This is a genomic window from Lacticaseibacillus zhaodongensis (genome assembly GCF_009687905.1).
GTDB lineage: Bacteria > Bacillota > Bacilli > Lactobacillales > Lactobacillaceae > Lacticaseibacillus > Lacticaseibacillus zhaodongensis.
In genome coordinates, this window is the sequence record NZ_BLBG01000001.1 from 341,963 (window position 1) to 399,633 (window position 57,671).

General features: G+C 53.1%; 53 protein-coding genes and 2 riboswitches (1 of these 55 cut by a window edge). Of the genes, 43 read left to right on the top strand and 10 right to left on the bottom strand.

Annotation, left to right across the window (positions count from 1 at the left end):
* Positions 1–475, top strand: the 3' portion of a protein-coding gene (locus GN107_RS01785; RefSeq protein ID WP_155285944.1) for an ABC transporter permease. Its footprint begins 287 nt before the window's first position; only the last 475 of its 762 coding nucleotides appear in the window; its start codon lies off the left edge, out of view; the stop codon is at positions 473–475.
* Between the two features lie 142 nt (positions 476–617).
* Here GN107_RS01785 and GN107_RS01790 read toward each other — a convergent pair whose 3' ends face one another.
* Complete coding sequence (locus GN107_RS01790) at positions 618–2,252, bottom strand: peptide ABC transporter substrate-binding protein (protein ID WP_155285943.1); 1,635 nt, start codon at positions 2,250–2,252, stop codon at positions 618–620.
* 168 nt (positions 2,253–2,420) lie between these two features.
* Here GN107_RS01790 and GN107_RS01795 point away from each other — a divergent pair, with 168 nt between their 5' ends.
* The 14 genes from GN107_RS01795 to thiT all read left to right on the top strand — a co-directional run bounded on the left by GN107_RS01795 (position 2,421) and on the right by thiT (position 18,202).
* Complete coding sequence (locus GN107_RS01795; protein WP_155285942.1) at positions 2,421–3,551, top strand: GGDEF domain-containing protein; 1,131 nt, start codon at positions 2,421–2,423, stop codon at positions 3,549–3,551.
* Between the two features lie 310 nt (positions 3,552–3,861).
* Positions 3,862–6,519 carry a valine--tRNA ligase gene (locus GN107_RS01800; protein WP_196246200.1) on the top strand — a complete coding sequence of 886 codons (2,658 nt, stop codon included), beginning with the start codon at positions 3,862–3,864 and terminating at the stop codon, positions 6,517–6,519.
* Between the two features lie 257 nt (positions 6,520–6,776).
* Positions 6,777–8,078, top strand: coding sequence for a bifunctional folylpolyglutamate synthase/dihydrofolate synthase (locus tag GN107_RS01805; protein WP_230678523.1), 1,302 nt, complete (start codon positions 6,777–6,779; stop codon positions 8,076–8,078).
* A 79-nt stretch (positions 8,079–8,157) separates the two neighbouring features.
* Complete coding sequence (locus GN107_RS01810; RefSeq protein ID WP_155285939.1) at positions 8,158–8,811, top strand: JAB domain-containing protein; 654 nt, start codon at positions 8,158–8,160, stop codon at positions 8,809–8,811.
* A 412-nt stretch (positions 8,812–9,223) separates the two neighbouring features.
* Positions 9,224–10,225, top strand: coding sequence for a rod shape-determining protein (locus GN107_RS01815; RefSeq protein ID WP_155285938.1), 1,002 nt, complete (start codon positions 9,224–9,226; stop codon positions 10,223–10,225).
* 134 nt (positions 10,226–10,359) lie between these two features.
* Positions 10,360–11,217 carry a rod shape-determining protein MreC gene (gene mreC, locus GN107_RS01820; RefSeq protein WP_155285937.1) on the top strand — a complete coding sequence of 286 codons (858 nt, stop codon included), beginning with the start codon at positions 10,360–10,362 and terminating at the stop codon, positions 11,215–11,217.
* 1 nt (position 11,218) lies between these two features.
* Positions 11,219–11,746, top strand: a complete 528-nt coding sequence (gene mreD / locus GN107_RS01825; protein ID WP_155285936.1) for a rod shape-determining protein MreD — start codon at positions 11,219–11,221, stop codon at positions 11,744–11,746.
* Positions 11,747–11,764: 18 nt separating this feature from the next.
* Positions 11,765–12,424 carry a septum site-determining protein MinC gene (locus GN107_RS01830; protein WP_155285935.1) on the top strand — a complete coding sequence of 220 codons (660 nt, stop codon included), beginning with the start codon at positions 11,765–11,767 and terminating at the stop codon, positions 12,422–12,424.
* The gene (gene minD, locus GN107_RS01835; protein WP_155286277.1) at positions 12,424–13,218 is read left to right on the top strand and encodes a septum site-determining protein MinD; all 795 of its coding nucleotides are present in this window, start codon (positions 12,424–12,426) and stop codon (positions 13,216–13,218) included. Before GN107_RS01830 ends, minD begins: the two co-directional genes overlap by 1 nt.
* Before the next feature lie 670 nt (positions 13,219–13,888).
* Positions 13,889–14,545, top strand: coding sequence for an amino acid ABC transporter permease (locus GN107_RS01840; protein ID WP_155285934.1), 657 nt, complete (start codon positions 13,889–13,891; stop codon positions 14,543–14,545).
* Between the two features lie 12 nt (positions 14,546–14,557).
* On the top strand, positions 14,558–15,193 hold the full coding sequence (locus GN107_RS01845; RefSeq protein ID WP_155285933.1) for an amino acid ABC transporter ATP-binding protein: 636 nt from the start codon (positions 14,558–14,560) through the stop codon (positions 15,191–15,193).
* Position 15,194: 1 nt separating this feature from the next.
* Positions 15,195–15,998 (top strand): amino acid ABC transporter substrate-binding protein, encoded by an 804-nt coding sequence (locus GN107_RS01850; protein WP_155285932.1) that lies wholly within the window; start codon positions 15,195–15,197, stop codon positions 15,996–15,998.
* Positions 15,999–16,023: 25 nt separating this feature from the next.
* Positions 16,024–17,418, top strand: a complete 1,395-nt coding sequence (cls, locus tag GN107_RS01855; protein WP_155285931.1) for a cardiolipin synthase — start codon at positions 16,024–16,026, stop codon at positions 17,416–17,418.
* A gap of 56 nt (positions 17,419–17,474) precedes the next feature.
* A riboswitch (TPP riboswitch) is annotated at positions 17,475–17,572 on the top strand.
* A 54-nt stretch (positions 17,573–17,626) separates the two neighbouring features.
* Positions 17,627–18,202 carry an energy-coupled thiamine transporter ThiT gene (gene thiT, locus GN107_RS01860; RefSeq protein ID WP_155285930.1) on the top strand — a complete coding sequence of 192 codons (576 nt, stop codon included), beginning with the start codon at positions 17,627–17,629 and terminating at the stop codon, positions 18,200–18,202.
* 75 nt (positions 18,203–18,277) lie between these two features.
* Here thiT and GN107_RS01865 read toward each other — a convergent pair whose 3' ends face one another.
* Positions 18,278–18,388: a DUF4044 domain-containing protein gene (locus tag GN107_RS01865; protein ID WP_155285929.1), complete on the bottom strand. Its 111-nt coding sequence runs from the start codon at positions 18,386–18,388 to the stop codon at positions 18,278–18,280.
* Positions 18,389–18,550: 162 nt separating this feature from the next.
* Between GN107_RS01865 and GN107_RS01870 the strand changes: the two genes are divergently transcribed.
* From GN107_RS01870 to ileS, 16 genes are all read left to right on the top strand, one after another.
* Complete coding sequence (locus GN107_RS01870; RefSeq protein ID WP_155285928.1) at positions 18,551–18,850, top strand: hypothetical protein; 300 nt, start codon at positions 18,551–18,553, stop codon at positions 18,848–18,850.
* 198 nt (positions 18,851–19,048) lie between these two features.
* Complete coding sequence (gene mraZ, locus GN107_RS01875; protein WP_155285927.1) at positions 19,049–19,480, top strand: division/cell wall cluster transcriptional repressor MraZ; 432 nt, start codon at positions 19,049–19,051, stop codon at positions 19,478–19,480.
* Positions 19,481–20,431, top strand: a complete 951-nt coding sequence (rsmH, locus tag GN107_RS01880) for a 16S rRNA (cytosine(1402)-N(4))-methyltransferase RsmH (protein WP_155285926.1) — start codon at positions 19,481–19,483, stop codon at positions 20,429–20,431. It abuts the gene before it with no gap.
* A gap of 2 nt (positions 20,432–20,433) precedes the next feature.
* Positions 20,434–20,823 carry a cell division protein FtsL gene (gene ftsL2, locus GN107_RS01885; RefSeq protein ID WP_155285925.1) on the top strand — a complete coding sequence of 130 codons (390 nt, stop codon included), beginning with the start codon at positions 20,434–20,436 and terminating at the stop codon, positions 20,821–20,823.
* On the top strand, positions 20,820–22,961 hold the full coding sequence (locus GN107_RS01890; protein ID WP_155285924.1) for a penicillin-binding transpeptidase domain-containing protein: 2,142 nt from the start codon (positions 20,820–20,822) through the stop codon (positions 22,959–22,961). The genes ftsL2 and GN107_RS01890 overlap by 4 nt, the downstream gene beginning before the upstream one ends.
* A gap of 20 nt (positions 22,962–22,981) precedes the next feature.
* Entirely contained in the window at positions 22,982–23,947 is a 966-nt protein-coding gene (gene mraY, locus GN107_RS01895; RefSeq protein ID WP_155285923.1) for a phospho-N-acetylmuramoyl-pentapeptide-transferase, read from the top strand.
* Positions 23,948–24,001: 54 nt separating this feature from the next.
* Complete coding sequence (murD, locus tag GN107_RS01900; protein ID WP_155285922.1) at positions 24,002–25,369, top strand: UDP-N-acetylmuramoyl-L-alanine--D-glutamate ligase; 1,368 nt, start codon at positions 24,002–24,004, stop codon at positions 25,367–25,369.
* A 6-nt stretch (positions 25,370–25,375) separates the two neighbouring features.
* Complete coding sequence (gene murG, locus GN107_RS01905; protein ID WP_155285921.1) at positions 25,376–26,476, top strand: undecaprenyldiphospho-muramoylpentapeptide beta-N-acetylglucosaminyltransferase; 1,101 nt, start codon at positions 25,376–25,378, stop codon at positions 26,474–26,476.
* Positions 26,477–26,479: 3 nt separating this feature from the next.
* Positions 26,480–27,310 (top strand): cell division protein FtsQ/DivIB, encoded by an 831-nt coding sequence (locus tag GN107_RS01910; protein ID WP_155285920.1) that lies wholly within the window; start codon positions 26,480–26,482, stop codon positions 27,308–27,310.
* A 175-nt stretch (positions 27,311–27,485) separates the two neighbouring features.
* Complete coding sequence (gene ftsA, locus GN107_RS01915) at positions 27,486–28,832, top strand: cell division protein FtsA (RefSeq protein WP_155285919.1); 1,347 nt, start codon at positions 27,486–27,488, stop codon at positions 28,830–28,832.
* A gap of 102 nt (positions 28,833–28,934) precedes the next feature.
* The gene (gene ftsZ / locus GN107_RS01920) at positions 28,935–30,176 is read left to right on the top strand and encodes a cell division protein FtsZ (RefSeq protein ID WP_155285918.1); all 1,242 of its coding nucleotides are present in this window, start codon (positions 28,935–28,937) and stop codon (positions 30,174–30,176) included.
* A 35-nt stretch (positions 30,177–30,211) separates the two neighbouring features.
* Positions 30,212–30,712 (top strand): cell division protein SepF, encoded by a 501-nt coding sequence (locus GN107_RS01925; RefSeq protein WP_155285917.1) that lies wholly within the window; start codon positions 30,212–30,214, stop codon positions 30,710–30,712.
* Between the two features lie 22 nt (positions 30,713–30,734).
* Positions 30,735–31,025 carry a YggT family protein gene (locus GN107_RS01930; RefSeq protein ID WP_155285916.1) on the top strand — a complete coding sequence of 97 codons (291 nt, stop codon included), beginning with the start codon at positions 30,735–30,737 and terminating at the stop codon, positions 31,023–31,025.
* Positions 31,022–31,813, top strand: coding sequence for a YlmH family RNA-binding protein (locus tag GN107_RS01935; protein WP_155285915.1), 792 nt, complete (start codon positions 31,022–31,024; stop codon positions 31,811–31,813). The genes GN107_RS01930 and GN107_RS01935 overlap by 4 nt, the downstream gene beginning before the upstream one ends.
* A gap of 46 nt (positions 31,814–31,859) precedes the next feature.
* A complete protein-coding gene (locus GN107_RS01940; RefSeq protein WP_155285914.1) occupies positions 31,860–32,627 on the top strand; it encodes a DivIVA domain-containing protein in 768 nt (255 codons plus the stop codon).
* A 282-nt stretch (positions 32,628–32,909) separates the two neighbouring features.
* Positions 32,910–35,705, top strand: coding sequence for an isoleucine--tRNA ligase (ileS, locus tag GN107_RS01945; protein ID WP_155285913.1), 2,796 nt, complete (start codon positions 32,910–32,912; stop codon positions 35,703–35,705).
* Positions 35,706–35,938: 233 nt separating this feature from the next.
* Here ileS and GN107_RS01950 read toward each other — a convergent pair whose 3' ends face one another.
* Together GN107_RS01950 and GN107_RS01955 are read right to left on the bottom strand one after the other, a co-directional pair.
* Entirely contained in the window at positions 35,939–37,159 is a 1,221-nt protein-coding gene (locus GN107_RS01950; RefSeq protein WP_155285912.1) for a toxic anion resistance protein, read from the bottom strand.
* Positions 37,149–38,069, bottom strand: coding sequence for a 5-bromo-4-chloroindolyl phosphate hydrolysis family protein (locus GN107_RS01955; RefSeq protein WP_155285911.1), 921 nt, complete (start codon positions 38,067–38,069; stop codon positions 37,149–37,151). Before GN107_RS01955 ends, GN107_RS01950 begins: the two co-directional genes overlap by 11 nt.
* 201 nt (positions 38,070–38,270) lie before the next feature.
* Between GN107_RS01955 and GN107_RS01960 the strand changes: the two genes are divergently transcribed.
* The 5 genes from GN107_RS01960 (at position 38,271) to GN107_RS01980 (ending at position 41,824) form a co-directional block, all read left to right on the top strand.
* Positions 38,271–38,528: a hypothetical protein gene (locus GN107_RS01960; protein ID WP_155285910.1), complete on the top strand. Its 258-nt coding sequence runs from the start codon at positions 38,271–38,273 to the stop codon at positions 38,526–38,528.
* 31 nt (positions 38,529–38,559) lie between these two features.
* Complete coding sequence (locus tag GN107_RS01965) at positions 38,560–39,255, top strand: 5'-methylthioadenosine/adenosylhomocysteine nucleosidase (RefSeq protein ID WP_196246225.1); 696 nt, start codon at positions 38,560–38,562, stop codon at positions 39,253–39,255.
* 17 nt (positions 39,256–39,272) lie between these two features.
* Entirely contained in the window at positions 39,273–40,430 is a 1,158-nt protein-coding gene (locus GN107_RS01970; protein WP_155285908.1) for a cysteine desulfurase family protein, read from the top strand.
* A 346-nt stretch (positions 40,431–40,776) separates the two neighbouring features.
* Positions 40,777–41,118 carry a DUF1831 domain-containing protein gene (locus GN107_RS01975; RefSeq protein WP_155285907.1) on the top strand — a complete coding sequence of 114 codons (342 nt, stop codon included), beginning with the start codon at positions 40,777–40,779 and terminating at the stop codon, positions 41,116–41,118.
* 76 nt (positions 41,119–41,194) lie between these two features.
* Positions 41,195–41,824 (top strand): DedA family protein, encoded by a 630-nt coding sequence (locus GN107_RS01980; protein WP_155285906.1) that lies wholly within the window; start codon positions 41,195–41,197, stop codon positions 41,822–41,824.
* Between the two features lie 98 nt (positions 41,825–41,922).
* Here the strand turns inward: GN107_RS01980 and GN107_RS01985 are convergent, their stop codons facing one another.
* The 3 genes from GN107_RS01985 to GN107_RS01995 all read right to left on the bottom strand — a co-directional run bounded on the left by GN107_RS01985 (position 41,923) and on the right by GN107_RS01995 (position 44,508).
* Entirely contained in the window at positions 41,923–43,620 is a 1,698-nt protein-coding gene (locus GN107_RS01985) for an oleate hydratase (RefSeq protein ID WP_155285905.1), read from the bottom strand.
* A gap of 48 nt (positions 43,621–43,668) precedes the next feature.
* The gene (locus GN107_RS01990) at positions 43,669–43,803 is read right to left on the bottom strand and encodes a methanol dehydrogenase (protein WP_155285904.1); all 135 of its coding nucleotides are present in this window, start codon (positions 43,801–43,803) and stop codon (positions 43,669–43,671) included.
* 117 nt (positions 43,804–43,920) lie between these two features.
* Entirely contained in the window at positions 43,921–44,508 is a 588-nt protein-coding gene (locus GN107_RS01995; protein WP_155285903.1) for a TetR/AcrR family transcriptional regulator C-terminal domain-containing protein, read from the bottom strand.
* A gap of 229 nt (positions 44,509–44,737) precedes the next feature.
* Between GN107_RS01995 and mnmA the strand changes: the two genes are divergently transcribed.
* The 6 genes from mnmA (at position 44,738) to GN107_RS02025 (ending at position 54,015) form a co-directional block, all read left to right on the top strand.
* On the top strand, positions 44,738–45,856 hold the full coding sequence (gene mnmA, locus GN107_RS02000) for a tRNA 2-thiouridine(34) synthase MnmA (protein ID WP_308779399.1): 1,119 nt from the start codon (positions 44,738–44,740) through the stop codon (positions 45,854–45,856).
* 236 nt (positions 45,857–46,092) lie between these two features.
* Positions 46,093–48,819: an HAD-IC family P-type ATPase gene (locus GN107_RS02005; protein WP_155285902.1), complete on the top strand. Its 2,727-nt coding sequence runs from the start codon at positions 46,093–46,095 to the stop codon at positions 48,817–48,819.
* Between the two features lie 140 nt (positions 48,820–48,959).
* Positions 48,960–49,628, top strand: coding sequence for a histidine phosphatase family protein (locus GN107_RS02010; protein ID WP_155285901.1), 669 nt, complete (start codon positions 48,960–48,962; stop codon positions 49,626–49,628).
* A 9-nt stretch (positions 49,629–49,637) separates the two neighbouring features.
* Positions 49,638–50,318 (top strand): tetratricopeptide repeat protein, encoded by a 681-nt coding sequence (locus GN107_RS02015; RefSeq protein WP_155285900.1) that lies wholly within the window; start codon positions 49,638–49,640, stop codon positions 50,316–50,318.
* Positions 50,302–52,797: an SF1B family DNA helicase RecD2 gene (gene recD2 / locus GN107_RS02020; RefSeq protein WP_371863472.1), complete on the top strand. Its 2,496-nt coding sequence runs from the start codon at positions 50,302–50,304 to the stop codon at positions 52,795–52,797. The genes GN107_RS02015 and recD2 overlap by 17 nt, the downstream gene beginning before the upstream one ends.
* Positions 52,798–52,800: 3 nt before the next feature.
* Positions 52,801–54,015 carry a GNAT family N-acetyltransferase gene (locus GN107_RS02025; protein ID WP_155285898.1) on the top strand — a complete coding sequence of 405 codons (1,215 nt, stop codon included), beginning with the start codon at positions 52,801–52,803 and terminating at the stop codon, positions 54,013–54,015.
* 81 nt (positions 54,016–54,096) lie between these two features.
* Here the strand turns inward: GN107_RS02025 and rnjA are convergent, their stop codons facing one another.
* Positions 54,097–55,779, bottom strand: a complete 1,683-nt coding sequence (gene rnjA, locus GN107_RS02030) for a ribonuclease J1 (RefSeq protein WP_155285897.1) — start codon at positions 55,777–55,779, stop codon at positions 54,097–54,099.
* A 3-nt stretch (positions 55,780–55,782) separates the two neighbouring features.
* A complete protein-coding gene (locus GN107_RS02035; protein ID WP_155285896.1) occupies positions 55,783–55,995 on the bottom strand; it encodes a DNA-directed RNA polymerase subunit epsilon in 213 nt (70 codons plus the stop codon).
* Positions 55,996–56,186: 191 nt separating this feature from the next.
* On the opposite strand from GN107_RS02035, the gene GN107_RS02040 reads away from it, so the two are divergent.
* Positions 56,187–56,612, top strand: coding sequence for a hypothetical protein (locus GN107_RS02040; RefSeq protein WP_155285895.1), 426 nt, complete (start codon positions 56,187–56,189; stop codon positions 56,610–56,612).
* 85 nt (positions 56,613–56,697) lie between these two features.
* Here GN107_RS02040 and def read toward each other — a convergent pair whose 3' ends face one another.
* Positions 56,698–57,252 carry a peptide deformylase gene (gene def / locus GN107_RS02045; protein WP_155285894.1) on the bottom strand — a complete coding sequence of 185 codons (555 nt, stop codon included), beginning with the start codon at positions 57,250–57,252 and terminating at the stop codon, positions 56,698–56,700.
* A gap of 118 nt (positions 57,253–57,370) precedes the next feature.
* Positions 57,371–57,535, top strand: a riboswitch (M-box (ykoK) riboswitch).
* Positions 57,536–57,671 lie beyond the last annotated feature (136 nt).

The following is a 57,671-nucleotide window of genomic DNA, read 5'->3' on the forward strand; positions in this document are numbered from 1 at the left end:
TCTGGTCGCCATTTCCGTTGCAACCTTGCTGACGCTGGTCATGTTGATCATTGCCCACGCCATCGCCTTCATTCCGAGTCAGGTCGTGCCAATTACCGGGATGATTGCCTCCAACGTCATGGTCGCAACGGGCCTGTGTTACCGCGCCATGAATTCAAGCTTCCATGATCAGCGGCAAGCCGTGCTGGAGAAATTGGCGCTGGGTGCGGACTTGAAGCAGGCGTCGATTTCGATCGTGCGGGCGGCGATTCGCACCGGCATGTCACCAACAATTGATTCCGCTAAAACGGTCGGCTTGGTCAGCTTGCCGGGGATGATGTCCGGTTTGATTTTTGCCGGCGTTGATCCAACCAAGGCCATCATGTACCAGATCATGGTAACCTTCATGCTGCTGGGGGCCACGAGTCTGGGCAGCGTGATTGCCTGCTACGCCGCCTACAAACAGTTTTACAATGCGGACCTGCAGTTGCGCTAGTGCAAGTGGTGCGCCGCTTAGTCTAAAACGAGGTCGCACTCCCAAGTTCGGGGGATGCGACCTCGTTTTTGTTAACGCTCAGGGGCTGACCGCATTGGGGTCCACGCTCATGATGGTTAGCCGATTTGGTTAAAGGCTATCTTTAGTACAGACTAGCGTATGCGTAATTAACGTTGCCACTTGGCATGATGGGGAAGTTCTTGACCCGCGATGATAGCAAGTAACCCGTGCCATCCTGGAAGACACCCGCAGTGGGGACGTCCTGGGTGGCGACGAGGCGCTCGGCCTGCTGAATTGCGTGCCAGCGGGCGACCGGCTGCGGACCATACTTAGTGGTGATTCTGTCCAACAGCGCATCGTAATGCCGGTCACTGAAGCCGGCGACATTCTGCAGGTTCCCACTTTCATTGAAGGTCAGGACATTGTAGGGATCACCATCAGCCGGAGTCCAGGTGGAGAAGACAACGCTGAACTTGCCTTGTTCCTCCAGCGTGATCCGCCGGGCGAGGGAAGTCTTTTGGATGTCGACGGTGATCCCGGGCAGATTGTGTTCAATTTGGCCCTTCAGGAACGTGGCGGTCAACTGGGCAACATCGTTATCGGCAATTAACAGGGGAATGTGGATGCGGCTGATGTGTAATTCCTGCCGGGCAATTTGCCACTGCGCATTGGCATACCTGGGGTTGTACGGCAGCAGCTGCCCAGTGTCTTTGCGGTAATCCACTCCTTGCGGGGAAGTGGCCAGGCCGGCCGGAACGAGGCCATTGAGGGCTTTGGCGCCATCGCCCAGGCTGCCCTTGACTAGCAGGTGTTTATCGTATGCAGTCGCGATTGCCCGGCGCAGGTGGACATTCGCGGTCGCACCAGAGGTCGTGTTGAAGAACAAATAGGCGGCAGTGGTACTGGTGCTGTAGTGCAGATTGCGGTTGCCCGTGTAGTTTTGCAGTTGCTGCGGATCAAGGGCAACGTAATCAATTTTGCCCTGCCGGTAAAGCTGGGTCGCCTGTTTTGGATCGGTGATGACCCTGAAGTTGATCAACTTCAGGTGGACCTGCTTTTGGTACGGAAAATGCGGATTGCGGTGGTAGGTCCACCGCTGATCCTTGGGCCCCGTCCAGTTTTGCACGACGAAGGCTCCGTCAGACAATGTGTGGGCCGAAGAATCACCATACTTGTTTCCGAGCTTGCTGGCAAAATTGTGGTTGATGGGCAACATTGTGGTGCGGGCCAGTAGTTCCCGGACGTAGGGATTGGCCGTGCTGAGTGTCACTTGCAGTTTGCTCCTGCCCAGCGCCTTGACTCCCAGCGCGCTGAGCGGTTTGCTGCCAGTCCGCACTGCATAACCATTGGCAATCATGTCGATCCGGCTGGCGTTGCGGGCTTTGACTGCTGGACTGGCCAGTCGCCGCCAAGCGTACACAAAATCAGCCGCGGTGACCGGACTGCCATTACTCCACTTGAATGGCCGCAGGGTGAAAACGTAGCGCAGGTGGTCTGCACTGATTTGGGGATGCCCATCGCTGATGGCTGGCACCACCTTGCCCTTGGCGTTACGGGCGTACAACCCAACATTGGTGGCGCTGATCACGTCACTGGCACCGAGCGAGCCGTAAGTGTCACTGTCGAGGGTCTCGATCGGCGCGCTAACGCTGGACCGCAGTGTCGTATTCTTAACCCCGGCGCTAGAAGGCGGGGTAGTCCGCATGGCTAGACCGATAGCCGTGGTGGCAACAATGCCAATGATGATCGTTGCGCTAGCAATAATTTTTTGATTCATGCTTTAACCCCAGGTTTCTTAAGACATTTTGGATGATTCGTGTTAGTATTCAAAATAATTTGTCAATGCACCTAGGAACAGTGTAATACATCGGCTATTATTAATGCGTACAATTAAGTTAATTGCCAAGCATATTTGGGCAAAATTTGCAGACAGTAGGGGGCAAACATGTTCAATTGGGGAATTTGGTTCATTGAAACAGTGATTGCAACCTTCTTCATCTCTGGCTTCGTTGTTATCTATAACCGTGCAGACGTCACCCTGCGGAATGTGTATTTTGCTAACACCAAAAATGGCACTATGTGGGCGTCAATGACGTTAACCCTCTTCGTGTTCGTGATGGTTGGCTTCTGCGCACTAGCTAAGTATCTTAACCCGGTCAATGCCAGTGCCTACCAGAACTGGGCGCTTTACGTCTTGTTTATCCCGCTGATGGATCGGAACGTGCAGCCACTGTCATTCTGGGCCCGGACTGGCGGGATCGTTGTGCTTTGGATCCTGAACAGCAATGTTCATGATCCGTTCTTTGCGGTTTCCCTGATCAGTGTGCTCTTGTTGCAGGCTGTCACCTGGCACTGGCGGCGCGAAGCTAGCAACAGTTGGTTCTTGCACATGGGCATTGCCATCTGGGCTGCTAGCGCGTTCTGGCTGACACAGACGCAGCTGACCCTAGTCACGATCGGGATGGCAATTGTGATGTTCAGCTTGATGAACGTGTTCACGCTCATGTACTGGTCCGCTGAGCGCATCACGGATCTGGAGCACAAACGCCTCGTCAAGCAGGTCAATCAGGACACACTGACGCACGTCGGTAGTTTGTTTGCGTTCAAAGAGGACATGACTACGCAGATCGAACTTGCCCGGCGGCTGGGTGAACCGCTGACGCTAGCAATGTTTGACATCGACTTCTTTAAGCACGTGAATGATAATTTCGGGCACGCGGCTGGAAATTTTGTTTTAAGCGAAGTCGCGCGGCAGGTCAACGAGCTGCTCGAGCAGACCAGCCCGTATTCCTTTGATTTTTACCGGACCGGGGGCGAGGAGTTTAACATCATTTTCGAAAATGCTGAAGTGTCGGTAATCACCCCAATCGCCGCGCAAATCCTGACCATGATCCGCAAGCAGAATTTTGTCTATGAAGGCCACGCCATCAAGGTGACCTTGTCGATGGGCATTACGTCGCTTTGCCAGAACGACACAGGTCTGGAGGACGTTTACGAACGCGCCGATGCCCAGTTGTATGAAGCCAAACGCAATGGTCGCGACCAAGTGCGCACTACTAACGTGCTGTCCGCATAGTCACTGCAAAATTGTTTCGCGGGTGATTGACCCGTCGCCTGGCATCGGCTATACTGGTGCCAACACGTTGAACAAGAGGGTCGATTGCGCCGGAAACGACAGCAACGGGGGAACGATGAGAACTCCGCCGGGACAATCGATTGTAGCTTGTGAGTGTCATCCTGAACTAATAGTAAGGGTGACCGGCTCCGGCCGTTATCCGTATTAAGTGGGGGGCATTGCTCCCAATTTAGGTGGCACCGCGAGTGAACTCGTCCTATTGATATAGGGCGAGTTTTTTTGTTCACAAAAACATATAGGGGTGAAATTGATGACTGCAGAAAAAGAATTAGCGCCAAAGTACGACCCATTAGCGGTTGAAGCTGGGCGTTACGATAAGTGGCTCGAACAAGGCGTCTTCAAGCCAAGTGGCGACAAGAAGGCTAAACCATATACGATTGTGATCCCACCGCCAAACGTCACCGGTAAGCTGCACATGGGCCACGCCTGGGACACCACGCTTCAGGACATGATCATTCGCCAGAAGCGGATGCAGGGTTTTGACACCCTCTACCTGCCAGGAATGGACCACGCCGGCATCGCAACCCAAGCTAAAGTTGAAGCCAAGTTGCGCGAACAGGGCATTACTCGTTACGACCTCGGCCGCGAGGAGTTCGTCAAGAAGGTCTGGGAATGGAAGGATGAATTCAGTAAGATCATCCGCAACCAGTGGGGCAAAATGGGCCTCTCCCTCGATTACAGTCGCGAACGCTTCACACTTGATGCTGGGCTCTCCAAGGCTGTGCGCAAGGTCTTCGTGCAGCTTTACAACGAAGGCTTGATCTACCGCGGTGAGTACATCGTTAACTGGGACCCACAAGCCCGGACCGCGCTGTCAGATATCGAAGTTATCCACAAGGACGACAAGGGTGCCTTCTACCACATGATCTACAAGTTTGCTGACGGTACCGAGGGCGGGATCCGCATCGCCACCACCCGGCCAGAAACCATGTTTGGTGATACTGCCGTTGCTGTTAACGGCAAGGATCCCCGTTACAAGGACCTGATCGGCAAGAAGGTTATCGTGCCAATCGTTGGCCGCGCGATTCCGATCATCGCCGATGAACACGCGGACATGGACTTCGGGACTGGTGCCGTTAAGATTACGCCAGCCCACGACCCTAATGACTTCCAGGTTGGCCTGCGTCACGATCTCGAACGCATCAACTGCATGAACGACGATGGCACCATGAACGAAGTCGCCGGCAAGTACAAGGGCATGGACCGCTTCGAATGCCGTGAAGCTTTGGTCAAGGACCTGCAGGCTTCTGGTGATTTGATCCAGATTCAGCCGATCGTCCACTCCGTTGGCCACTCCGAACGAACCGGTGTGCAGGTTGAAGCCCGCCTGTCAACGCAGTGGTTCGTCAAGATGAAGCCACTCGCCAAGGAACTTTTGGACAACCAGAAGACCGAGAACAAGGTTGATTTTGTGCCACCGCGCTTCGAACACACGCTCACCAACTGGATGGAGAACATTCATGACTGGGTTATCTCCCGCCAGCTCTGGTGGGGCCACCAGATTCCTGCTTGGTACAACAAGCAGACTGGTGAGATGTACGTTGGCATGGAAGCACCTAAGGACGCGGAAAACTGGGAACAGGACCCTGACGTTCTGGACACCTGGTTCAGTTCCGCCCTGTGGCCATTCTCCACGCTTGGCTGGCCTGATGAAGACGCAGCTGACTACAAGCGCTACTACCCAACCAATACGTTGGTAACTGGTTACGACATCATCCCATTCTGGGTTGCCCGGATGATGTTCCAAGGCCTGCACTTCACCGGCAAGCGCCCGTTTGAGCACACCCTGATCCACGGGCTGATGCGTGACGAACAGGGCCGCAAGATGAGTAAATCCTTGGGCAACGGGATCGACCCGATCGATATCATCGACAAGTACGGGACCGATGCATTGCGCTGGTTCCTCGCAACCGGGACTACTCCTGGTCAGGACGCCCGCTTCAGCTACACGCAGCTTGACGCTGCCTGGAACTTCATTAACAAGATCTGGAACGTTTCCCGCTACGTGATGATGAACCTGGGTGACACTAAGGCTGACCAGCAGCCTGACGTTGCCAGCTTCGACCTTGCTGACAAGTGGATCTTTGCAGAGCTCAACAAGACGGTTGCTAGTGTTACCGCTAAGTTCGACAAGTTTGAATTCGGGGAAGCTGCCCGTGACCTTTACAACTTCATCTGGGGCGAGTTTGCGGACTGGTACATCGAAATGAGTAAGGAAACTCTTACCGGTGACGATGAGACCAAGAAGGCTGCTAAGCGAGTCAATTTGGCTTACGTTCTCGACCAGATTCTGCGTTTGCTGCACCCAATCATGCCATTTGTTACCGAAAAGCTTTGGCTCACGATGCCGCATGATGGCGATTCAATCGTTACTGCTAAGTACCCAGAGGTCCACGCCGAATTCACAAATGATGCGGCTGTTACCGAAATGGGCCGCGTGATTGAGCTCATCCGGGCCGTCCGTGGGATTCGTAACGATGCCAATGCACCGCTGAGCACACCAATTCACGTTGTTATTGCGTTGAATGATGACAGCTTGAAGGCTGCGTTCACGGCTAACCGCGCCATCCTCGACCGCTTCCTGAACACCGCCAGCCTCAAGATCGTTGACGCCGGCGCTGACATTCCGGAAGCCAAGACCGCCGCATCCGCCGTTATCACTGGGGCGACTGTCTACGTACCGCTGGCTGAACTGATCGACTTCGACGCCGAAATCGCCAAGCTCAAGAAGACTAGTGACAAGCTGGACAAGGAAATCGCGCGCATTGACAAGAAGCTGGGTAACCCTGGCTTCATGGGCAAAGCACCAGCCGCTGTCATCGATGAACAGCGCCAGAAGAAGGCTGACTTTGAGACCAAACAGGCCGCCGCTCAGGATCGGATCAAAGAGCTCGAAGCCGCACGTTAAGCTGCTGGTAAAATTATGTAAAAATTATCTGAGCAATTGCTAGCGCCCTTCGCAAAAGTGTGTATAATTAGGGCATATAGGAAAGCTAGTACACTTGGACTCCCACTAGGTGCGCTTGCTGGACGATTGCTAAAAAAGTTGACTTGTCTCCCACAGGTCAACTTTTTTTGTACACGCGGGGGCTTGTGCTATCATTGGCTTCAATAATGCCGCACGGTTTGGCGCCGTTGCGGTCGCTTGATTGGGGAGGAATGATTTTGGAATTTGCATCGTATGCCGCGGCCCTGAGCCACGTCCACGGCTTGCCGCGGTTTAAGCGCAGCAACTCCCGGGACGAAGAGAAGCTGGTGCTCAAGCAACTGGGACATCCGGAACAGCAGGGGCACTTTATTCACGTGACCGGGACCAACGGAAAGGGCTCCACGAGTAATGCAATTGCTCACATGTTGCTCCGCGCAGGGTGCACGGTTGGTTTATACACCTCACCGTTCATCATGCGCTTTAACGAACGGATTCAAATCGATAATCAGCCGGTGTCTGACGAGGTCATCCGGCGCGCTGCCGGAACGGTTGCGACCGCGATCGAGCAGCTGCAAGGCGACCATCCTGGTTTATTCCTGAAGGAGTTCGAATTCGTGACTTGCATGGGATTTGTGATTTTTGCGCAAGCCCCCGTTGATGTTGCGGTGATTGAAGTCGGTATTGGGGGAACGCACGACTCAACTAACGTGATTACCCCTGACGTTGCGGTCATCAGTAATGTGGCCATGGACCACATGGCGCAACTGGGCAATACTCTGACTGCGATTGCAACGGAGAAGTCGGGAATCATTAAACCCGGCGTTCCGGCTGTGACCGGCAAGTTACCAGCTGAGGCGGCCACAGTGGTCGCGGCCCGCGTTCAGGAATGCGGCAGTCCCCTTTACCGCTTCGGGGAGGAATTCAGCGCCAAGGGCCACGCCGACGCTAAACTGTTCGGTGAGAAGTTCACTTATCAGGACGAGGGTGGCAAGCTGACCAGCCTCGAATTCCCGCTACTGGGCTCTTACCAGGTGCAAAATGCGGCAGTGGCGATCAAGGCCGCCAAGCTCTACGCTGCTAAGCAGGACTTGCCGCTCACTGCTGCCGATATTCGGCACGGTCTGGCGGCTAGCCACTGGCCGGTGCGCATGGAGCGGGTCTCCAGTGAACCGCTGATCGTGCTAGACGGTGCCCACAATCCGGATGGGGTCAGCCACGCGCTGGCCAGCATTCGTAATTTTGACTACGAGCACGTGACCCTGATCGTCGGCATTTTGGCCGACAAGGCGATGGACAAGATGCTTAAGTCAATTGCGGCGACGGGCGCTGAGGTCTTCTTAGTGCAGGTGCCAGACAACCCGCGCGCGGCGACCGAGGCTGACTACCGGGCAGCTGGCGCCGATCCGCAGTGGCGCTTTTGTGATTGGCATGACGCGCTCGCAGATTCCATTCGCGAGCACCCCCAGGGCTTAACGCTCATTTTGGGGTCACTGTACCTCGCATCAGCCGTTCGCCAGGAGTTATTCGCCGCTGAGTAGTATTGACCGCACAAAATAATTTAATCGACCTTGCAATCGCACCCCCTTCGCGAATTCTCTAGCGAAAGGGGTGTTTTAATTGGCGAATGATCAGAAAAATGTGCTTCACAACTGGGAAGCGGTGGCGGGGACCGACTCAGCCACAGACACGTTGGGAGAACTGCTGCGGGTCGGCGGCTTGGGCTCAGCCGCCGCGATGCGCAGCTTGGCGCTCAGCTTTCCGGATCTAGATGGCCTGTGTCTGGCGGACATGGAGGCTGTCGCCGCACTACCCGGAGTGGGGAAGCTGCGGGCCGAGCTGATTGTTGCGGCATTGGCTTTTGCGGACCAGGCCCTGCGCCGGGCTACCGTCGTGCGGGGGCAGGTGTACAGTTCGGATGAGCTGGGGAAACAGCTAGTCCGCCGTTTCGCGGGCTTACACCAGGAGCAGTTGCTCGTCTACTACCTGGACATCAAAAACCAGATCATCTACGAAGAAACGCAGTCGGCTGGTAGCATGGAGGCCAGCATGAGTGATCAACGGCTGATTATGCGGCGGGCACTCGTTGTCGGCGCGAGCCGCTTTATTTTGGCCCACAATCATCCGAGTGGGGATGTTGCCCCCAGTAGTCATGATGAGGACGTTACCGAACGTCTCAGCATGACGGGGCACTTGATGGGCGTTGAACTCATTGATCACATTATTGTGGGTAAGGAGGACTACATGTCTTTTCGGGAGTCAGGTTTGATTTAGGCTTAGTGCTAACTGATTAGGCAAGTGCGCGGCTAACGTGCAAGTACGGACCTGGACCTCTCCAAATGACTTAAGGACTTAATGGAAGCTTATAAAGGTGGATTCAGCCGCTTTCCGCAAATTGGTGCCGCTTTATGATATACTCATTTTTGAAACAAAGTGATGACGCACGTTATATGTAGTAGTGTGCTGAATTGCTCGGACCTGCATTCGCGGGTACAATGTGTTTGACAGTGGTAACTAAACTGGCACGTGGTAATTATCAAGGCGCCGAACGCGCCGTGGTCGAGCACCCGCCCGTTGCATTCACGGACTGTCGTGAAGACGGCGCCGGTGTTTCCAGAAACCTGGTTGAGTTTAGACCGGGTAGTTCATAAACATATATCGCAGTGACCATTAAGGAGAGAACAGCTTGTTTGGATTAGGCGCAAAAAACATCGGAATTGATCTCGGGACCGCGAATACGCTGGTCTATGTTGAAGGTAAAGGTATCGTTTTACGGGAACCATCAGTCGTTGCGAAGAACACGCAGACCGGCGAAATCATCGCTGTTGGCGCGGAAGCACGCGACATGATCGGGCGCACGCCTGTTTCGATTACCGCGATTCGGCCCATGAAGGATGGGGTAATTGCTGACTACGACACAACAACAGCAATGCTTAAGTACTTCATGGAAAAGGCTCTTGGCAGTGGCAGTCACCCTTACGTGATGGTCTGCGTGCCAAGTGGTGTGACCGAAGTTGAAAAGCGCGCGGTAATCGACGCAGCGAAGGTTGCTGGGGCCCGCGAGGCTTACGTTATCGAAGAACCATACGCAGCGGCAATTGGTGCAGGCTTACCAGTTATGGATCCAACCGGCAGCATGGTTGTTGACATTGGTGGTGGGACTACTGACGTTGCAACGATTTCTCTGGGGGGCATTGTTTCCAGCCGGTCCATCCGGATGGCTGGTGACAAAATTGACGAATCCATCGTGACCTACATTCGCCAGCACTACAATCTGCTCATTGGTGAGCGGACTGCTGAAGAAATCAAAATGACCATTGGCTCCGCTTCTGAAGAAGAGGCTAAGAAGCTTGATGGCATGACGATTCGGGGCCGTGACCTCTTGTCTGGCTTGCCGCATACCGTTGACATTACTGCTTCGGATGTTGCCGCAGCGATTAAAGAAATTGTTGACGCCATTATTGACGCCATCAAGGAGACCCTTGAGGAAACCTCTCCAGAAATCGCGGCCGATGTTATCGACCACGGGATTGTTCTCACTGGTGGTGGGGCAATGCTGAAGAGTCTCGACGGGGTAATTAGTGACTCCACTAAGGTGCCAGTATTTATCGCGCAAGATCCGCTCGATTGTGTTGCTATCGGAACAGGTGAATCACTTAAAAGTATCGACGTCATGAAGAAGCACTAAGCAGTGGGGGGTCGGGACGTTTGTTCCGGCTCCCTGTTTGTTTTGACGCCGCGGGACCGCCTTGCGGTCAAGTGAGCCTAATTCTGGATGGTAATCGAACGGGTGCATTAATCCGTTTCGTTTAGGAGGAAATAATGCAGAAGTTTTTCTCAAATAAACGCCTCATCGTTTTGATGGTCTCCTTTCTGGCGTGTGTGGGTTTGATTGCGGTCTCAATTAACGTGCGCGACAAGCGCAACACCCCACCTCTGATCCAGCAGATTGGCAACGATGCTGTTGGACTCGCTTCCGGGGTGGTTGACGGCCCAGCGAACGCCGTCAACAATGGTCTGGATGACGTTGCTAATCTGTTTAACACCTACTCCGAAAACGCTCGGCTCAAGAGCAAACTCGATGATCTGGCCCAAACAAAGGTACAGAACCAAACGCTCAAGACCGAGAACAAGCAACTCAAGCAAGAGCTCAAGCTGAACGCGACCCTGACTGACTACGATGGGATCACTGCTGCCGTGAAGTCCCGCGCACCTTCAGACTGGCGCAACGTGCTGGTTATCGACAAGGGGTCTGTTTCTGGAATCAAGAAGAACATGCCGGTAATGTCTGATGCCGGCGTTATTGGCCGGGTGATCGAGGTCAACCAGACCAACTCCAAAGTCGAACTGATTAGTACCGACAACAGTGCGGCCAACCGCTTTGCCGCGCAGGTAACGGTTAAGAATAAGGCTATTAACGGGGTCATTACCGGTTACAAGACCGCTTCTGGTGACCTCGTGATGGGGCAGATGACGACCGACACCAATGTGCCTAAGGGGACCAAAGTTTACACTTCCGGTCTCGGGGGCCGCACACCAAAGGGCTTGCTGATCGGCACGGTTGAGTCCATCAAGAAGGATGACTACGGGCTCGCAAACACAATTTACCTTAAGCCTGCTGGTAACCTTGACGACGTTTCCGTTGTCACTGTGATTCGGCGTACTGTCAGGGGTGAATAACATGAACGATAAGCCATTTACAAAGCATTGGGTCGCGTTTGTGTACCTGCTGGTTGCCATGATGCTTGATGGTGGCGTGACGCACATCCTTAGCAATTGGACAATGAAACCGCAGGGCACCGCAGTTCCGCAGATCACGCTTTTTGCACTCGTTCTGATTGCGTTATTTGTGCCGCGTGAGTCTTGGCTGATCATTTGGGCGGTCGTTTTTGGGTTTATTTTTGACATGTATTTCAGCGGGCTGATCGGTATTTACACGATGATTTTCCCCCTGATTACTTATGTGGTCGCAAAAAGCCGTCCGTATGTACCCCGGACCTGGCCATTCGTGCTCGCCGTCTTCATCATTGCCCAAACCGCGCGGATGTTTCTTGATTATGCGGTCGCAATGGTGCTGAACGCCACCCATATCGGTTTGCTGGACGTGATTACCCAGCATTTAGCCCCTGGACTGACACTTAATATGGTTTTGTTTGCGATTCTCTACTATCCTTGCTCGCGATTACTGGTAAAATTAACACGAGACTAAACTGACAGGGGTGTGTTTATGGACGCTGTAATTCTAAAGGGTAGAGCTGATGGTTTTGAACTGCAGCTGACGGATTCTGCGGCATTCAGCGATATTTTGACGAAACTGGATGCGCTACTGGGGCACTTGTATAAGGATACGCCAAGTGGCGACGTCAATTTTGTAATTGAAACCGGGCGCCGGTTGTTAACTGCTGCCCAGAAACACGCAGTTGACGCCGTTTTTGCAAAATACCCGCGTTTTTCGACGCGCTTATTACATAGCGATGTTGTGGATGCAGAAACCGTCCAGACGCGCGTGCGGCAAGCGCGAACCAATTTTGCCGGCGGGGTGATCCGCTCGGGACAAGTGCTTGCCGTCAACGGCGACTTAGTTTTCACCGGCGTTTTGCATGCGAACGGCGTGATTCGCGCTAGCGGCTCAGTGTTTGTGCTCGGAACAGCAGAGGGCGGTGTGGTTCACGCGGGCTATCCGGATAACAGTCTCGCGGTCGCGGCAGGGCGGATCAGCGACCTAGCCCAGATTCGGATTGCGGATGCTGTGGAGGTTGTTGAGGACGAGGACAAAACCGCCGGCAATCTTTGCTACATGAGCGACGAGCACATGTTAGTGCATGCCGACCTGGGGGACCTGGCTACATTGCGCCCCCAAATCTTTAAAAAGATGGAGGAATCATGATGGGAACAGCCTTAGTTGTGACATCAGGTAAGGGTGGCGTTGGCAAGACCACTTCCAGTGCTAATATCGGGACCGCGCTTGCACTCAATGGTAAGCGCGTTGTATTGCTCGACCTCGACATCGGGTTGCGCAACCTGGATGCTGTTTTAGGACTGTCCAACCGGATCATTTACGATATTGTTGACGTTGCAAACGGGCGGGCCCGTCTGCAGCAAGCATTGATCAAGGACAAACGTTTCGATGACCTGCTTTACTTGCTACCGGCCCCGCAGAATGCCGATAAGGATGCGCTCACGCCGGAGCAGGTGGCTGCAGTGGTTGCGGAATTGAAGCCTGATTTTGACTTCATCATTCTGGACTCACCAGCCGGCATTGAGCAGGGATTTCGGAATTCGATTGCCGGTGCTGATGGGGCAATTGTCATCACCACCCCTGAGATTTCCGCCGTTAGTGATGCGGACCGTGTTGTTGGCTTGCTTGAACAGCACCCGATGTCACTCAAGCCGCGGCTCATTATCAACCGGATTCGCCCGCACATGATGGAAGATGGTTCGTCCATGGATATCGACGAAATCACCAAGCACCTGGGCATTGACCTGCTCGGGACGATTACGGATGACGACAACGTTATTGCGACATCGAACAATGGGCAGACCATCGTGATGGATCCAGATAACGCTGCGAGCCGCGGCTATCGGGATGTTGCGCGGCGCTTACTCGGTGAAACCGTGCCGCTCGCACCGGTACAGACGCACAAACGGGGTTTCTGGTCCCGCTTGTTCCACCGCGATTGAGGATCACGCCAATTGAAAATGTTCATTTTATTTTCAAAATGAGTTGACAATTAGAAACAGACAGTGTAAGTTAAAACCATTATCAGAAATCAGAAATCGTTGATCGGAATTGGGTTAGCGGCTTGGTCCACAGAGAGTTCGCGTTGCTGGGAGCGAATGACCACCGTTAGTCCTCACATCCGTGAGCGGAACACTGAAATGAGTAGGTGTTTTCGGTTTGGCCCGTTACAGCCCTTGCTTGCAGAACAAGCAGTTGAGGCGTTGAAGGTGACTTCAGCGTGTACAAGAGGTGGCACCGCGGTCATTCCGCCCTCTTACGACCCAGGTCGTAAGGGGCTTTTTTTGTACACAACGAAGGTTCTGCAAGCATGTGAGGTCAGTCGTGTGAGCGGCTGACGAACATGAGGTGGAACAGCGCGCAGGCGCCCTCTGTGGAGATGAATCTCTATGGAGGGCGCTTTTTGTGTACAGAGCACAGCAAGACGGTTTGAAGCTGAGCATTAACAGGCTCCGGGAGAAATGCTTGGGTTTAAGCATTTATTCCGGAGCAGGTTAAGCGCAAGCTTCTGCCCAGTGCAGCTCGACTACGAAGCTGCCATAAGTAACCCACCGAACCGAAGACACTTACTAACCTGCAATCAATATTTTTAATCATGAGGAGGATACAAACATGAATTATGTATTTCAAATTCTACCGGCACTGATGAGTGGTGCTTGGACGACCATCTGGGTATTTGCACTGACCTTGGTTATCTCAATTCCGCTGGGCATCGTGCTATCACTAGGCCTGAGCACCAGCTCGAAAAATGTAATTACGCTCGTAATCCGCTGGCTGCTGAACATCTACACCTGGGTTTTCCGGGGCACGCCACTACTGCTGCAACTGATTTTCGTCTTCTACGGGCTGCCAACAATTGGCGTCGTGTTTGATCGCCAGTCAGCCGTCATCTTCACCTTCGTGCTGAATTACGCGGCTTACTTCGCTGAAATCTTCCGGGGTGGTTTTGCCGCCGTTAGCCGCGACCAGTTCGAATCTGCGACCGTCTTGAACCTCACCCGCTGGCAGACATTGCGTTACATCATCATCCCGCAGGTTGTCAAAATCGTCCTCCCAAGTATCGGAAATGAAGTCATCAACCTGATCAAGGATAGCTCACTGGTTTACGTCATCGGGCTGGGCGACCTGCTGCGGGCCGGCAATATTGCGACCGCACGGGACGTCACCTTGGTCCCACTGGTGCTCGTCGGGATCATCTACCTGCTCATGATCTTCATCCTGACGGTCGTGCAGAAGCAGATGGAAAAGAAATTCGCGTTTTACCGCTAGGAGGTAATGATTATGTTGGAATTAAAGGGAATTAATAAACAGTTTAACGGCACGGCAATTCTGCAGAATCTGGACCTAACCGTAGCGGACGGCAAAACGCTGGCCATCGTCGGTCCTTCCGGGGTCGGTAAAACGACCCTACTCCGGATCATCTCTGGTCTTGAAACCGCCGACGCCGGCACCATCAGCTGGGACGGTACAGCAACCACACCAGCTGCATTACGCGAAAAGGGCGTCTTGGGCGTGGTGTTCCAGAACTTCGGGCTCTTCCCGCAGTACACGGTTCGCCGGAACATCACACTTGCACCAACTCTGCATGGCAAGAGTCAGGCGGATGCTGATAAGCACGCCGATGAATTACTCGACCGCTTGTCTCTAACTGACCAAGCAGATGCATTTCCTTTCACCTTGTCTGGTGGCCAAAAGCAGCGGGTGGCCATTGCGCGGGCTTTGGCACTCGATCCCCAGGTCCTGCTTTACGATGAACCAACTAGTGCTCTGGACCCAGCGCTGCGGGATAACGTTGCCGCTATGCTCAATCAGTTTCGGGATGGGGGCATGACCCAGGTCGTGGTTACGCACGATATGGATTTTGCCGCAAAAGTTGCCGACACTGTCTTCACCATGCCGAACGGAAAGAAGGGCTAGTATGCGCAAACTGAAGAAATTACTGACCATCTTCTGCGCACTCGCCACAGTCGTTGCGCTCAGTGCCTGCGCCCGGCAGAAGAAGCAGAATTCCTGGCCCCGCATTCAGCAGCAGAAGAAGATTGTTGTGGGCCTGGATGATTCCTTCGTACCAATGGGTTTTCGCGCCAAGTCAGGGAAGCTTGAAGGTTATGACATTGACCTCGCCCGGGCGCTGTTTAAGCACTACGGCGTGAAGGTCAGTTTCCAGCCAATCGATTGGTCAATGAAGGAAACCGAATTGCGGAACCAGACCATCGACCTAATCTGGAATGGCTACTCCGTGACTCCGGAACGCAAGAAGCAAGTCCGCTTCTCTGAACCTTACCTCAAGAACCACCAAGTATTGGTCACGAAGCGCTCTAGTAACATCACTAGCTTCGCGGACATGAAGGGGAAAACGGTTGGCGCACAGACTGGTTCTAGCGGTGCTGCAGATATCGACGGCTCACCAAAATTACTCAAGAATATTGTTAAGGGTAAGCAGCCAATTCTCTATGACACCTTCAACGACGCCTTCATTGATCTCAATGCCAACCGGATTCAGGGCCTCATCATTGATGAAGTGTATGGTCGCTACTACATCGCCCACCAAAAAGACCCCAAAGCATACCGGGTCACTGAGGGTTCCTTCCCAGCCGAAGCGTTTGCGATTGGCATGCGGAAGAGCGATACTGAACTTGATCAAAAAATCAATTCCGAGCTGAACGCAATGCGCAAGGACGGAGAAATCGCTAAGATTCAGAAGAAGTGGTTTGGCAACTAAGTTTTGAAAAAGAGTGGTTGAACGCATGCTAGGAATCATCATCGGAACAATATTATTGCTGAACACGGTCACGGCCTTCGTGACCGTTTTTCGGCGTCCACAGGATATTGCGACGAGCTGGGCTTGGCTGCTAGTCATGTTGATTCCAATCATCGGTCCACTGGTGTACTTTGTTCTGGGGCGGCGCCTGCCGCACGACCGTTTGCGTGCAGATAGCCCGCGCAACGCCCACGGGACCGCGCTTGCACTTGAGCGGCAGCTAGCCGGTCTCGAAACGGGCAAAGCCGCCAAGCTGAAGGCAACTTTGATCCGAGTTGGTGGCGCATTGCTGAGTTCTGGGAATCAGGTCGAACTGATCGGGGAGCGGACTGAATTCAACCGGCGGCTCTGCACAGATTTGTCTGCCGCCCGCAAAACCATCTTGCTTGAGGCCTATACGATCGAACCCGGAGCGGACGGACGGCGGGTGCGCGACTTACTTACCGCTGCCGCTAAGCGTGGCGTCACGGTCCGGGTACTATATGATGATTTTGGTTCCCGCCGCTTAGGCGCAAAATTCTGGCGGGACCTTAAACATGCTGACGGACAGGTGGAAACTTTTGGCTCGTCCAAAAGGGGACGGCTCAACCCGCGGGTCAATTACCGGAACCACCGCAAAATCATTGTGATCGACGCGGCGATTGCCTACACTGGCGGCTTTAACATCGGCCGGCAGAAGAATAAGGTGCGGCAAACGCGGGACATCCAGCTGCGGGTGCGGGGGACCGCGGTCTCCATTTATGAACGCATCGCCATTGCGGATTGGAACACCACCGCCAGTACGCCGGCGGTTGAATACACCGAACCCGCCGTTCCGGTGCCACCGCGGCCTGGGGCAACGCTGCAAGTTCTGGCCAGCATCCCGAGTCTCGGGACGGCCCAACTTGACATTGCCTATCTACGTTTGATTGCCATTGCGGAAAAGGAAATCGTGATCCAAACACCGTACTTCATTCCCAGTGACAGTCTGATGGACGCGCTGGGCCTCGCTGTCGGGCGGGGAGTCACCGTGCGGGTGCTGATGCCTAAGCGCAGCGATCAGCCAATCCTGACAGCAGCCAGCATGTTTTACATGGAGCGGCTCGTCAATTTGGGGGTCCACGCGTTGATTTACCAAGGGGATTTTGTCCGGAGTAAAGTGGTGATCGTTGATGGTAAGGTTGCCAGTGTCGGCACCGCTAATTTTGACCCGCGCAGCTTTAACCTGAACTTCGAGGTCAATACCTTCATTTATGATGTGGATCTGTGTCAGCGGTTACTGGCAGCTAGCCAGCGGGAGGCCCGTTATGCGCACGAATTGACCGCCATGGGAATTGCGGCCATTCCGCGGCGGCGCAAATTTGGTCAAGAATTGGCGCGTTTGTTTGCACCAGTGCTGTGACTTGACAGCGCTATTAGTTAGCCAGATAATTGCACTATTCAAAAGTAATTAAATACGCCACCACAAGGGGGAGCCTTTTGGCTGAGAGTGGGGAAACCCAGACCCTTCGAACCTGTTCGTTAGTACGAGCGTAGGAATTGTGGGCACCGTTGATTAAAGCGGTCTTCTTTGTGCTGGTTGGATTGATTGGTCAAAGGAGGCTATTTTTATGGATAATAAACGCTTACGGGTGCTGGTCGAAGCCGCGCTCATCGTGGCATTCACTGAAGCAATCAACTACATTCCCCACACATTCGGGGTGTCCAGCATTGAACTACAAATGGGCTTGATCCCGATGGCAGTCTTTGCGCTGCGGCGCGGGGTTGGTCCCGGCCTGGCAGCTGGCTTTGTCTGGGGAATTCTGGACATGTTCTTACGGGGAATTCCAGGCGGCTCGGTTCTTAACGCCGTGCAGGGAATTCTAGAATACCCGATTGCGTTCACGGTGGTCGGTCTGTGCGGCTTGCTCGCGGGGCAATTTCAGGCGGATGCGCGTGCGGGTAGAACTAGCCATGCCGCTGGGGCGATGGTGGCAGGAGTCATTATTGCCGGTTGTGCTAAATATTTCTGCCACTTTGTTGCCGGGGTAATCTTCTGGGGCAGTTACGCACCGAAAGGTCAGTCGCCGGTCCTGTATTCGCTCATCATCAATGGGGGCTCGGCGGTAGTTTCAATCGTCTTCGCCGTGCTGGTGCTCATTGTTCTGTGGCGGATGGCGCCACGGTTGTTCACCGCTCAAGAATAAGCGCAACCAAATAAATGGCTCCACCGCACTGAGGAATCATTCAGTGCGGTGGAGCCATTTGCTTTTTACTTAGGTCTAGAAGTACTGCAGTGCCCCGGCAACAACACCGAGGACAGTAACGATGAGCATGAGCCACACAACGACCTGGACAACGCGTGCCATCGTGCTCTTCTTTTCTTTTTTCATTTAATGTCACAACCTTTTGCTTATTTACTGATACAGTCTACTCGCTTCGCTGGCTAAGCGCAATTTAGTCTCCGCCTCTTCTCAAAGAAAACTGGAAAAGGTAAACTGGTAGCGAGGTGAAACGGCATGTTGATATTGGGAGTGGCACTTCCCATTGGGTGGATGATTATTAGCGCAATCGTCTTGTATCTCGGACGCGGGCACAGGTGGCGGCGCAGCCCAGTTTACCTGCTCTGGATTGCTAATTTCGGGGCGATTTGGGTGCTGACCGCGCATGCTGAGCCTAGTTTCTTCTTTCTTTGTTGCGGTCTGGCCTGTGTAACGGGGGTTTTATGGGCCGTGATCACCATCCTGCGCGTTTATGATTTATTACTCGGCCGGTTTGCCCGTCAATATGCGTTAATTATGGATGTTTTTAGCCTGATTTGGTGGTTGACAGCCCTCACCATTTTCCCCGGATAGATTACGGAAAAATGGGACCAAGCCCCACTAACTAAACAGAAGTGATTGTGACCATGAACCCGCGGGCTCATGGTCTTTTTATTGCCATTTTTGCCTATGTTATTTTTCATTTTGATAACATTAGTTTGAATGTGGCTAATTGGTGGAGGAAAGTGGGGGGATGTGGTAATATTGGCAATAAGGAAGGGGTGCCGGCGCATGTTTATGGGTGAATATCATCACAATCTTGACGCCAAGGGCCGATTGATTGTTCCCGCTAAATTCCGGGAGCAGCTCGGGTCCAGCTTTGTGCTGACCCGGGGGATGGATGGTTGCCTGTTCGGTTACCCAGAGGAAGAGTGGCAGAAACTGCAGAACAAGCTGCAGGAGCTGCCTTTGACCAAGAAAGATGCCCGCACCTTCGTTCGTTTTTTGTATTCCGCTGCTAGTGATTGTGAACTAGATCGCCAGGGTCGGATTAATGTACCACGAGTGTTAATGCAACACGCAGCATTGAGCAAGGCTTGTGTTCTAGTAGGGGTCGCAAACCGCATCGAAATCTGGAGCGCCGAGCGTTGGGATGAGTTCTCAACTGGTGCTGAGGAGAGCTTCGATGAAATTTCTGAAAATCTGATGGATTTTGGGTTGTAAATTATGGAATATACACATGAGACAGTTTTACTGAGTACAGCAGCTGACGAGTTGAATGTTAAACCGGACGGAACGTATGTTGACGCCACGTTGGGTCGGGCTGGGCACACCAAGCGCATCCTGAGCAAGTTGACTAATGGACAGTTATACGCTTTTGACCAGGACGCAGATGCAATCGCGGCGGTGAAAGCGGATATGGATCCACTGCCCGCGAACCTGCACTTGTTGCACACCAACTTCCGCAACTTAAAGGCGGCACTTGCAGATGAGGGGGTCACCAAGGTTGACGGGATTCTTTACGATCTTGGCGTTTCCAGCCCGCAGTTTGATGATTCACAGCGGGGCTTTTCTTACCGTTTCGATGCACCACTCGACATGCGGATGGACCAGAGCCAGAGTCTGACCGCCAAAGTGATCGTCAATGAGTGGGACTTCAACGATATTGTCCGGATCTTGACCCGCTATGGGGAAGAGCATTTTGCCAAACAAATTGCCCGCCAAATCGAGCGGGCACGGGCAGAAAAGCCAATCGAAACCACTTTTGAGCTGGTTGAGCTGATCAAGGCCGGCATTCCGGCTGCCAAACGGCGTACGGGTGGTCATCCGGCTAAGAAGACCTTCCAGGCATTGCGCATCGCCGTCAATGATGAACTGGGAGCGCTTGAGGAGTCCCTGACGCAGGCGCTGACACTGCTTAATCCGCAGGGTCGGATCGCAGTCATCACATTCCAGTCGCTTGAGGATCGTCTGGTCAAGGTCATGTTCAAAGAGGCTAGTACCGCGCCTGAAGTGCCCCGGGGCTTACCAGTTTTGCCCCAGGATCAACACGTACCATTTTCACTGATCACCCGGAAACCGATTCTACCGGATGCTGCGGAAATTGAGCGTAATCACCGTGCCCACAGTGCGAAGCTGCGAGTAATTGAAAAGAACGCCGAGGAGGCTGACTAATCATGGTTGACAATACAGCAAGAGTATATGCAAATCCCGATTCAGAACCTGGCCAGACGCCGCAACCCAATTCGCAGCCTCGGCCGCAGGTGCAGACCGCACCACTACATAAAACAAGGGTCCGATTTAGTGCCTTTGAACGCGTCATGACCGTTACGCTGGGTTTACTAGCGGCGGGGATGGCGGGTGCCTGCGTGTCCGCGCAAGTTAACGTGGCTACGACTCAGCGTACCTACCAAAAAGAACAGGGCCAAATCGAACAGGTAAACAAGGGAATAGCGAACTTCGAACAAGCTGTTAGTGAGCTCACTGATTCCGAACGCCTCAGCTCCTTTGCCAAGGCACATGGACTCACTGTTGTCGAAGGAAGCGTGAAGCAGGCGGTTAAATGAAGAGCAAAGCAAAAAAGCGATATTCGAAATCACATCTACGCAGCAATCGGCAGCGGGTGGGCATTCTGCTCATGTTCCTGACGGCGGTTGTGTTCGTGATTTTTGTTTGTCGCTTTTCTTATATCGCGCATGGTAAAGCCTATAGCGTTAACCTTGACGCAAAGCTGAACCAGCAAGTGACACATACCAAAGTCATCCCCGCCAAACGGGGAGCTATTTTAGATAAGTCCGGAACCGTGATTGCCGAATCCGGTAACACTTACAAGGTCTACGCTCTACTTAAACATCAGTATCCTGACGATAAGCGGAAAGTCGTGCGGAACAAGCAAAAGACTGCCGAGATCCTGTCCCGCTACCTGCAAATGTCTAGTGATGAGGTTCTGCAACGACTGAACCCGCAGCTGAAGACCACCAGTCAGGTTGAATTTGGGGCTTCTGGGGCGAGTCTTTCTTTAGATACTAAAGGACGGTTGCAAGCGGAGAAGTTACCGGGAATCATGTTCTCGACCTCGTCATCGCGCCTCTACCCGAACGGAACTTTTGCCTCTCACGTCATCGGGATGGTGAATGTTAATAATGACGCCAGCACCTCCTTAACCAAGGTTACCGGGACCATGGGGCTAGAGAAGTGGTTTAACGGTTTGCTTAGCGGCCGCAACGGTCAAAAAACCGAGAAAACCGACTTCTTTGGCTATCAGCTCAATGGCACCAAGGTTAAGGACCGGCCTGTTCGTAACGGGGGTACGGTTTACACGACTCTGGATACGAATCTGCAGTCGTACTTGGAGTCGATGCTGAACAACGTGCAGGACCGGTTTGCCCCCAAGGAATTAACGGCAACGGTCATGAGTGCCAAGACGGGTGCGATTCTTGCCACCAGTGAGCGTCCAACCTTTGATCCGGTTTCGCAGACGGGACTCAGCAAGTGGAACAGTGCGCTGACGCAAGATGTCTATGAACCCGGGTCGATCATGAAAATCGTGACCTTGGCTTCCGCAATTGACAGTGGTACGTACCGGCCGAACGAGTATTACCAGTCTGGTAATATCAAAATTGGTGGGGGCACGATTTACGATTGGCAACGTTCTGGTTGGGGAACCATTCCCCTCAGTCAAGCCTTCCCGCGTAGTAGTAATGTCGGGATGGTTAACATTGAGCAGGACATGGGCGCCGCAACTTGGCAGAAATACCTGCACCGCTTTGGCTTCGGGACGAAGACTGGCATTACGCTGCCGGATGAGTCGAGTGGTTCCATTGCGTTCAACGGCAAGCTGAACCAGGTCAGTACCGCGTTCGGCCAAGCCATCAACGTCACGGTCGTGCAGATGTTGCGGGCAATGACCGCCGTCTCCAACAATGGGGAGATGGTCCAGCCGCGGATCGTCAGCAAGACTGTTTCCGGGGATGGCAAGGTGACGAACTACGGCACTAAGAAACTCGGTCGTGTCATCAAGAAGAGCAGTGCTGAGGGCGTTCGTGCCGAAATGCGCCAGGTAGTCAATGCCACGTATGGAACTGGCCGGGTCTACAAAATTAACGGGGTCGACCTTGGGGTGAAGACCGGGACCGCGCAAGTTGCCGGCACCCACGGCTACCTGACCGGTTCGAATAACTATACCTTTAGTGTTGCCGGCATGGTGCCGATTTCCAATCCAAAGTACGTGGTTTACATCACGATGAAACAACCACAACGTATGACTGAAGATCCCGAGAAGATTTTAAACTCGATTTTCACACCGCTGGTCAAACGGACCCTCGCGCTTGAAGGGGCGCAGGGAGTGGCAGTTACGCCAGCCGAGATGCCAAGCGTGATTGGCACCAACACGGTTTCAGCCCAGCAGCAGCTGCAAAAGGCCGGTTACAAAGTGACTGTAGTCGGCAGTGGCAACCAAATCGTGCAGCAACAACCGGTCGTTAAACAACAGGTACTTCCGGGGAGCCGCGTGATTCTTTTGACAAATGGTGCCATGACAATGCCATCTGTACTTGGTTGGGGCAAATCGGATGTGTTAAAATTGGCCCAGATTACTGGAGTTTCTTTCACACTTAGAGGCGATGGTTTCGCAAGCGCACAAAGCTTGAAACAAGGTGCACTGATTAGTGGTGATGGGGGGACCATCACCTTTTCAGAGCAATAGAAAATGAGGTATGTAGAGTAATGCAGTTTGCACAAATGATAATTCCCATCGCGTCAGCCTTTGTGATCACGGTCTTGATTCTCCCCTTGTTCATCGGCTACATGCGCATGAACAAAGAGGGGCAGACGATTCGTGAAGAGGGGCCAAAGTGGCACGAGAAGAAGAGCGGGACGCCAACCATGGGCGGTCTGGTTTTCATTATCGCAATCATCATCAGCGCCATTTGGGTTGGAGTTTGGCAGCACCAGCTGAGCATGGCCTTGTTCATGGCCCTATTCATCTTGGTTCTGTATGGGGCCTTGGGCTTTGCGGATGATTTCATTAAGGTTTCCATGCACCGTAACCTTGGCTTGCGGGCGTGGCAAAAAATGCTTGGTCAGATTGTTGGGGCCGCGGTTTTCTTAATTGCCCTGTTCCACGAGGGTTTTAAGCCGACAGTGCCGGTACCCTTTATTGGGACGGTCAACAGTACCTGGTTTTACGTTCTGTTTGCCGCGGTGTGGCTCATTGGTTTCAGTAATGCGGTCAACCTGACTGATGGTTTGGACGGTCTGGTTGCCGGCCAAGCCACAATTGCTTTTGGGACTTATGCAATCATTGCGGCCCACGAGCAGCGCGTTGACGTGCTGATTATCTGTCTCAGCGTGATTGGGGGTCTGCTCGGTTTCCTGATTTACAACCACAAGCCCGCCAAAATTTTCATGGGTGACGTTGGCAGCTTAGCGTTAGGTGGCATGCTCGCAGCAGTTTCACTGATGCTGCACCGTGAGTGGTCACTACTGCTGATCGGGATCATCTTTGTTTGTGAAACCGCCAGCGTGATCCTGCAAGTGGCCAGCTTCAAACTCACTGGGAAGCGTCTGTTCAAGATGTCCCCAATTCACCACCATTTCGAAATGCTGGGGTGGAGTGAATGGCGGATCGATATTACCTTCTGGATCGTCGGTGCGCTCGCCAGCGGCTTGTACCTGGCAGTGTGCATGTAATTAATCAGCAGTACAATAAATCGAGTAATAAAAATTAGAAAGAAGCTTTGGGTTATGCAAGAAATCAACGATTACAAGAACAAAAAGGTCCTCGTGTTGGGACTAGCTAAAAGTGGGCTGAATGCCGCCCGCTTGCTACATAAATTAGGGGCACTGGTTACCGTTAACGACAAGAAGGATTTTCACGAAAATCCGGATGCGCAGTCACTCGTTGAAGACGGTATCCGCGTGATTTCTGGCAGTCACCCCGTTGAATTACTCGATGAGAATTTTGAACTGGTCGTCAAAAACCCCGGGATTCCTTACACCAACCCGATGGTCAAGCGGGCACTTGAGCTGAAGATTCCGATCATTACTGAACCGGAACTCGCTTACGAAGTTTCCGTGGCGCCTTGGGTCGGTGTTACCGGAACTAACGGTAAAACTACGACCACCACGCTGATTGGCCTGTTGCTTAATGAAGGGGGCCAGAGTGCAAAAGTCGGTGGGAACATCGGTATTCCGATCAGTCAGGTTGCACAGAAAGCAACGAAGGACGACGTGATCGTTGCCGAACTCTCCAGCTTCCAGCTGCTGGGCATCACCAAGTTGCACCCGCATGTAGCTGTGCTCACTAATATCTATGAGGCCCACCTCGATTACCATGGTAGCCGTGAGAATTACGTCAAGGCCAAAATGCGGATCACGATGAATCAGACCGCTGACGATTACTTCATCATGAATTGGGACCTACCGGAGATGCACGAACTGGCTAAGCAGAGCAAAGCCAAAATCGTGGCCTTTTCCCGCAAGAACGCGGCTGGTGCCCGGGCCCAACTGACTGACGGTTACCTCTGCTTTGACGGCGAGAAGATTATGGCTGCTGACAAACTGCAGATTCCGGGCAGTCACAACATTGAGAATGCGCTCGCAGCCATTGCGGTTGCCAAAATTTACGGCATTGATAATGCTGCAATTGTGCGCGTGCTCTCAACGTTCAGTGGTGTTAAGCACCGGATTCAGTATGTCCAGACGGTTGCCGGTCGCCGCTTCTACAACGACAGCAAGGCCACCAATGTGGAGGCAGCCAGCGTCGCGATTCAGGCCTTCAAGGATCCTGAAGTGCTGATTGCTGGTGGTCTCGACCGCGGCCTGTCCATGGATGACCTCGTACCACTGGTTAAGCAGCATGTTAAGGCCATGATCACGTATGGTGAAACTGCGAGTCTGATGGTCCAGGTTGCTAAAGATGCCGGCGTGCAAATCATTAAGCGCGTTGAGAATTTGGATGAAGCCGTTCCGGCCGCATACGCTGCCAGTGCTAAGGGTGATGTGATCCTGCTGTCACCTGCAGCCGCCAGTTGGGATCAGTTCCACACCTTCGAAGAACGCGGCGACGTGTTCATCGCTGATGTTGCCAAGATTGCCGCGCAGGAGGGCTAGAAGATAATGCGAATCGTCGTATCTGGTGGCGGTACTGGTGGCCACATCTACCCGGCTTTAGCCTTACTCGATCGGCTTAAGGAGCTGGGTAAGCTTGATGCCGCACTATACGTTGGGACCGAACGCGGGCTTGAATCCCGGATCGTGCCGACCCATAATGTGCCCTTTGCCACCATCAAGATTCAGGGCTTCAGCCGGAGAATGAACTGGCGGGGGGTCCGGACTAACCTGGAAACCGCCCGGTTGTTTTTGAGCAGTGTGAAGAAAGCACGCAAAATTTTGCGGGAATTCAAGCCCGATGTTGTTGTCGGCACTGGTGGCTATGTGTCCGGCGCAACGCTTTACGCCGCAGCCCGGATGCACATCCCGACGGTCATTCATGAGTCCAACTCCATTGCCGGGGTGACCAACAAGTTCTTGGCGCACTTTGTCACGGCCATTGCCATCAGTTTCCAAGACGTCGCCAAGGATTTTCCACGCGCAAAGGTGACCCTGACTGGTAACCCCCGGGCCCAACAGGTTGCAGGATTGCAGCCGAATGAGCAGTTGAAGGAATATGGACTGGACCCGAAGAAACGGTGCTTACTCATTTTTGGTGGTTCGCGAGGTGCGCCGCGCATCAACAAGGCCACTTTGGCGGCGATGCCTGCTTTTGCAAAAGCAGACTACCAGGTGCTTTTCGTGACGGGGCAGGCACACTACCAGTCCATCGTTGATGCGAGTGGGCGCTTGCCGGAGAATGTCGCGGTCGTGCCTTACATCGCCCATATGGAACGCGTGTTGCCTGATGTGTCTTTGCTTGTTAGTCGTAGTGGTGCCACCACACTAGCGGAATTGACCGCATTAGGTTTGCCAGCGGTCTTGATTCCAAGTCCCAACGTGACCCACAACCATCAATACCACAACGCTAAAAGTCTCGAAAACGCCGGCGCAGCCGTGGTGCTTACTGAAGATGAACTGGATGAGCGGTTCATCAGCACCGTTCAGCAACTCATGGCTGATCCGGATAAACTAGCCACCATGGCCAGTGCATCCGTTAAGCTCGGTGTTCCGGACGCCACAGACCGCTTGATCACCGTATTGGAGGCGGCAATGAAGGGAGAGTAGCCAATGGCCCGCAAAAAGAATCCAGATGTCAATCCGCGCGCGAGCTTCGATAATTATGCGAAGCAGCTTCACGGCAGCGAGCAGCCCCCTAAGAATCCCAAGAAGATTCAGCAGGAACTGCCCAAAGTGCAAAAGATTCGGCAGCGGCGCACCATTCGCAACTTGATCCTGATTTTGACCCCTCTGCTGGTCGTCGGTGCACTGTGTGTCTATATGGGCACCAGCATGTCGAAGGTTAGCAATGTGAGCGTTCATGGTACTGATCTCATCATCAATCAGGATGTGATTGATGCCAGTGGTCTGAATGATAAAAGCTATGTTCCACAATTATTGTTGAATCGCAAGCGGGTGGCCCGCCAAATTAAAAGGCGCGTTCCGGCCGCGCAGGAAGTCACCATCAAGATGACGAGCATGCGTGATGTTGCCATTAACGTGCATGAGTACTCTGCGACAGGTTATCTCGATGAGCAGGATGGCTATCATGTCATTTTGAGCACCGGGGTCATCATGAAGGCAGAAACTGATCACCCAAAACAGGGCTTACCGGTGTTCCGCGGTTTCACAAAAGTGCGGGAACTTCGGAAAATGATAAAATTAGTTAATCAATTTCCTGTTGCCATTCGCCGGGATGTCTCCGAAATCACTGCAACTAACGGTGATGCCAATCCTTATCAAATTACGATAAGTATGAATGATGGGAATGAGGTTATTGCCGACCGGCGCACGGTGGTTAAGAAAATAAAGTATTATCCTAGCATTGTTGCGCAGGTCAAAGGACAGGGAACGGTGGACCTCGAAGTGGGCGCTTTCTTCACTCCGAAAGCCAGTAAATAAATATCGTTCCCCGACCTTAAGCTTGTGAATGTGTCGTTTAGTTTAAAAATGGCGTTGTAAAGCCGAATGGTAAGGTATTCATACGCTTTTGTGAAACATTGTGGTACACTCAAAACAGAACAATTGATAACATAAAAATTAAAGATTTACACGGAATAAAAGGAGGTCCAGAACCATGGGAAATCAGGGCATATATGTCGGTCTTGATGTGGGGACCACCTCAATAAAAGCCATTGCCGCAGAAGTTACTTCGGGCCAGATGCATGTTATTGGTGTGGGTAGTCAACGTTCCGACGGGCTCTCGCGAGGGGTCATTGTCGATATCGACAAAGCAGTTAGCGCAATCAAAGCAGCCGTTGACCAGGCTGCTAAGAAGGCTAACGTACAAATAGACACGGTTGTTGCGGGCGTGCCAGCAAGTAGATTGCAAATTGAGCAAGTGTCCGGGCTCATTGCGGTCGGCGATACGAGTAAGGAAATCACCGATGCAGATGTGCGCAACGTTGCCGCGACCGCATTGACGCGGAACCTGCCACCTGAGCGGGAAGTCCTATCTCTGATTCCAGACGAGTTTATTGTTGATGGCTTCGATGGCATTAAGGACCCCCGGGGAATGATCGGGGTGCGCCTGGAGATGAAGGCCCTGCTCCTGACCGTTCCCAAAACCGTGTTGCATAATTTGTCCCGGGCGATTGCCAAGGCGGGTTATGAGGTGGCGGCTTTTGTTGCCAACCCACTTGCAGTCGGAACATATATCCTCTCTGATGGCGAGCAGGACTTCGGGACGGTGGTTCTCGATCTGGGCGGTGGTCAGAGTACCGCTTCGGTCATTCATGACCACAAACTGAAGTATACCGATGAGGATCCTGAAGGCGGCGAGTACGTCACGAAGGACATCTCGGTGGTCCTGAACACCAGCTTCGCAGACGCCGAACGGTTGAAGCGGCAGTATGGCAACGCGGATTCGCTCGCAGCCAGTGAAGATAACACCTTTCCAGTGACCGTGGTCGGAAAGAACACGCAAGCAATGATTTCGGAAAAGTATCTGGCTGAAATCATTGAGGCGCGCTTCACCCAGATTTTCACCCGGCTCGATGACTCGCTAAAGAAGACCAACGGGTTGGATCTTCCGGGTGGTATTGTCATCACCGGTGGTAACGCCGCTTTGCCAGGGGTGACCCAGCTGGCCCAAGATATTTTCGGACGGGACGTGAAGCTCTTCACTCCGAACGAAGTGGGGCTGCGCCATCCAGGCTTCACCCAAGCACTAGCATTGATTCACGCTGCAGCCACTATGACTGATGTGGAGATAATTGTGGGGTCTGCACTGCAGACACCAATTAAGCTCCAGCCGTCATCAGCGGCTAAACCAGCTCCGGAGACTGTTACCTCCCAAGCACCTGCACAGCCAGTACCAAGCAGGAAGCAAGCGGCGGCCAAACATGCTGCCGAGCCGAAGAAGGACGAAGGCGAAGAAAAGCCATCGCTGATTAAGCGCTTCCTGAATACCTTCTTTGAGTAATTATAGCAGCAAACGTTTGTTCGCAACAAGCGGATTTAGAATTTTTGGCTTGATAATCGCAATAATAAATTTATAAATAGTCCCTAGCTAGGAGGAACAATCATGGAATTTTCACTAGATCAAGAAAATGACACCAGCGCGGTAATCAAAGTTATCGGTGTTGGTGGCGCTGGTGGCAACGCCGTTAACCGAATGATTGACGAAGACGTCAAGGGTGTTGAGTTCATCGTTGCCAATACTGATGTCCAAGCACTCGCCAACTCAAAAGCTGAGACCAAAGTTCAGCTTGGTACGAAGTTGACCCGTGGTCTCGGTGCTGGTGCCACTCCTGAAGTGGGACAAAAGGCTGCCGAAGAGAGTGAAGAAGCGTTGTCCGAGGCCCTGCAGGGTGCGGACATGATCTTTGTCACCTGCGGGATGGGCGGTGGTACCGGGACCGGTGCTGCGCCAATCGTTGCCAAAATTGCGCGCGATCAGGGTGCACTGACCGTTGGGGTCGTTACCAAGCCCTTCACGTTTGAAGGCCCAAAGCGGACGAAGAACGCGGTCGCTGGGATTGCTGAATTAAAGCAGCACGTTGATACCTTAGTCATCATTTCCAACAACCGCTTGCTGGAAATCGTTGATAAGAAGACACCAATGCTCGAGGCCTTCAAGGCTGCCGATAACGTTTTGCGGCAGGGTGTTCAGGGGATTTCTGACCTGATTACCAGTCCCGGTTACGTTAACTTGGACTTTGCTGATGTGAAGACGGTCATGGCCAACCAGGGCAGCGCCCTGATGGGGGTTGGCTCCGCAACCGGTGAGAACCGGACCGTGGAAGCAACCAAGAAGGCCATTTCCTCACCACTACTTGAAGTTGCCATTGATGGCGCTAAGCAGGTTCTGCTGAACATTACTGGTGGTCCCGACTTGTCCCTGTTTGAAGCGCAAGACGCTTCAGACATTGTGACCCAAGCCGCTAGCGGTGACGTCAACATCATCTTCGGGACTTCAATCAACGAAGACCTCGGCGATGAAGTGGTCGTAACGGTTATCGCCACTGGCCTTGATGCTAATGACGAGCCAAAGCGGCCGCAGCGCGCAAGTCAGGCCAAGGATGCTGACCAGTCAGCTGCCAGTCAGAATGATAGTTCTGACAACAACAACGACCGTTTCAACGATTGGGATCTGCGCCGGGCGCCAATGCAGCGCAGTGATTCTGACGCCAGTGCCAAACAGACGGATGACTTTAAGAACGTCAAGAAGACTGAATTTGACATTTTTGAAAGCCAGCCAAGTGGTGGCGAGCACGACAATGACAATGATCAGCCACCATTCTTCAAGCGGCGCCGCAAGGAATAATTGTTTAGCAAATTGATTGAACGGAGGTGCTTCTAATGGCATTTGGTAAAATGGGCAACGTGCTTGGCAAGTGGTTCGACATGAACGATGACGTTGACGATGACTTGAGCGCTGACGAAGTTGAGCAGCCAGAGCAAACCGCTGCGCCCCGCGAAACGCACAGTAAGGGTCCATCTCGACCAGTTGCAAGCGCAAATGGTAATTCTGCATACCGCAGCAATAATGTGGTGGCAATGAACACTCCTGCACCCAAGGGAGCTAAAATCGAATTGTACGAGCCCCGCATCTATTCAGATGCGAAGGAAATTGGCCGCAACCTGCTTAGTAACACGGCGGTGCTGGTCAACTTCACACATCTTGAAGATGAGGATGCAAAGCGGATCGTTGACTTTCTGACTGGGGTTGTTTTTGCCATTAATGGTGAAATCAAGCGCGTCGGCGACCAGATTTTCCTTGTCACGCCTGCTAATTTTGAGGTTAGTGGCGCTCTGGCTGGCAAGCTGCAAGATGATTTCAACACCAACTCAGCCAATTAATTAAGATAAACGAGGATACGCGATGGCCATCCATATATTGAGCTACATTCAATTAATCATTAACCTGTTGTTCAGGGTCTACACCCTGATTGTGTTTGTCGACTTGCTGCTCAGTTGGATTCCGCTGCGTAATCTGAGTTGGTTGCGTAATTTCACGATGCGGCTGACTGAACCCCTGCTTGCGCCGATTCGGAACCTGATTCCACCGGCGTTTGGCCTCGACTTTTCGCCGGCAATTCTGCTGATACTGCTGACCGTTGCGGAACAGCTGATCATGGGGCTGATGAACTGGATTGCGAGTGTGTTACTGTGACCCAGGCAGGTTTGTTTCAGCACGTCCGGCAGGATGAACTGGCCATCCGGGACCGGCTAATCGGGTTCGCTGCGACTGCTGCGAATGAGTACCGGCCGGTGGTCACGCCGTTTCTGAACCCGCGCAGCCAGGTGCTAGCGGAACTCGCCGCCGAGCAGGCAGGAGTTAAGCTACAGGCAAATGGCGGCTTCACGGGTGCGGAGTGGGCCCGGGTGCTATTCTTCCCGGATTACTACGAGCCGCAAGCGGAAGATTATGAGCTGCAATTGCTTGAGGTCCAGTACCCCCAGAAGTTTGACCAGTTGCGGCACAGCGATATTCTCGGCGCCTTGATGAACAGCGGCGTCGCCCGCAACGTGTTCGGTGATATCGTCGGCGATGCTGGGCGCTGGCAGTTCGCAACCAGCATGCAGATGGCGGATTTTTTCAAAATGAATGTGCAGCGGATCGGTCGCGGCAAGGTTGAGCTGCTTGCCGTTGACACGCCACTGCGGCCCCACAGTGATTGGCAAGAGCACGAGCTTATTTTGTCCTCATTGCGGCTCGATGAATTAATTGCAAGCGCGTTTGGCCTAGCACGAACGCGCAGCAAAAGCTTGGTTCAAAGTGGTGCCGTGCAGGTTAACTGGCACGAGGAGAAGCGAGCTGATTACCAAATCGCCCCGAGCGATATGGTGTCGGTGCGTGAACACGGGCGCGTCAGCTTAGATCAGTTACTGGGATTAACACAAAAGGAAAAATGGCGGGCCGTGATTCGGGTGATCGATAAGCGGACCTACAGTAATTAAAAATTTTCGCGTTTGCCAGCACGCAAACGGATGAGGAGGAATTGCGATGCTTAGCCCAATGGACATTCGGGACAAGAGTTTTAACGTTAAGATGCGGGGGTTCGACCAGGATCAGGTCAATGATTTCCTTGACCAGATCATTGCTGACTACGAGGCGGCCATCAAGAAGAATGATGATCTTGAGGCCAAGTTGAAGGAAGCTCAGGCCAAGGTTGACCACTACGACGGTTTGAAGGACGCCATGAACCAGTCCATCATCGTTGCGCAATCCGCCGCGGACACTGTCAAGAAGCAGGCGGAAACTGAAGCCCAGAACGTTCAGGACGAAGCGGAAGCAAATGCCGAGAAGTTGCTCTCTGATGCGAGTGCGAAGAGCAACCAGATTTTGAGCGATGCTAGCGACAAGGCCCGGCAGCTATCCATCCAGACTGAGGACATGCGCCGGACCGCTAAGCAGTTCCGGGACCACTTGGCACTGCTGCTGAAGGCGGAGCTTGAGACCGTTCAGAGTGCCCAGTGGGACGACGCGCTAGACGCGCCGATCGCAACGGTCGACACCGATGCAATCACAAAGCCTGAGGGTGACGCTGCAGATAGTGCTGCTAACGCAGATGCTGCCGACACCGCCGCGGCTGCGGACACTGATTCAACAAGTTCTGCCGCAGAAACGCAATCCGACCTTGACAGTGAGGGGTCCGATTCATTAGACTCTAAAGCAGATGGTACGGCTAGTGCTGATGCGGACCCCGCGCAGCAGGAGCCTGAGGGTGAGTACACCGAGATCGTATTCCCGGATGACGACCCTAAAGCCTAATATCTCTAATCCGTTGAGGAACACGCGTTAACGGCGGCAATTCATACCAGCGACCCGGAATTTGGTGCAAGTCCGGGATGAATCCCCCTGTTAATATCAGTTCTGAGCACCAGTTCGATACATAGAGCTGGCCGGTTGGTGCCCGTTAACGCGCCGTTAGAGGGGAATATTGTTTTTTGGATTCCCGAATTTAGGTGGTACCACGACGATCTCGTCCTAATTATTAGGACGGGATCTTTTTTTATCCAAAATCGTTATTTTACAGGAGAAGAGGGAATAATTGTGAAGGTCAAAGAAACACTGAACTTGAGCAAAACGTCATTCCCAATGCGTGCACGGCTTCCGCAGCGTGAACCAGAATGGCAAAAAGCATGGGATGAGAACCACGTTTATGAACAGCGCCAGAAGCTTAATGAAGGTAAGCCAACCTTCATGCTCCACGATGGGCCTCCATTTGCCAACGGGAACATCCACATGGGCCACGCTCTGAACAAGGTCAGCAAGGACATCATCGTGCGTTACAAGTCCATGGCTGGTTTCCGCGCACCATACGTTCCCGGCTGGGATACGCACGGTCTGCCAATTGAGCAGCAGCTGGCGAAGAAGGGTGTCCACCGTAAGGAAATGGACATGGTTACTTACCGTCAGATGTGCCGGGATTTTGCCCTCAAGGAAATCGACAAGCAGCGGACGGACTTCAAGCGCCTTGGCATTGCCGGCGACTGGGAGCACCCTTACATCACCCTGCAGAAGGAATTCGAAGCCGAAGAAATCCGGACTTTTGGCAAAATGGCCGAAAAGGGCTACATTTACCACGGTCTGAAGCCAGTTTACTGGTCATGGAGTTCCGAATCGACGCTTGCTGAGGCTGAAGTTGAATACAAAGACATCACCTCACCAACCATTTACGTTGCCTTCCCAATCAAAGACGGCAAGGGCATTATCGATCAAGATGCCGAGCTAATCATTTGGACGACCACGCCTTGGACCATTCCTGGGAACTTGGGTATTACTGTTAACCCGAAGTTTACCTATGTTGAAGTCCAAGTTGACGACCGCAAGTTTGTTGTTGCGCAAGACTTGCTCGCAACGGTCGGTGAAACACTTGGTTGGACCGACCCTAAGGTGCTCAAGAGCTTCAGTGGTAAGGACATGGACCGCATGGTTGCTAAGCACCCATTGTATGGTCGGGACAGCTTGGTTATGAACGCCAACTACGTCACACTTGATGCCGGGACCGGTCTGGTTCACAGTGATCCTGGTCATGGTGAAGACGACTACAACGTTGGTGTGAAGTACGGGCTGCCGGTTTACTCCGTTCTTGATGCCCACGGGATCATGAACGAGAACGCGCCTGGTTTTGAAGGTCAGTTTTACGAAAAGGCCAACGACAGTGTCATGGACGCGCTGAAGGCAAAGCATGCGCTACTCAAGCACGTTCCAATCACCCACGCATATCCGCACGACTGGCGGACCAAGAAGCCCGTTGTCTACCGGGCAACGACGCAGTGGTTTGCTTCCGTTGACGCATTCCGCCAGCAGATTCTGGACCAGATTGAAAAGGTCAACTTCAAGCCTAGTTGGGGCAAAACCCGTCTGTACAACATGATCAAGGACCGTGGCGACTGGGTTATCTCCCGTCAACGCGCCTGGGGTGTGCCACTCCCGATTTTCTACGCTGAAGACAAGACGCCAATCCTGGAAAAGAAAACCATTGACCACGTGGCCGATCTTTTTGCCAAGTATGGTTCTAATGTTTGGTTCGAGCGCGACGCTAAGGACTTGCTCCCAGATGGTTACACCAACGAGCACAGTCCTAACGGCAAGTTCACCAAGGAAACCGACATCATGGATGTTTGGTTTGACTCTGGTTCTTCCCACCAGGCGGTTCTTGCCCAGCGGCCAGAACTGTCGTTCCCAGCTGACCTCTACCTCGAAGGTTCTGACCAGTACCGGGGCTGGTTCAACAGCTCCCTGATCACTTCTGTCGCCGCAACTGGCATCGCGCCATACCGCGGCATCCTTTCCCAAGGCTTCACGCTCGATGGTAAGGGCCAGAAGATGAGTAAGTCGCTCGGCAACACAATTGCTCCCGACAAGGTCGAGAAGCAGTACGGTGCCGAGATCGTCCGGCTCTGGGCTGCCACTGTCGACTCCAGTTCTGACGTGCGTGTCTCCATGGATAATTTCGCCCAGACCAGTGAGGCCTACCGCAAAATCCGGAACACGATGCGCTTCATGATTGCTAACACCAGTGATTTTGACGCCGCCAAGGACACGGTTGCGGACAAGGACCTCAGTGGTGTTGACCGCTACATGCTGGTCCGCCTGAACGACGTGGTCAAGAAGGCACTTGCTGCATACGATGAGTACGACTTCTCCACAGTTGTTAAGACCATCAGCAGTTACCTCGTTAACGACATGTCCGCATTCTACCTGGACTTTGCGAAGGATGTTGTTTACATCGAAGCAGCTGACGACATCAAACGCCGCCGGATGCAGACTGTGATGGACACAGCGCTGTTGGCGCTCACCAAACTGATTGTGCCGATTTTGCCACACACGGCTGAAGAAATCTGGCCATACCTGAAGCAGGCAGAAGGATTCGCTTACCTGGCTGAGATGCCAAAGGTTCAGGATTACGCTGATGCGGACCAGCTGCGGAAGCAGTGGGGTGCATTCCTTGAATTCCGTAGTGAAGCGCAAAAGGCCCTTGAAGAGGCCCGGGATGCTAAGGTCATCGGGAAGTCGCTTGAGGCCCACCTGACCGTCTACCCAACCACCGAACTGGCTGACCTGTTGAACGGCCTAGACGCTGACGTTAAGCAGTTGCTCATCGTCTCCGCCCTGACCGTTGAACCAGCCGGCACCAAGGCACCAGCAGATGCCGCCACCTTCAAGGATGGTGCAATCACCGTTGCCCACGCTGAAGGCGAAGTCTGCGAACGCTGCCGGATGACTCGGACTGATGTCGGGACCGACGCAACCTTCCCAACCTTGTGCGCACGTTGCAGTGCCATCGTCCGCGCCAACTTCCCAGAAGCCGTCGAGAACGGGCTGGAGAGTAAACAGAAGTAACAGAGCGGAGGCCCGCGTTCAGAAGCTGAGCATTAACGTACTTCGGGAATAATGCCGGGTTTGGGCATTATTTCCGAAGTGTGTTAAGCGCAAGCTTCTGCGGGCCGCAGCTCGACTCGGCACCGTAAACTAGGAATTTTTCCACATCACAACAAAGCACCTGCAGCTCATCCCCTCACAACATTGAGGGTGGTGAACTGCAGGTGCTTTTGCGTGCATATTGGATTAGTTGTTTAGAAAGTTTCCTTCCGGTGCGTCTGCGGATCACGCTGCTGCATGTTGCCAGAAGTGTAATCGAGCAGGTTGTTCTTCAGGTCGTCCTCCATTGCTGCCAGCTGTTTCTCGGCGGCTTGGCGTTTGCTGCGGCCGTCTTGCTGGATCTGTAAGGTTTCCTTCAGCGTGTCGATCAGGTCGCTCTGCGTCTGGGTGAGGGTTTCGATGTCGACCACACCGCGCTCGTTTTCCTTGGCTGTCTCAATGCTGGAAATCTTCAGCATCTGGCTGTTCTTCTTGAGCAGGTCATTGGTGGTTTCGGAAACTTCGCGTTGGGCGGTAACGGCTTGCTTCTGCCGGAGCAGGGTGAGGGCAATCGCAACTTGGTTCTTCCAGAGTGGAATGGCCGTGTTGATGCTGGCCTGGATTTTCTCCGCCAGGGCCTGGTTCGTGTTCTGAATCAAACGAATTTGGGGTGCCTGCTGGAGCGTGATCTCGCGGGCGAGTTGCAGGTCGTAGGTGCGTTTTTCCAAACGCGCGACAAACTGCTGCAGGTCGTTGACGGTTTGCACGTCCATCTGGTCACCACTAGTCTCGGCCTTGTGCTGAGCTTCAGGGATGAGTTTAGCGGTTAGTTCTTCCTGCTTCATTTTGGCGGCGGCGATGTAGATGTTCAGCGCCTCGAAGTAGGACTTGTTCTGACCGTAAAGTTCTTCGAGCAGCTGGTTATCACTCATCAGGCCGTTCTTTTCCTTGTCGAGGTGGGCGGCAATTGTGTCGATTTGAGCCCCGATCTTTTGGTACTTGGCCGTGATTTCAAAAATGCTGCGCTTGACTTTACCGAACATACGGCTGAAGACATTGCTGTTCTCAGGCCGCAACTCATCCGGGTTGGTTTCATTCAGGCGGGTCATCAGGCTGGTCAGTGAGTCGCCAATGGCCCCGGTGTCGGAACTGGAAACTTTGGTCAGCATGTTTTGCGAAAATGAGGATAATTTTTGCTGGGCATTGGCCCCGTAGGAAAGCACCGCGGTTTGGTCATTAGGGTCAATTTTGTCGGCAAGTGCGTGTGCGGCTTCCTTGTCAGCATCTGTCATCCCCGCCGTGGGGTCGTCCATGTTGGCCGCGGCCATTTCCTTGTCTGGCTGCAGTTGAGGTGTGTTCATCTGGCCAAAGGGGTCGTTTAGTAGGTCGGAGGTCAAATTACTTTGTGCATCGGTTTTATCTGTCTTATCGCTCATCATGGTCTTCCTTTTCTACATCAGTATCGCTATCTGCTGGCGGGGTCACGATTGGTTTCTCCTTGGCCAGTAATTGCCGTTTCGTTAAGCTAACGGTGGTATCAAGGTCGTCAATGTCGCTGCGCACGAAGTCGGTGTACTCATTCTTAATCGTTTCCGCGAGTTTGCGCAACGCATCTTTGGCTTGGGAAAGGACGAGGTAGGTGTCCTCTGTCTTCACCTCGTGCCGGTTGATAATCGCGTACTTGTGGGTGAGATCCGCCATGTTGGGCAGCTGTTCGTATAGGAACGGTGCGGCTTCGGTCATCCGCTTGGGCTCATCCACGATTGCCTTGAAGTAGGCATGAATGATGTTCATGGTGTCATTTTCCGCCATGATATCTTGTAATTCAAGTACGCCTTGAACGGTACTTTCAAGCTGGTGGACGTTCTTGCTGGCGGTAGCCATAGTTTCGCGGAACATGTCAATCTCACTGTCGCTGAGGCCGGCCGCTTCGTAGTGGGCGGCCAGCTTCTTGCTCATTGGCCGCTTGACGGTTTCTGGCACCTCTTTTAGTGGCCGGCGCTGCCAAATAACGTTTAGGTAGGCAACCACCGCCGCGAATACGGGTACGAGTAATCCCGTGGCCCTGGTGATGAGACCGTAGTCGAGACTGCTCCGCGTTGCGAGTGCGATCACGAAGCCCAGAAAGCTCAGGGCGACAGTTTGCCATTCCCGAAAGTGTCGACTCTCGTCCGTGTCGCGGATGCCGCCGCGTAGTTCGGCGTAGAAGCGCAGCAGGCCAAAAGCCAAGCCGCCCAGTTCACCGATTACAAATGATTGGGTTCCTAAGACTGTGTACATGAAGCCCAGGAAGGCCCACATGATGACACGCAGCCAACGGACACCACGAGTTTGTTTTTTACTCATTAATAGTCACTGCCCCTCAAGTTTTCTTTATCTGGACCCAGTTTAGCATAGCGGGCGGGCTTGCATATCAGGCCAAGGTATGAGATTGTGACTTTTCTACATTATTCACTATGCCACAATTGTCCGCCGCGACACGCGTGGCAAAAATCAGGCGTTACGTGTATCATTAAACTTGACTTACAGACTGGATGGAGGTTCCCCATGAAAGAGCCACAGACAAGAAAAGAGTACCGCGAGCAGCAAAAGCGTGAACAAGAAGAAGCGGCCGAGCGCGACAAGAAGCGCGTCGAGGTGGAACGCGAGTATGCACGTGATGAGTCCAAACACCCGGAAAAAATTCAGCGTTTTGACGAGCAGACTTACCATAAAGTCAGCGGACTGAAGCAGAAACTGAACTGGGCGATCGGTATCGTCATCGTGCTGATTGTGTTGGTCTACTTAGTGCTGTTCTTGCTGTAGTGATTTTGTCGGGAACAAGAAAGGGTTAATAATCATGAAAATTGGCGTTGTATGTGCAATGGAAGAAGAAATTCGGGAACTGCTCAACGTTCTTGAAGATAAAGAAACCGAAACGGTAGCGGGCCAGCCCTTCTACCACGGCCACATTGCTGGTCAGGAAGTTTCACTCGTTGAATGTGGCATTGGTAAGGTGCAGGCGGGGATGAACACTGCTATCTTGATTGACCACTACCAGCCGGACCTTGTCATCAACACCGGTAGTGCTGGTGGCATCGGGACTGGTCTGAAGGTCGGTGACGTGGTTATCAGTTCTGGGGTTGCCTACCACGACGTTGATTCCACCGCTTTCGGCTACAAGCCTGGTCAGTTGCCAAGTCGGCCGCAGATTTTCACGGCTGATGAGAAATACGTTGGCTTGATTGAAAAGGCTGCACACGAAACTGACCTGACGACACACGTGGGCCTGATTGTAACTGGTGATCAGTTCATCAGTAGCACCCCCGCAATTGCGCAGATCAAGAAGATTTATCCTGACGCTTTGGCTTCTGAAATGGAAGGGGCTGCAATCGGGCAAGTTGCCACGCAGTTCAAGCTGCCATTCGTTGTCATTCGCGCCATGAGTGACGTTGGCGATGAAGATGCCAGCGTCAGTTTCGACAAGTTTATTATCGAGGCCGGGAAGAAGAGTGCGGCGATGCTACTCGCATTCTTGAAGGACCTCGATTAACTGAAAGGAAGATAATTTTGGAGCACGTCTATCTCGACAACGCGGCCACCACGCCGATGCGGCCAGAGGTGATCGCGGCAATGACCGCACAGATGCAAAATGATTTTGGTAACGCCAGCTCGACCCATTACTTCGGGCGGCAGGCGCACACGGCCTTGGACCACGCGCGCCAGCAACTAGCCGACGTGCTGCACACCAAAGCTGACCACATCGTCTTTACGAGTGGTGCGACCGAAAGCAACAACACCGTCATCAACCAGGTGGCTTTTGCAAAAGCAAATCAAGGCAAGCACATCATCACTACGGCCATTGAGCACCTGTCCGTGCTCAAACCACTGCAGGCACTAGAGCAGCAAGGTTACCGGGTGACCTATCTGCCCGTTGACGAAAAGGGCGAAATTAGTCTGGCTGATTTTGACGCCGCGCTTGATGATGACACGATTTTGGTATCGATCATGTACGGTAACAATGAGGTCGGCAGTGTAATGCCCATCAAGGAAATCGGTGCGCGGCTCCGGGACCACCAAGCGTTGTTCCACGTTGACGCGACCCAGGCCTTTGGGTTAGTTGACCTGAACCCCGAGGAGTTGGGAGTTAATTTGCTCTCCGCTTCCGCCCACAAGCTGAACGGGCCGAAGGGTGTCGGGCTTTTGTACCGTGATGGAGATGTTCACTTCCCATCCTTCCAAAAGGGGGGCGAGCAGGAGACCAAGCGCCGGGCCGGGACCGAGAATATCCCCGGCATCGTCGGCTTCGGCACCGCGGCTAGCCTGCTGGATGTGGAGCAGAAAAACGCCCGCCAGCAGCAGTTTGCGGACTTCAGCGCCCAGCTGACGGCAAAGTTGACCGCTGCGGACGTTAAGTTTGCGGTGAACGGGGACCTGGCGCGGCCACGGCTGCAGCACGTTCTGAACTTGTGGCTGCCGGGTGTATCCACCTACGCGCTGCAGACTAACTTGGACCTGGCCGGTTTTGCTGTCTCCGGTGGTTCGGCCTGCACGGCGGGGTCACTCGAGCCCTCGCACGTGCTTACCGCTATGTTTGGTGCTGACTCGCCCCGCATTGGTGAGTCCATCCGCATTTCATACGGCATGACGACCACCGCGGAGCAAATCGATGCCTTTGGTGATGCTTTGATCAAAATCGTCCGGCGGCTGCTGGCGCGGGCAAAATAAAGAGTGGACCACAATGCGGTTAGTTCCTGAGCATTAGCAGAAAAGGCACCTATTCCCGACTTTTGGGAGTAGGAGCCTTTTAAGCTAAGCGGAAGGAGCTGCATTGTGGGCCACGTTTACATGCTGGGAGAGTTTGCGGCTTGCCGCTTACTATCCTACATCCGGAGCGCAGCGGAGGTGGCCGACTCCTCACCATAATTACGAACGGTCAGGAGTCGGCCGGCAGCGATGGTCGGCAGTAGTTTCGAAGCTTCTCGTTGTGACTGAGCTTCAAAATAAACTGCGCTGGTAGCGCTTATCTGTGCGTGCTAGAATTAAAGTAATATCTGTGAATGGAGTGGTCAAAATGGCATTAGCCGATACTGCCAAGGTTTTAGGATCAAATGATAGTTACAAGGTCAGCTCCCTGGTCAAGCGCTACACGCTGCGGGACACGGGTTTCCTGGTGACAAAGGCGGGCAACTTCCAGTTGGAACGTTCGCTTGACCCTAGTAGCCCGCTGACAGCTGCCAACAAGCTGCGCGTGGTCGTTAGTAAGGACATGAAGAAGCTCTCAATGAGCGTCACCACCGCTAACGGTCTGCGGGCCGTCGACATCTTCAAGTCACCGAAGACGGCGGATGCCGTTGAACAGTATCAATACGTCGTTGATGACCTGATCGACCGGAACGTGCTTGAGCACGCATAAGGATTCGGCACAGGTACGCGACTGAAGCAAGTACAGGCACATTGCAATCTTTACCCCCGACAAAAAAGGAGTATCCATGCAAAATCTGATTATGGACGCCATCGAGTCTTTTGGTTATCTTGGCGTTTTGTTACTCATCACTCTCGAAAACGTGTTTCCGCCGATTCCGTCCGAGGTCGTCCTGACTTTTGCCGGCTTCATGACCAAGCACACGAGCATGACGGCCCCGCTGGTGATTGTTTCCGCCACGATTGGTTCCGTGCTCGGGGCCATCGTGCTTTATTTAGTTGGGCGCTTGCTCAGTACGGAGCGCTTGGAGCGGCTCGTCAGCGGGCGCGTGGGGCGGCTGCTCCACTTTAAGCCCAGCGACATTGTCAAGGCGGAGAGGTGGTTCAAACGCCGGGGCAACTCTGCAGTCTTCTTCTGCCGCTTTATCCCGATCGTGCGGAGCCTGATTTCGATTCCCGCTGGCACCACGAAGATGCCTTTTGGCCGCTTCGTGCTGCTTAGTGCCGCGGGGACGGCCGTTTGGAACATCGTCCTCGTGTACTTTGGCCGGGCGGCTGGGCACGCGTGGAGTCGGGTGGCAGGGTATTTTGACACGTACGCGTTCGTTGCCCTGATTGTGCTCGTGCTTGTGTTCATTGCCGGCGTGGCGATTTTCTATAAGCGGCGGTTTAAGACGCAAAAATTAAACAAGCAGTAGCTAGCAAAAGCAGGTTAACCACACCGATAGGGTGAAGTTGACCTGCTTTTTACTTTTGGTTGCCGGCGTTAATGCTGCCAGATGAAACGCTAATTTAATTATTCAAACATTTTCTTGGTGGCGCGCATCAAGGTTGGGATGTCCTTGTCGTAGCGTGGCGTCTTGACCAAGCGACTCATTGGCACACCTGCGAAGTGGTAGGCCGCAATCTCACCGGAGCGGACCGCGGACTGTTCGGTAAAGATCATCTGGTATGGCTGGTCAACGAACTCACCAGTGAAGGCGAGGTTAGTTGAGTGGTCGGGGATGACTTCAGGCCGATCCGTTTTGGCGCGGTTGTTGAAGAGGGCGGAGGCGTAAGGCATGTAGACGGGGATGCAGTTGACGACGGAATCGTAAATTGCGTCCTTCTTGGTGATGATGTTGACGGGGCCTGGGTCGACCTTGGAGAGCTGGCCGATGAGTTCGGTCAGCATTTCTTTACCGGTCATTTCAATGTACGGCTTGTCGACGAACTCGCCGCGACGCCGTGGGTAGAGGAAGTAACCCCAAATGACGGCTTCGTTAGGCTTCTGGTCGGTGAAGTGGGGCTGGTGGTGAACAACGATGGACATGTTAACGTCCTCTTGGCCCAGCGGTGTGATCGGAGTTGTGGACAGGAAGGAGTTCAGCGCGTTGCCAGGTACCTGCGTGGTGATACGGGTGATTTCGTTGAGCAGCAGGTGGTCCTTAGTGGTCAGGGTGAAGCTGACCCACTCGCTGGCGTCCCGGTCGGCAAAGAACTTGTCTGGGTTGCCCAGGTTGTAGAAGTGCTCAGTGGCCTTCTTCCAGAGGCTGGATGCGGCCCCGTAGTCCATGTTTTCAACGACAGGGGTGTCGTAGTCGCCGAAGGTAGTGGAGTCGGTGATCGAACCGTTGGTGAAGATGACGGCGGTGTCGTCGTCAACGGCAACGTGCTCCTCCGCACCAGTTTCAACGTTGGTCATCTTGAGGCCAGTGACGGTGATTTCATCTTGTAGCGCACTGTCCTTGAATTCCCAGTCCGTCACACGCCGGTTCAGCACGATTTTGACGCCCTGGTCCTTCAAGTAGGTAATGATTGGCAGCATGATGCTCTCGTACTGGTTGTAACGGGTGCGGTTGACACCGACCAAGTGTTCAATCTGGGTGAATTCGTAAATCATCTGGTGCATGTAGCGCCGGAGTTCCTGCGCGGAGCTCTTGGTGCGGAATGCAAAAGTCGTTTCCCACATGTACCAGAAGTTGGTTTGGAACATGTGCGGGTCATCCTTGAAGTAATCGGCGATGGAGACGTTGTCGAGTTTTTGTTCTTCAGAATCGGGCATCATGATCAGCTTGGTCAGCAGCAGCCGGTCCTGATTGTTGAAGCCCATTTTGCCGCCATCAATGATGCCACGCGCACCCTGCATGAGGCGGGCCTTATCGAAGGTCGGGTGCTTGGCGTCGAAGTCGTGGGTGTCTTCGGCCGCGGTCATGCCTGGTTCGGTGACGGACTGCACCCGCCCGAGCAGGTCCATCAGGTCAACGTAGGTCCGGTAGTTGAGCATGCGGCCGCCGCGGGCCAGGTAGCCTTTGCGGTTGCTGAGTGGGTGGTTCTTGTTCCAGTACTCATCGGCGAGGGTACTCGTGTCGGCACCATCGTTACTACCATGGTCATCTAGGGAATAGAAGGTGATGTTCTCACCATTCCAGTGGCCCTCTTGAATGAAATAAACGGCTGCGGCCATGTTGGCCAGACCAGCACCGATCATAATTGCCTTAGTTTTTTTACTCATGACTAATCCTCCTTGAGAATACTCTGTTTCCGCGTTGCCAGCAGCTGCTTACTGGTGGCTGGTATCGTACTTCGCGTAATCCTGCGCATCGTCGCGGAACAGCTCTAACTGCTTTGCCAGCAGCCCGGCACCAATCAGTGCGAGAGACAGTGTGGCACAAAGAAATACATGCTTTTTACTCATTTTAAAAGCCTCACTTTCTTGATGAATCCGGTTTCATTTGTTTACGCTTTTAGTGTATAGCCGGGGTTAGGCAAAATAAATGGGCAAAGTCTGCGCTTTGCCCAAAAATGTCGCACTTTAATGTTCATTCTTGTTTAACTCGAAGTAACCGTAACTCTTGCGGCCATTACTGATTGCGTTTTTGATCCCACCACTGAGCACGATGTCGGCGCGACGCATCAATGCGCTTTTCGGTTCAACCACCCCGTCGATCAGCCACTTAATGATCTGGCCCACCAAGGCGATTGCATAAAAGTTGACGATGTCATCCGCGAGCACCCGCGGCAATTCCTGATCCGCGTCGGTCACCACGCGTTGGACCATTTCGCTGGAAACGGTGATCAGCAGTCGCTCAAGCAGGTCGCGCCCAACTGAGTGAACGGACGCGATGCAAAATTCGCGGTTGTCGTATATGTAGTCGAGCAGTAATTGGTAGGCCTGATGCCATTCGTCGATTTGGGCGTGGGCCCGCATTTGACTCACAATTTCTTGGTCATAGATCCACTTAAGCAGGGCGTAAATATCTTCGAAGTGATAATAGAAGGTGTTGCGGGTCACCCCCGCCTTAGTTGTCAGCTCGTCAATGGTAATTTTGTCCAGCGGGGTGGTCCGCATCATCATTTTAAGTGTGTCGGCTAGCTGGACTTTGGTTGTTGTTGCACTCATTGTACATACTCCCTCCGCATTTTGCCCCAAAACTCGGGCCTTACTGTTAATTGTAAAACGCTAGTGGCTGGTACCCAAACAACAATGTGCTTATTTCGTGGTATTAATGACCGCATGCTTACTTTTGAGAAGTGTTGAAAATCCGGTGAACACTGGTATACTAAATATTACTGGAATTCCGACCTTCAAATCGGCGATTTTAGAATCTATTTGAAATGATGGTGATACCGTGGATAATTCCAACATCCGTGTCGTTGTGGGAATGTCAGGGGGTGTCGACAGCTCTGTAAGTGCACTGCTACTCAAGCAGCAAGGTTACGACGTTGTGGGCGTCTTCATGAAGAACTGGGACGACAAGAATGACGACGGTGTTTGTACCACGACCGAAGATTACGAGGATGTAGCTAAGGTCGCGGCGGAAATTGGCATTCCCTACTATGGGATCAACTTTGAGAAGGAATACTGGGACCGTGTGTTCAAGTATTTCCTCGCGGAGTACAAGGCAGGGCGGACGCCTAACCCTGACGTGATGTGCAACAAGGAGGTCAAGTTCAAGGCCTTTCTTGATTACGCGGAGCAGCTTGACGCGGACTATATCGCGATGGGCCACTACGCACAGCTTGAGACCGATGCAGATGGCGTTGTGCACATGTTGCGTGGTGCCGATAAGGGTAAGGATCAGACCTACTTCTTGAACCAGCTCTCTCAGGACCAGCTCAAGAAGTCCATGTTCCCAATCGGCCACCTGCAGAAGAAGCAGGTCCGCGCGATTGCCGCCGAGGCTGGTTTGGCAACTGCCAACAAGAAGGACTCAACCGGGATCTGCTTTATCGGTGAGCGGAACTTCCGCCACTTCCTGAGTGAGTTCTTGCCTGCTCAGCCTGGCCGCATGATGACGCGTGATGGCAAGGACATGGGGAGCCACAGTGGTCTCATGTACTACACTATCGGGCAGCGTTCTGGTCTTGGTATTGGTGGTAGCAGTGAGAACTCCGAGCCTTGGTTCGTTGTTGGTAAGGACATCAAGAAGAACATCTTGTACGTTGGCCAGGGCTTCAACAACCCCGACCTGATGGCTAGCAGCCTCGACTGCAGTGGTATTTCCTTCTTCACCGGCAGCAAGCCTGGCGATGAGTTCCACGTCACAGCAAAGTTCCGCTACCGTCAGCCTGACGTTGGCGTCACGGTTAAGATGACCGGCGCCGACACCGCCGACGTAATTTTTGACGCACCGGTTCGGGCAATCACACCTGGCCAGTCCGTTGTTTTCTACGACGGTGCTGAGTGCCTCGGTGGGGGAACCATCGACCACGCCTACACCGCAGCGCAGGAGTTGCAGTACGTTTAATAACATGCTAATTTTTTTGGAGGAGCGGCCACTTTTGCGGCCGCTCCTTTTTCTATCCCACAAGTTGCTTAGCATAACCTAACTAAAATCGTGAAGCCGTAAAAGCCAGCCCTGACGGGGAGTTGCAGAAAAATGTTTTGGTAGGGATAAGTAATTTAGGCTGCGGATATGCTAAAATAATTAGTACAGAGCGATGTCTTAGCGCTCAATAAACTATAGTGAAGGAATGTGATTCGATGGATTCTTCTGACCCGAAGCCTGAACAAACGGACACGGATAACACATCCGCTAGACCGCCGTTATGGCAACTGACAACCGCGCAACTGCGCAAGCGTTTTGCAACTGATACTGATGCTGGTTTGACCGCCAAGGAGGCCAAGGAGCGCCAGAAAAAGTACGGACGTAACGAACTGAAAGCGAAGAAACAGTCTAAACTGCTCCGCTTTGTCAAGCAGTTCAACGACAGCATTAACTACATCCTGTTTGGGGCCGCGGTGCTGACTTTCTTTATGCACCATTACTCCGACTCGGCAGTTATTGCCTTAGTTATCATTGCCAACGCCTTCATTGGTTATTTCCAAGAGGAATCAGCAGATAACGCATTGGCCAAAATCAGCGAGCTGCTTGTGGCCAGCAATTACGTTTACCGTGATGACGCCAAAATTGAGCTGGACTCACGTGAATTAGTGCCCGGGGATCTCGTGCAACTAGAGGCTGGTGATTCAGTGCCCGCCGATATGCGCCTGATCAGCGCGGACAACATGTCTGTCCAGGAATCAATATTGACTGGGGAGACGAACTCCGTTACGAAGACGGAAGAGCCGCTGCCAGCAGCGGAGATTCCCCTGGCCGAACGCAGCAACATGGTTTTTGCCTCCACCGCTGTGACCCAGGGTTCTGGGACCGGGATCGTTGTGGCCACTGCTGGTGACACTGAAATCGGGCACATCCAGCGTAGTGTTGGTAACATCAAGGCCAAGCCGACCCCGTTGATTCGTAACCTGAACCAGCTGGGTCTGCAGCTGTCGATTGCAATCATTGCCGTTGCGGTGTTGCTATTTATTGTGGGGCTGGTTACCAAGGTCTACAGCTTGCCAACGCTGACGATTGCGGTCATCACGATGGTGGTTGGTTCAATGCCAGAAGGATTACCTGCCAGCACTTCTGTGGTCCTCGCAATGGGGACCCGGAAGCTGACGCACAAGAACGCCATCGTCAAAACGCTCCCGGCGGTTGAGACACTGGGTGCCGTCGATATCGTTAACACCGACAAAACTGGGACCCTGACTAAAAATGAAATGACCGTCACGGACATAGCCATTGCCGGCCACAATTATACTGTTAGTGGGGTCGGTTACGATGCCACCGGTAGCGTGCAGGATTCTGCCGGCAATGCGGTTGATTGGCGGGAAAACGACGCCTTGAACTGGCTGGTCACAATTGCCGGCCAGACTTCTGACGCTGAGTTCCATGAGGAAGACGGCCAGTGGGTCCTGACCGGGGAACCAACTGACGGCGCTTTGACGGCGTTGTATCACAAACTTAGCGGGCAGGACGTTGACGTTGACGAAATCGACTCGCTGCCATTTGACTCGCGTTTCCGTTACTCAGCCCGTTTGGCCGACGTTAAGGGTCAGCGGGTACTGATGGTCAAAGGTGCACCCCAGACCTTGATGCGGCTCATGCAGGAGCACGGGGGCAGTGTGGACAGCGCTGACGTCGAACGCGTGACCGCTGATCTTGCCAAGCAGGGTAAGCGGATCGTGGCCCTCGGCTACCAGCCAGTCGCTGCTGACGCCACCGCAATCGTCCAGGACGACATTGGTGCTGATTTCCACTTCATTGGGCTGGTCGGGATCATTGACCCGCCGCGTCCAGAAGTTGCCCACGCGGTTTCCGAATTGCGGGTCGCCGGTGTGAAAGTCAAAATGATCACTGGGGATGACCCCCGGACCGCCAGCGCCATCGCCGAGCAACTGAACTTAGGCGAACACGTCGAGGCCATTACCGGTCCCGAGCTGGAGAAGCTGAGTGACGAGGACCTGGATAAGGTGATCGACCGTTACACCGTGTTTGCCCGGGCAACGCCTGAAGACAAGCTGCGGATCGTGCAATCCCAGCAGCGGGTCGGCCACGTTGTCTCAATGACGGGTGACGGGGTCAATGACGCCCCAGCTTTGAAGCAGGCCGATATTGGGGTCGCGATGGGGATCAAGGGGACCGAGGTGGCCAAAGGTGCTGCCGATATGGTGCTCGCTGATGATAACTTCACCACGATTCTTGAGTCCGTGCGTGAAGGCCGGCACGTCTTTGACAACATTCGTAAAACTATCCGTTACCTGCTCCCAACCAGTTTTGCTGAAGGGCTTGTTGTGGTCATGAGCATTGCAATGCGCCAGGAGTTACCACTATTCCCGACCCAGTTGCTCTGGATCAACATGGTGTCCGCGCTGACAATTCAGTTTGCCTTCATTTTCGAACCACCGGAAAGTGGCATTATGACCCGGGGACCGCGGAACATCAACGAGGGGATCTTGACCAAGTGGCACGGCTTTGAAATTGCCTACGTGGCCGTCCTGATTGCCGGGCTGGGGATCTTTATCTACGATTTCCTGACCGGACACGGTGTCGCCAATGTGGTCGGCAGTACCGTTACGCTGCAGGTGATTATTTTTGGCAAAATTTTCTACCTGTTCAACCTGCGCAACAGCCACCCCGTCATCTCGAAGTACTTCTTCCAGAACAAGATGGCCTTCTACATCATCGGTATTTTGCTGGTTTTGCAATGCGGGATCATCTACTTGCCGTTCATGCACGACATCTTCCACACGACCTCCGTTGGTTTCTTCAACGGTTGGGTTATTCCGACGATTGCTGGGTTGATCGTCCTCATCGTTACCGAGGCAATCAAGTTCGGCCGGCGCGCTTTGTACCAGCGTGCAAGTAGTCGCGGCAAGATGTAAGCGAATACTATTCGCAGATTATATCCGCCAACTGATAAATAGTGCCAAACAAGACACAAATGCCGCTAATCCGGCGCTTTGTGTCTTGTTTTTGTCTGGCGGCATGGGATAATTATCCTTATGAAGTAGGAGGAAACACATTGACACGTTTATTTTTTGTTCGTCACGGGAAAACTGAATGGAATTTGGCTGGCCGCTATCAGGGCGCAAATGGGGATTCACCCTTGCTGCCGGAGAGCTATGTACAGATCAAGGCGCTAGCCGCGTATTTGAAGCAGCAGGACATCCATTTTGCCCACGCCTACGTTAGTCCTCTGAAACGGACGCGGACGACTGCAAAAGAGCTCCTGAACGCGCTTGATCCAAGTGTTCCCTTGACGGTAATGCCGGCACTGCGTGAGTTTAACCTCGGCCTCATGGAGGGGCAGACTTTCAAGGCCGTTGAGGCGAAATATCCGGAACAGTTACACGCCTTTCGCTACGCTCCGGCTGATTACGACCCGAAGATTTTGCACGGCGAAAGTTTCCCGCAGCTTTTGGACCGGATGACACCGGCAATTCAGGAGGCCGTTGCGGCTGACGAAACGGGGACGGCTGATTTGCTGTTTGTGGGTCACGGCGCCTCACTGGCAGCACTGATTCAGCACTTAGTAGGCACACCGATTGCAGAGCTACGCAAGGATGGCGGACTTACCAACAGTAGCCTGTCCATTTTGCAGACCACAGATAACGAGCTGCCCTATGAGTTGGTGCAATGGAACGATACGCACTATCTGCCGGGTAAGCGGGACGCAACAGATACGATTTAGAGGTGGAGTATGAGCAAGACTGACATCATTGATGAGTTTAACAATGGCGACAAGCAGAAGGCAATTTCTGCGGCCGTTGCCGAAGTCGATGCGCATCCGCACGACTACCATCCCTACGCTGTGCTCAGCGCGATGCTCATCAACATGCGCGATTACGATCAAGCCGCCGAGTTGCTCGATAAAGCCCTCGGTCTGTTTCATGAACAGCCAGAACTACGCTATAACTGGGGACTTTTGGCTTACCAGCAAGGCGAATACAAGGACGCACTCGCCCGCTTATTGCCAATCACGGGTCCCGATACTAAAAAGTCACTGCGCGGTGATGCCAACTACATGGTGGCGCTGAGTTATCAAGGACTCGAGGAACCGCTGCGGGCACTTGCTTTTGCGATGACCGCGCACGACCTGAATCCGCAGGCTGAAGACGCAACGATTCTGACTGCCAACCTGCTCATGGCGAGTGGGGCGTTTGCGGAAGCCAAAAGGATGTTGCAGCCGCTGGTCAAACATGGTTCCGGGCAGGTGCTGGTCGCTTACGGCATGGTACTTGGGGCTCTTGGTGAGGATGGTAGCAAGTATCTGGACGCAGCCAAGGATGCTGATCCGGACGCGTACAAGCGCGCTCGGGAGCTGCTCGCGTTCATGAATGAGCAGCACAAGGATGCCGCTGGTGATACCGATGGCAAGTGATACCGTCACAGGGGTCGTGAAGAGCGTCTTCTTTAGTAGCCCGAACGACCTTTTCAAAATCATGCTGGTCAAAATCAAGGCGACGACCTTAACTTGGACCGAAGACGAAATTGTGGTTAAGGGCAGTTTCGGTGATATCAAGGAGGACGAGACCTACACCTTCACCGGCGGTCTCGTCAGTCATCCAAAGTACGGCATGCAATTCAATGCGGAAAGTTATCGCAGTGAGCAACCAACTAGTCGGGACGGACTGATTGGCTATTTAGCTAGCAATCGTTTCCCCGGGATCGGTAAGAAGACGGCGGAAAAAATCGTTGATGTGCTCGGTTTAAACGCCGTCGATGAAATCATGCACGACCCCAAGGTGCTCGATCAGGTCGGCATCAAGCCAGACCGTGCCGCCACACTAATTGCAGCCCTGAAGGAAAACCTGGGGATGGAGCAGGTGGTCATTGGTCTCAACGGTTTCGGCCTGTCCGGGAACATCGCTGCCAAAATTTATGCCCAGTACCACGAAGATAGTTTGGATATCCTGAAGAAAAATCCTTACCAATTGGTGGAAGATATTGACGGCATCGGTTTCAAGACCGCTGACGGCATTGCCCAGCAGCTAGGGTTGGCAGCAGACTCACCTGAGCGCCTCGCTGGAGCCCTGCAGATGGTGCTGATCGATGCCAGTGAAAACGACGGCGATACCTACGTCGATGCTCAAGCTGCGTTTCCGGCGGTGCGGCAGTTGCTCGGGGATCACGCCGGCAAGATTGCTGGGGATGATGCGCTGCTCGCCGTGCTCAAAACGCAGGTGGAGCAACGCAAGGTGGTGCTTCAAGATGGGCACATTTTTGCCAAGCGCTTGTATGACGCTGAGTGGCAGATTGGCAGTCACCTCGCCGCACTTGAAGCCGCGGCCCACGAACAGCCTGTTTCTAAGGACAAGCTGGAGAAGACTATTCGCCTGGTTGAAAAGCATCAGGACATTGAATATGATGACACCCAGCGTGCGGCAATCACGGGTGCACTCAGCCACCGGATTTTCCTCTTAACTGGGGGCCCGGGAACCGGAAAAACGACGATTATCAATGCCGTTGTGCACGCATACGCCGAGTTGAATGACATCGACTTGGACCCAAACCGCTACAAAAGCGGCGAGGTGTTTCCAATCATGCTGGCAGCGCCAACCGGGCGGGCCGCCAAGCGGATGACCGAGACAACTGGTCTGCCGGCCAGCACCATTCACCGGCTCCTGGGACTGGGAGTTGATCAAGCGGATTATGAGACGCGAGATTTGCCCGACGGTTTGCTCGTCATTGATGAGGTGTCAATGGTTGACACTTACCTGATGCGGATTTTGCTCGATGCGGTGCACCCTGGCATCACGCTGATTTTTGTTGGGGATAAAGATCAACTGCCATCTGTTGGCCCGGGTCAGGTGTTTGCGGACATGCTGGCTAGCGGGGCCTTACCTGCAGTCGAGCTGACCCACATCCACCGGCAGGATAGCGATTCGTCGATTGTTCCGCTCGCCCACGCTGTGAATGAAGGCAAGTTGCCAGATGACTTGCTGGCCAAGCATGCCGACCGGAGCTTTGTTGCTTGTCAGCCCAATCAAGTACCAGACGCGGTGGGCCAAGTTGCCGCGGCCGCGGTTCGGCGGGGCTTCGACCCCATGGCGGTGCAAGTCCTGGCCCCGATGTACCGGGGCGTTGCTGGGGTTGACCGCTTGAACCCCTTGATGCAAGATATCTTTAACCCACTGGGTGAAAAACACCGCAAGCAGGTGGACGCGGGGAATTGTGTCTACCGCATCGGCGATAAGGTGTTGCAACTGGTCAACAATCCCGACAAAAACGTTTATAATGGTGAAATTGGCTTGGTCACGGGTATTACGATTGGCGAGCGCGGAAAGGGTGACAGTTTAACCCTAGATTTTGACGGTAACGAGATCACTTATCCGCGGGCCGAGTGGAGCAAAATCACCTTGGCCTATGCCACCAGCATTCACAAGGCGCAGGGGAGTGAGTTCGACATGGTCATCTTGCCGCTCACCATGCAGAGCCGGCGCATGTTGCAACGGAACCTAGTCTACACGGCCATTACTCGCGCCAAGCGTTTCCTCATTCTGATTGGGGAACCAGCAGCGTTCGAACTTGCTGCCCAGACGCTCGCCGCTAACCGCAAGACAGGTTTACGGCGGCGTCTGCGGGATGCCTTTTCGCTCGCTGACGATGATGCGGCGGACAGTGCTGAAATACCTGCCGCCGATCAGAGCGCTGCTGCGGCAACTACGTCTAACGCTGAAGCAGATGTTGCGGTTAGTAGCGCAACAACATCTACAAGCAATGAAGTGAGTCCGGTACCCGCTGCACCGCAAAATTCCGGACCAATGATTTTGACGATGAAGATGATAACTGAAGCTAGCGTGGATCCCATGATTGGGATGCACGGAATCACGCCTAACAACGTGATGGAAGGAGCCTAAGCGATGGCTGACGACATTCGCAAACAATTGGAGATCCGTCCGGTGACGACGGCCTACCTCGATCAGTTCAACGATTTACTGAGCTATGTTTTCCAGGTCACCGCCAAAGAGGTTGAGGAGTCTGGTTACGAAGAGGGCGAGCTTGAACGCGATAAGCGGCCGGTACTGAAGAAGGCTGATGTGGTCGGCTGGTTCAATGGGGAAGAGCTCGTGAGCCAGGTTGCCGTTTACCCATGTCGGGTCAACATTCACGGTGTGCCATATAAAATGGGTGGTGTGACCGGGGTCGGGACCTATCCCGAATACGCCGGGCACGGGCTGATGCACGATTTGATCAAAATTGCGCTGCAGAAAATGCGCGACAACCGCCAGTGGATTTCTTACCTCTACCCGTACAGCATTCCGTTTTACCGGAAGAAGGGGTGGGAGATCATGTCCGACCACCTGACTTTTGATGTAAAGGACACGCAACTACCGAAGCAGCAGAACTTGCCCGGTCACGTTGAACGGCTGGAAATCGATGATCCTGACGTAATCAACACCTACAACCGCTTCGCACGCAAGACCCACGGGGCAATGTTGCGTAATCAGTTGAATTGGGATGAATACTGGCGCTGGGAGAACGAAGAGGAACGCGTCGCGGGAGTTTGGTACGACGAAAATGATGTACCGCAGGGTTTTGTGCTGTACTGGATTGCCAACGAAGTTTTCCACATCAAGGAAATGGTTTACATCACCCAAGAGGCCCGCATCGCGCTCTGGAACTTTATTGCCGCCCACTTTTCCATGGTTGAACATGTGCGGGGCAACATCTACAAGAATGAACCGCTCCATTTCTTGTTGGATGATGGGGATATCAAGCAGACCATCAAGCCTTACTACATGGCCCGCATTGTTGACGTGTTCGAGTTTTTGCGGCAGTACCCATTTGCAGAGCAGGGGACCCCGTTCCACTTCAAGGTGACCGATCCCATGGCCGAATGGAACAATGGTATCTTCGGTGTGCAGTGGGTCGATGATGGTGAACTCGAAATCTCGCACGACCCGATTGGTGAAGAAGTTGCGCTCGACATTCAGACGCTGACTACCATGCTGATGAGTTACCGCCGGCCGTCCTACTTGGCCAAAATTGAACGGATCCAGGCTAGCCCGCGGGCAATTCGCAACTTGGAAAACCTGATTCCGGTCGATGAACCTTACTTCTCCGATTATTTTTGAGAGTGACCAGCGATTAGATTACAAAATAAGGCTCCTGACAATTTGTCAGGAGCCTTATTTCGTTTGCTTCAGTTTTATTAATTACAGGGTGATGAGCATTGGGATGATAATTGGCCGCCGCTCGGTCTTCTCAAATAAGAAGTCACTCAGACTGTCGCTGATTGCTTCCTTCAGCATGGCCTCAGAGGTCTTCTTGTTTTCGGTGAAGGTCCGCTTGATGGTGCGGTAAACGCGCCGCTGGGCTTGGTTGATCAGTTCGCCAGATTCACGCATGTAGACAAAGCCCCGGGATAGCAGGTCAGGACCAGCCAAGACGGTGTGCTTTTGCATGTTGATGGTGGCAACGACAACAACCAGTCCTTCTTCGGAAAGCAGGCGCCGGTCGCGGATAACCGCGTTACCGATGTCCCCAACACCGCTACCGTCGACGTAAACATCGCCAGCAGGGAAGTGACCGGCACGCCGCGCCGAATCCTTAGTCATGGCCAGCACATCACCATTTTCCATGATGAAGATGTTGTCCTTAGGCACGTCGCAGGCTGCGGCGAGTCCAGCGTGGACCTTTTGCATCCGGTACTCACCGTGGCAAGGCATGAAGAACTTAGGCTTCATCAGCCGGAGCATCAACTTCTGCTCTTCCTGGCCACCATGACCAGAAGTGTGGACGTTGTTGACTTTGCCGTGAATGACATCGGCCCCGGCAGCTTCGAGCTGGTTGATCACTTCGTTAACGCTAGTGGTGTTACCAGGAATTGGGTTGCTGGAGAAAACGACCGTGTCCCCAGGCTGGATGGTAATCTGCCGGTGGGTTCCGTTAGCAATCCGGGATAAGGCTGCCATTGGTTCACCCTGCGAACCGGTACAGAGAATCATGACCTTGTCGGCAGGCAGGTGGTTAAGTTCGTGCGCGTCAACGAGCACATCGTCGGGGATGTTTAAGTAGCCGAGTTCGCGACCATTAACAATCGCAGTTTCCATCGAGCGGCCGAACACCGCAATTTTGCGACCGTTCTTCATAGCCACTTCGGCGGCTTGGGCAATCCGCGAGATGTTGGAGGCAAAGGTGGCAAAAATGATGCGGCCCTGAATACCTTCAAAAATGTGGCGAATCGAATGACCGACGAAACGTTCAGACTTAGTGAAGTTTGGAATTTCGGCGTTCGTACTGTCGGACATGAGGAGCAAGACACCTTCTGATCCGAGTTTAGCCATCCGTTGCAGGTTAGGTGCCGGCTGGTTGCCAACTGGTGTCAAGTCAAACTTAAAGTCACCGGTCTGAACAATGACGCCGACTGGTGTGTGCACGGCAATACCCAGAGTATCCGGAATACTGTGGGTCGTGCGGAAGAAACTGACGCTGACTTTACCGAACTTGAGCTCGTCGTCCTCACCGATTTCGTTCAGTGTGGTCGAGCGCAAGATTCCGTGTTCCTCCAGCTTGCCGCGAATGAGGGCTGCAGCCAGTGGGGGAGCGTAGACGGGAACGTCAGGCAGTTCTTTCAGCAGGTAAGGGATTCCGCCAATGTGATCTTCATGGCCGTGAGTGATGACCAGGGCTTTAATCATGTCCGCGTGTTGCTTCAGGTATGAATAGTCGGAGATGACGTAATCAATTCCGAGCAGGTCATCCTCGGGGAACTTGATTCCGGCATCAATAATGATGATTTCATCCTGATACTGCACGCCGTACATATTCTTGCCGATTTCGCCAAGGCCACCAACGGCGAAGGCAGCAACTTCGTTATCTTTTATGTTGAGCTTCATAGACTATAGCTCCGTAATATGGAAATCGTCGGACTTTTTCTCGTACTCCAGGAAGTCTCCGGTTAACTCCTGAATTAGTTCGATGTTGTAGGGTGTCTTTTCTTCAACTGCCGCGCGTGCAGCAATTGAAGAGTCGGCTTCAATGTAGATGGACTGGGTCCGCTCGCGGACGGGGTTTTCATCTTTAGTTGGTTGGAATAGTACTTTATAAATCATGTTGTTGCTCCTTTCGAATACACAAATAAATCCCTATTAGAAGGGTTCTTGTTGTTTATGCCCGCACAATGTTGGCAAATGGCCAAACTTTAGTAATAGTGTAGCATATGACGCGGTCCTTGGCTAATACGCAATGGCCGCTTAATGTGGCATAATGGAGTTAGATAAGCGAAGAAAGTGGGGGCCAGTAAATGCCAACATGGCAAATCGGGATTATTATCCTCGTGTTTGTGCTCGCAGTCGGCCTTGGGGTGCTGATTGCCCTGCGTCGCGGGCGCATTGAACGGGAGTACCAAGCATGGACTGCAATTGCCGATGCACGGATGAATGCCGCGCTCAGTTTGTGTCAATATAATGGTAGTTTGCAGGGCTCGGCAGTTGAAAATGTCTGGGGGCACCACATTGCGTTGCTTAGTTACGCTCTGGATGCGGCCCAGGCACCGACGCTGAAACTACTTGAAAAGAATTTAAACAGAAATGCCCAGCCTGAGATGGTCATCACTGATTCTTATCAGCGTGACCCCAAAGTGCTCCACGTCGACGTTGCACTCTTAGTGAACGACAATACGCGTAAGTACCTAGAAGATCTCGCGCGCATCAAGGAACATAATTCTTAGGCCAAAATTATCGATAAACGTAAAGAGGGGCCGGTGCAATCTGCACCGGCCCTTCTTACGTAGCGTGTTCAAATAGTTTAAAAAATTAACCGAGCAAGATGCCATCCTCGTCCATGGTGAATGGATTGTCCTTGTTGATGTGATCGTAGAACAGAATTCCGTTTAGGTGGTCGATTTCGTGTTGGCAAACAATTGCGGGGTAGTTCTTGAGCCGCTTTTTGTGTTTACTGCCGTCGAGAGTTTGGTAGGTGATGGTAATGCGGTCATGGCGCTGGACGTAACCGTGGTGCTCCATGTCAACGGAGAGGCACCCTTCACCCTCGCTTAGAGCAGCGCTTTGAACTGAGTGACTGACGACCCGCGGGTTGATGAGCACTTCTTGCATGTAAATGTCATTGTTTTCATCGGGGATGAGCACAGCAGTCATGGAGAGGCTTTTACCAACTTGTGGTGCCGCGAGACCAACGCCGGGGCGCAGTTTGTAGATTTTGTTCTGTTCCTCGTCCTGACTGATAATCAAGTATTCCATCAAGTCGTGGGCGAGTTGTTTGTTTTCCTCGGACAGTGGAAACTCCACTGGTTTAGCAGTTGCGCGCAAAACGGGGTTAGGATCACGCACGATATCTTTCATTAAAAACAAGTTAGTTACCTCCCGATTTTATTAGCTAGCATAAGAATAGCACACCTTCGCCAATGCGACAAAAGGGTTCCTTGACAGCGACTCCGGCAACAAGCTATAATTAAATTACGAAGATTTCGGCGCTTTCCGTTAGGTGAGGCTCCTATATATACAACGCTACTGCTCAGAAACATCGAGAGATGCCAATTGAGTCAAGCGGAACTGCCGATAAGGCTTTTTCTAATGTAGCTGTGGTAAAGGCCACTAGGTGTATAGTGCTAAAGCTAAACGATTGGGATGCTCAGGTGCACACTCAATCAGTGTGCACCATTTTTTGTCTAACCGCGGACGCCGTTAAAATTAGGAGATTAGGGAGGTGGTACCATGAAACATGATGATAAGCCAGGTAGTAGACCGGACAGCACTGACTCTGAAAGTCG

Bases quoted from the DNA above. Each gene is read 5' to 3' on its own strand.
- GN107_RS02040 (WP_155285895.1), top strand. From the start codon at position 56,187: ATGCCAACATGGCAAATCGGGATTATTATCCTCGTGTTTGTGCTCGCA.
- GN107_RS01930 (WP_155285916.1), top strand. From the start codon at position 30,735: ATGGCCATCCATATATTGAGCTACATTCAATTAATCATTAACCTGTTG.
- GN107_RS01925 (WP_155285917.1), top strand. From the start codon at position 30,212: ATGGCATTTGGTAAAATGGGCAACGTGCTTGGCAAGTGGTTCGACATG.
- GN107_RS01940 (WP_155285914.1), top strand. From the start codon at position 31,860: ATGCTTAGCCCAATGGACATTCGGGACAAGAGTTTTAACGTTAAGATG.
- GN107_RS01800 (WP_196246200.1), top strand. From the start codon at position 3,862: ATGACTGCAGAAAAAGAATTAGCGCCAAAGTACGACCCATTAGCGGTT.
- mraZ (WP_155285927.1), top strand. From the start codon at position 19,049: ATGTTTATGGGTGAATATCATCACAATCTTGACGCCAAGGGCCGATTG.
- GN107_RS01985 (WP_155285905.1), bottom strand. From the start codon at position 43,620: ATGAGTAAAAAAACTAAGGCAATTATGATCGGTGCTGGTCTGGCCAAC.
- GN107_RS01865 (WP_155285929.1), bottom strand. From the start codon at position 18,388: ATGAAAAAAGAAAAGAAGAGCACGATGGCACGCGTTGTCCAGGTCGTT.
- mreD (WP_155285936.1), top strand. From the start codon at position 11,219: ATGAACGATAAGCCATTTACAAAGCATTGGGTCGCGTTTGTGTACCTG.
- GN107_RS01845 (WP_155285933.1), top strand. From the start codon at position 14,558: ATGTTGGAATTAAAGGGAATTAATAAACAGTTTAACGGCACGGCAATT.
- cls (WP_155285931.1), top strand. From the start codon at position 16,024: ATGCTAGGAATCATCATCGGAACAATATTATTGCTGAACACGGTCACG.
- GN107_RS02015 (WP_155285900.1), top strand. From the start codon at position 49,638: ATGAGCAAGACTGACATCATTGATGAGTTTAACAATGGCGACAAGCAG.
- murG (WP_155285921.1), top strand. From the start codon at position 25,376: ATGCGAATCGTCGTATCTGGTGGCGGTACTGGTGGCCACATCTACCCG.
- ftsZ (WP_155285918.1), top strand. From the start codon at position 28,935: ATGGAATTTTCACTAGATCAAGAAAATGACACCAGCGCGGTAATCAAA.
- ftsL2 (WP_155285925.1), top strand. From the start codon at position 20,434: ATGGTTGACAATACAGCAAGAGTATATGCAAATCCCGATTCAGAACCT.
- GN107_RS01790 (WP_155285943.1), bottom strand. From the start codon at position 2,252: ATGAATCAAAAAATTATTGCTAGCGCAACGATCATCATTGGCATTGTT.
- GN107_RS01960 (WP_155285910.1), top strand. From the start codon at position 38,271: ATGAAAGAGCCACAGACAAGAAAAGAGTACCGCGAGCAGCAAAAGCGT.
- GN107_RS01990 (WP_155285904.1), bottom strand. From the start codon at position 43,803: ATGAGTAAAAAGCATGTATTTCTTTGTGCCACACTGTCTCTCGCACTG.
- minD (WP_155286277.1), top strand. From the start codon at position 12,424: ATGGGAACAGCCTTAGTTGTGACATCAGGTAAGGGTGGCGTTGGCAAG.
- GN107_RS02005 (WP_155285902.1), top strand. From the start codon at position 46,093: ATGGATTCTTCTGACCCGAAGCCTGAACAAACGGACACGGATAACACA.
- GN107_RS01890 (WP_155285924.1), top strand. From the start codon at position 20,820: ATGAAGAGCAAAGCAAAAAAGCGATATTCGAAATCACATCTACGCAGC.
- ftsA (WP_155285919.1), top strand. From the start codon at position 27,486: ATGGGAAATCAGGGCATATATGTCGGTCTTGATGTGGGGACCACCTCA.
- GN107_RS01980 (WP_155285906.1), top strand. From the start codon at position 41,195: ATGCAAAATCTGATTATGGACGCCATCGAGTCTTTTGGTTATCTTGGC.
- GN107_RS01995 (WP_155285903.1), bottom strand. From the start codon at position 44,508: ATGAGTGCAACAACAACCAAAGTCCAGCTAGCCGACACACTTAAAATG.
- GN107_RS01955 (WP_155285911.1), bottom strand. From the start codon at position 38,069: ATGAGTAAAAAACAAACTCGTGGTGTCCGTTGGCTGCGTGTCATCATG.
- GN107_RS01975 (WP_155285907.1), top strand. From the start codon at position 40,777: ATGGCATTAGCCGATACTGCCAAGGTTTTAGGATCAAATGATAGTTAC.
- GN107_RS01795 (WP_155285942.1), top strand. From the start codon at position 2,421: ATGTTCAATTGGGGAATTTGGTTCATTGAAACAGTGATTGCAACCTTC.
- GN107_RS01950 (WP_155285912.1), bottom strand. From the start codon at position 37,159: ATGAGCGATAAGACAGATAAAACCGATGCACAAAGTAATTTGACCTCC.
- rnjA (WP_155285897.1), bottom strand. From the start codon at position 55,779: ATGAAGCTCAACATAAAAGATAACGAAGTTGCTGCCTTCGCCGTTGGT.
- mraY (WP_155285923.1), top strand. From the start codon at position 22,982: ATGCAGTTTGCACAAATGATAATTCCCATCGCGTCAGCCTTTGTGATC.
- mreC (WP_155285937.1), top strand. From the start codon at position 10,360: ATGCAGAAGTTTTTCTCAAATAAACGCCTCATCGTTTTGATGGTCTCC.
- GN107_RS02035 (WP_155285896.1), bottom strand. From the start codon at position 55,995: ATGATTTATAAAGTACTATTCCAACCAACTAAAGATGAAAACCCCGTC.
- GN107_RS01840 (WP_155285934.1), top strand. From the start codon at position 13,889: ATGAATTATGTATTTCAAATTCTACCGGCACTGATGAGTGGTGCTTGG.
- GN107_RS01910 (WP_155285920.1), top strand. From the start codon at position 26,480: ATGGCCCGCAAAAAGAATCCAGATGTCAATCCGCGCGCGAGCTTCGAT.
- GN107_RS01850 (WP_155285932.1), top strand. From the start codon at position 15,195: ATGCGCAAACTGAAGAAATTACTGACCATCTTCTGCGCACTCGCCACA.
- thiT (WP_155285930.1), top strand. From the start codon at position 17,627: ATGGATAATAAACGCTTACGGGTGCTGGTCGAAGCCGCGCTCATCGTG.
- GN107_RS01870 (WP_155285928.1), top strand. From the start codon at position 18,551: ATGATTATTAGCGCAATCGTCTTGTATCTCGGACGCGGGCACAGGTGG.
- GN107_RS02025 (WP_155285898.1), top strand. From the start codon at position 52,801: ATGGCTGACGACATTCGCAAACAATTGGAGATCCGTCCGGTGACGACG.
- murD (WP_155285922.1), top strand. From the start codon at position 24,002: ATGCAAGAAATCAACGATTACAAGAACAAAAAGGTCCTCGTGTTGGGA.
- GN107_RS01830 (WP_155285935.1), top strand. From the start codon at position 11,765: ATGGACGCTGTAATTCTAAAGGGTAGAGCTGATGGTTTTGAACTGCAG.